49 protein-coding genes and 2 tRNA genes (2 of these 51 only partly in view) are annotated in these 57,671 nt (G+C 40.8%); 30 read left to right on the forward strand and 21 right to left on the reverse strand.

What is annotated here, in order from left to right; genetic code table 11:
• From D0S24_RS15230 to mutS, 8 genes are all read right to left on the reverse strand, one after another.
• On the reverse strand, positions 1-1,187 hold the start of the coding sequence (locus tag D0S24_RS15230; RefSeq protein WP_093978507.1) for an efflux RND transporter permease subunit. 1,894 nt of this gene lie to the left of the window's left edge; only the first 1,187 of its 3,081 coding nucleotides appear in the window; the start codon lies at positions 1,185-1,187; its stop codon lies off the left edge, out of view.
• A gap of 12 nt (positions 1,188-1,199) precedes the next feature.
• Positions 1,200-2,702: an efflux RND transporter periplasmic adaptor subunit gene (locus tag D0S24_RS15235; protein WP_117020688.1), complete on the reverse strand. Its 1,503-nt coding sequence runs from the start codon at positions 2,700-2,702 to the stop codon at positions 1,200-1,202.
• Positions 2,703-2,723: 21 nt separating this feature from the next.
• Positions 2,724-3,014 (reverse strand): hypothetical protein, encoded by a 291-nt coding sequence (locus D0S24_RS15240; protein ID WP_093978509.1) that lies wholly within the window; start codon positions 3,012-3,014, stop codon positions 2,724-2,726.
• A gap of 18 nt (positions 3,015-3,032) precedes the next feature.
• Positions 3,033-4,217, reverse strand: coding sequence for a TolC family protein (locus D0S24_RS15245; RefSeq protein ID WP_117020689.1), 1,185 nt, complete (start codon positions 4,215-4,217; stop codon positions 3,033-3,035).
• Between the two features lie 71 nt (positions 4,218-4,288).
• Entirely contained in the window at positions 4,289-4,729 is a 441-nt protein-coding gene (locus D0S24_RS15250) for a hypothetical protein (RefSeq protein WP_093978510.1), read from the reverse strand.
• A 1,296-nt stretch (positions 4,730-6,025) separates the two neighbouring features.
• Positions 6,026-6,109 (reverse strand) — tRNA-Leu (locus D0S24_RS15255).
• A gap of 31 nt (positions 6,110-6,140) precedes the next feature.
• Positions 6,141-6,216: transfer RNA gene (locus tag D0S24_RS15260), tRNA-Gly, on the reverse strand.
• 422 nt (positions 6,217-6,638) lie between these two features.
• Positions 6,639-9,215: a DNA mismatch repair protein MutS gene (gene mutS / locus D0S24_RS15265; RefSeq protein ID WP_117020859.1), complete on the reverse strand. Its 2,577-nt coding sequence runs from the start codon at positions 9,213-9,215 to the stop codon at positions 6,639-6,641.
• A gap of 209 nt (positions 9,216-9,424) precedes the next feature.
• Between mutS and D0S24_RS15270 the strand changes: the two genes are divergently transcribed.
• Positions 9,425-9,955: an RNA methyltransferase gene (locus D0S24_RS15270; RefSeq protein ID WP_117020690.1), complete on the forward strand. Its 531-nt coding sequence runs from the start codon at positions 9,425-9,427 to the stop codon at positions 9,953-9,955.
• Positions 9,956-10,159: 204 nt separating this feature from the next.
• Here D0S24_RS15270 and folK read toward each other — a convergent pair whose 3' ends face one another.
• On the reverse strand, positions 10,160-11,305 hold the full coding sequence (gene folK / locus D0S24_RS15275; protein ID WP_117020691.1) for a 2-amino-4-hydroxy-6-hydroxymethyldihydropteridine diphosphokinase: 1,146 nt from the start codon (positions 11,303-11,305) through the stop codon (positions 10,160-10,162).
• A 428-nt stretch (positions 11,306-11,733) separates the two neighbouring features.
• On the opposite strand from folK, the gene sppA reads away from it, so the two are divergent.
• From sppA to D0S24_RS15290, 3 genes are all read left to right on the forward strand, one after another.
• The gene (sppA, locus tag D0S24_RS15280; protein WP_117020692.1) at positions 11,734-13,494 is read left to right on the forward strand and encodes a signal peptide peptidase SppA; all 1,761 of its coding nucleotides are present in this window, start codon (positions 11,734-11,736) and stop codon (positions 13,492-13,494) included.
• 136 nt (positions 13,495-13,630) lie between these two features.
• Positions 13,631-14,356: a queuosine precursor transporter gene (locus D0S24_RS15285; RefSeq protein ID WP_251795802.1), complete on the forward strand. Its 726-nt coding sequence runs from the start codon at positions 13,631-13,633 to the stop codon at positions 14,354-14,356.
• 112 nt (positions 14,357-14,468) lie between these two features.
• Positions 14,469-17,210, forward strand: coding sequence for an AsmA-like C-terminal region-containing protein (locus D0S24_RS15290; protein ID WP_117020693.1), 2,742 nt, complete (start codon positions 14,469-14,471; stop codon positions 17,208-17,210).
• Positions 17,211-17,294: 84 nt separating this feature from the next.
• Here the strand turns inward: D0S24_RS15290 and D0S24_RS15295 are convergent, their stop codons facing one another.
• Positions 17,295-18,173, reverse strand: coding sequence for a MerR family transcriptional regulator (locus D0S24_RS15295; RefSeq protein WP_117020694.1), 879 nt, complete (start codon positions 18,171-18,173; stop codon positions 17,295-17,297).
• Positions 18,174-18,323: 150 nt separating this feature from the next.
• Between D0S24_RS15295 and D0S24_RS15300 the strand changes: the two genes are divergently transcribed.
• The 3 genes from D0S24_RS15300 to D0S24_RS21160 all read left to right on the forward strand — a co-directional run bounded on the left by D0S24_RS15300 (position 18,324) and on the right by D0S24_RS21160 (position 20,998).
• Positions 18,324-19,856 (forward strand): fasciclin domain-containing protein, encoded by a 1,533-nt coding sequence (locus tag D0S24_RS15300; RefSeq protein ID WP_117020695.1) that lies wholly within the window; start codon positions 18,324-18,326, stop codon positions 19,854-19,856.
• Between the two features lie 112 nt (positions 19,857-19,968).
• Positions 19,969-20,805, forward strand: coding sequence for a phytoene/squalene synthase family protein (locus D0S24_RS15305; RefSeq protein ID WP_117020696.1), 837 nt, complete (start codon positions 19,969-19,971; stop codon positions 20,803-20,805).
• A 43-nt stretch (positions 20,806-20,848) separates the two neighbouring features.
• Positions 20,849-20,998, forward strand: a complete 150-nt coding sequence (locus D0S24_RS21160; RefSeq protein WP_181938116.1) for a hypothetical protein — start codon at positions 20,849-20,851, stop codon at positions 20,996-20,998.
• Here D0S24_RS21160 and D0S24_RS15310 read toward each other — a convergent pair.
• Both D0S24_RS15310 and D0S24_RS15315 read right to left on the reverse strand, forming a co-directional pair.
• Positions 20,995-22,317: a deoxyribodipyrimidine photo-lyase gene (locus tag D0S24_RS15310; protein WP_117020697.1), complete on the reverse strand. Its 1,323-nt coding sequence runs from the start codon at positions 22,315-22,317 to the stop codon at positions 20,995-20,997. The genes D0S24_RS21160 and D0S24_RS15310 overlap by 4 nt on opposite strands.
• A 172-nt stretch (positions 22,318-22,489) precedes the next feature.
• Complete coding sequence (locus D0S24_RS15315) at positions 22,490-23,284, reverse strand: DUF2797 domain-containing protein (protein ID WP_117020698.1); 795 nt, start codon at positions 23,282-23,284, stop codon at positions 22,490-22,492.
• Positions 23,285-23,433: 149 nt separating this feature from the next.
• On the opposite strand from D0S24_RS15315, the gene D0S24_RS15320 reads away from it, so the two are divergent.
• The gene (locus D0S24_RS15320) at positions 23,434-24,948 is read left to right on the forward strand and encodes a GH3 auxin-responsive promoter family protein (protein ID WP_117020699.1); all 1,515 of its coding nucleotides are present in this window, start codon (positions 23,434-23,436) and stop codon (positions 24,946-24,948) included.
• Positions 24,949-25,022: 74 nt separating this feature from the next.
• The gene (locus D0S24_RS15325) at positions 25,023-25,571 is read left to right on the forward strand and encodes a hypothetical protein (protein WP_117020700.1); all 549 of its coding nucleotides are present in this window, start codon (positions 25,023-25,025) and stop codon (positions 25,569-25,571) included.
• A 53-nt stretch (positions 25,572-25,624) separates the two neighbouring features.
• Here D0S24_RS15325 and clpX read toward each other — a convergent pair whose 3' ends face one another.
• The 6 genes from clpX to D0S24_RS15355 all read right to left on the reverse strand — a co-directional run bounded on the left by clpX (position 25,625) and on the right by D0S24_RS15355 (position 31,580).
• Entirely contained in the window at positions 25,625-26,860 is a 1,236-nt protein-coding gene (gene clpX / locus D0S24_RS15330; protein ID WP_117020701.1) for an ATP-dependent Clp protease ATP-binding subunit ClpX, read from the reverse strand.
• A gap of 97 nt (positions 26,861-26,957) precedes the next feature.
• Positions 26,958-27,638, reverse strand: a complete 681-nt coding sequence (gene clpP, locus D0S24_RS15335; protein ID WP_117020702.1) for an ATP-dependent Clp endopeptidase proteolytic subunit ClpP — start codon at positions 27,636-27,638, stop codon at positions 26,958-26,960.
• Between the two features lie 141 nt (positions 27,639-27,779).
• The gene (gene tig / locus D0S24_RS15340; protein WP_117020861.1) at positions 27,780-29,102 is read right to left on the reverse strand and encodes a trigger factor; all 1,323 of its coding nucleotides are present in this window, start codon (positions 29,100-29,102) and stop codon (positions 27,780-27,782) included.
• Between the two features lie 260 nt (positions 29,103-29,362).
• Positions 29,363-29,713, reverse strand: coding sequence for a phage holin family protein (locus D0S24_RS15345; protein ID WP_117020703.1), 351 nt, complete (start codon positions 29,711-29,713; stop codon positions 29,363-29,365).
• A 386-nt stretch (positions 29,714-30,099) separates the two neighbouring features.
• Positions 30,100-30,867: an alpha/beta fold hydrolase gene (locus D0S24_RS15350; RefSeq protein WP_117020704.1), complete on the reverse strand. Its 768-nt coding sequence runs from the start codon at positions 30,865-30,867 to the stop codon at positions 30,100-30,102.
• The gene (locus D0S24_RS15355) at positions 30,867-31,580 is read right to left on the reverse strand and encodes a pyridoxine 5'-phosphate synthase (protein ID WP_117020705.1); all 714 of its coding nucleotides are present in this window, start codon (positions 31,578-31,580) and stop codon (positions 30,867-30,869) included. Before D0S24_RS15355 ends, D0S24_RS15350 begins: the two co-directional genes overlap by 1 nt.
• Before the next feature lie 427 nt (positions 31,581-32,007).
• Here D0S24_RS15355 and D0S24_RS15360 point away from each other — a divergent pair, with 427 nt between their 5' ends.
• From D0S24_RS15360 to D0S24_RS15390, 7 genes are all read left to right on the forward strand, one after another.
• A complete protein-coding gene (locus D0S24_RS15360) occupies positions 32,008-32,664 on the forward strand; it encodes a CBS domain-containing protein (RefSeq protein WP_117020706.1) in 657 nt (218 codons plus the stop codon).
• A 192-nt stretch (positions 32,665-32,856) separates the two neighbouring features.
• The gene (locus tag D0S24_RS15365; RefSeq protein WP_117020707.1) at positions 32,857-33,738 is read left to right on the forward strand and encodes an NAD kinase; all 882 of its coding nucleotides are present in this window, start codon (positions 32,857-32,859) and stop codon (positions 33,736-33,738) included.
• A gap of 261 nt (positions 33,739-33,999) precedes the next feature.
• The gene (locus D0S24_RS15370) at positions 34,000-34,686 is read left to right on the forward strand and encodes a DUF6089 family protein (protein WP_117020708.1); all 687 of its coding nucleotides are present in this window, start codon (positions 34,000-34,002) and stop codon (positions 34,684-34,686) included.
• Positions 34,687-34,751: 65 nt separating this feature from the next.
• The gene (locus D0S24_RS15375) at positions 34,752-35,435 is read left to right on the forward strand and encodes an isoprenyl transferase (protein WP_251795809.1); all 684 of its coding nucleotides are present in this window, start codon (positions 34,752-34,754) and stop codon (positions 35,433-35,435) included.
• Between the two features lie 4 nt (positions 35,436-35,439).
• Positions 35,440-38,019: an outer membrane protein assembly factor gene (locus tag D0S24_RS15380; protein WP_117020709.1), complete on the forward strand. Its 2,580-nt coding sequence runs from the start codon at positions 35,440-35,442 to the stop codon at positions 38,017-38,019.
• 105 nt (positions 38,020-38,124) lie between these two features.
• Positions 38,125-38,964: an OmpH family outer membrane protein gene (locus tag D0S24_RS15385; protein ID WP_408912550.1), complete on the forward strand. Its 840-nt coding sequence runs from the start codon at positions 38,125-38,127 to the stop codon at positions 38,962-38,964.
• A 76-nt stretch (positions 38,965-39,040) separates the two neighbouring features.
• Positions 39,041-39,550: an OmpH family outer membrane protein gene (locus D0S24_RS15390; RefSeq protein ID WP_117020711.1), complete on the forward strand. Its 510-nt coding sequence runs from the start codon at positions 39,041-39,043 to the stop codon at positions 39,548-39,550.
• Positions 39,551-39,824: 274 nt separating this feature from the next.
• On the opposite strand, the gene D0S24_RS15395 is transcribed toward D0S24_RS15390, so the two are convergent.
• A complete protein-coding gene (locus tag D0S24_RS15395; protein WP_147321469.1) occupies positions 39,825-42,905 on the reverse strand; it encodes a PVC-type heme-binding CxxCH protein in 3,081 nt (1,026 codons plus the stop codon).
• A 272-nt stretch (positions 42,906-43,177) separates the two neighbouring features.
• Here D0S24_RS15395 and D0S24_RS15400 point away from each other — a divergent pair, with 272 nt between their 5' ends.
• The 5 genes from D0S24_RS15400 (at position 43,178) to D0S24_RS15420 (ending at position 47,136) form a co-directional block, all read left to right on the forward strand.
• On the forward strand, positions 43,178-44,341 hold the full coding sequence (locus tag D0S24_RS15400) for a S9 family peptidase (protein ID WP_117020713.1): 1,164 nt from the start codon (positions 43,178-43,180) through the stop codon (positions 44,339-44,341).
• 72 nt (positions 44,342-44,413) lie between these two features.
• On the forward strand, positions 44,414-45,202 hold the full coding sequence (gene modA / locus D0S24_RS15405) for a molybdate ABC transporter substrate-binding protein (RefSeq protein WP_117020863.1): 789 nt from the start codon (positions 44,414-44,416) through the stop codon (positions 45,200-45,202).
• Positions 45,195-45,596, forward strand: a complete 402-nt coding sequence (locus D0S24_RS15410; RefSeq protein WP_117020714.1) for a molybdopterin-binding protein — start codon at positions 45,195-45,197, stop codon at positions 45,594-45,596. The genes modA and D0S24_RS15410 overlap by 8 nt, the downstream gene beginning before the upstream one ends.
• A complete protein-coding gene (gene modB, locus D0S24_RS15415) occupies positions 45,596-46,267 on the forward strand; it encodes a molybdate ABC transporter permease subunit (RefSeq protein ID WP_117020715.1) in 672 nt (223 codons plus the stop codon). The genes D0S24_RS15410 and modB overlap by 1 nt, the downstream gene beginning before the upstream one ends.
• Complete coding sequence (locus D0S24_RS15420; protein ID WP_117020716.1) at positions 46,264-47,136, forward strand: ABC transporter ATP-binding protein; 873 nt, start codon at positions 46,264-46,266, stop codon at positions 47,134-47,136. The genes modB and D0S24_RS15420 overlap by 4 nt, the downstream gene beginning before the upstream one ends.
• A 37-nt stretch (positions 47,137-47,173) precedes the next feature.
• On the opposite strand, the gene gldA is transcribed toward D0S24_RS15420, so the two are convergent.
• On the reverse strand, positions 47,174-48,067 hold the full coding sequence (gldA, locus tag D0S24_RS15425) for a gliding motility-associated ABC transporter ATP-binding subunit GldA (protein WP_117020717.1): 894 nt from the start codon (positions 48,065-48,067) through the stop codon (positions 47,174-47,176).
• A 548-nt stretch (positions 48,068-48,615) separates the two neighbouring features.
• Between gldA and D0S24_RS15435 the strand changes: the two genes are divergently transcribed.
• The 6 genes from D0S24_RS15435 to D0S24_RS15460 all read left to right on the forward strand — a co-directional run bounded on the left by D0S24_RS15435 (position 48,616) and on the right by D0S24_RS15460 (position 54,236).
• A complete protein-coding gene (locus D0S24_RS15435) occupies positions 48,616-49,446 on the forward strand; it encodes a prephenate dehydratase (RefSeq protein ID WP_117020719.1) in 831 nt (276 codons plus the stop codon).
• Positions 49,440-50,585 (forward strand): pyridoxal phosphate-dependent aminotransferase, encoded by a 1,146-nt coding sequence (locus tag D0S24_RS15440; RefSeq protein ID WP_117020720.1) that lies wholly within the window; start codon positions 49,440-49,442, stop codon positions 50,583-50,585. Before D0S24_RS15435 ends, D0S24_RS15440 begins: the two co-directional genes overlap by 7 nt.
• A gap of 109 nt (positions 50,586-50,694) precedes the next feature.
• Positions 50,695-51,555 (forward strand): prephenate dehydrogenase, encoded by an 861-nt coding sequence (locus D0S24_RS15445; RefSeq protein ID WP_117020721.1) that lies wholly within the window; start codon positions 50,695-50,697, stop codon positions 51,553-51,555.
• A gap of 9 nt (positions 51,556-51,564) precedes the next feature.
• Positions 51,565-52,647: a bifunctional 3-deoxy-7-phosphoheptulonate synthase/chorismate mutase type II gene (locus D0S24_RS15450; protein WP_117020722.1), complete on the forward strand. Its 1,083-nt coding sequence runs from the start codon at positions 51,565-51,567 to the stop codon at positions 52,645-52,647.
• 175 nt (positions 52,648-52,822) lie between these two features.
• Entirely contained in the window at positions 52,823-53,380 is a 558-nt protein-coding gene (locus D0S24_RS15455) for an REP-associated tyrosine transposase (protein WP_117020723.1), read from the forward strand.
• A gap of 181 nt (positions 53,381-53,561) precedes the next feature.
• Positions 53,562-54,236, forward strand: a complete 675-nt coding sequence (locus D0S24_RS15460; RefSeq protein ID WP_117020724.1) for a head GIN domain-containing protein — start codon at positions 53,562-53,564, stop codon at positions 54,234-54,236.
• Between the two features lie 83 nt (positions 54,237-54,319).
• Here the strand turns inward: D0S24_RS15460 and D0S24_RS15465 are convergent, their stop codons facing one another.
• Entirely contained in the window at positions 54,320-54,760 is a 441-nt protein-coding gene (locus tag D0S24_RS15465) for a hypothetical protein (protein ID WP_117020725.1), read from the reverse strand.
• A 158-nt stretch (positions 54,761-54,918) separates the two neighbouring features.
• Here D0S24_RS15465 and rsgA point away from each other — a divergent pair, with 158 nt between their 5' ends.
• The 3 genes from rsgA to D0S24_RS15480 form a co-directional block, all read left to right on the forward strand.
• Positions 54,919-55,869: a ribosome small subunit-dependent GTPase A gene (gene rsgA, locus D0S24_RS15470; RefSeq protein ID WP_117020726.1), complete on the forward strand. Its 951-nt coding sequence runs from the start codon at positions 54,919-54,921 to the stop codon at positions 55,867-55,869.
• Entirely contained in the window at positions 55,869-56,321 is a 453-nt protein-coding gene (gene dtd, locus D0S24_RS15475) for a D-aminoacyl-tRNA deacylase (protein WP_117020727.1), read from the forward strand. Before rsgA ends, dtd begins: the two co-directional genes overlap by 1 nt.
• Before the next feature lie 82 nt (positions 56,322-56,403).
• A protein-coding gene (locus D0S24_RS15480) for a DUF3857 domain-containing transglutaminase family protein (protein WP_117020728.1) crosses the window boundary here: on the forward strand, positions 56,404-57,671 show its 5' portion. Its footprint extends 646 nt past the window's final position; only the first 1,268 of its 1,914 coding nucleotides appear in the window; it begins with the start codon at positions 56,404-56,406; its stop codon lies beyond the right edge, outside the window.

The raw sequence follows: 57,671 nt of genomic DNA on the forward strand, positions 1-57,671 counted from the left end.
ATGGCCATACCACCCAAACTCATTGTATTTATGGTGTAACCCAGCCATTTTAATATGATGATGGAAACCAATAATGAAATAGGGATAGCCAGTAAGGAAATAACGGTAGTCCTCCAGTTCATTAAAAAGATGAACAGGATAATCATTACAAAGAAAGCTCCTTCCAATAGGGTTTGATTCAAATTGCTGATGGACGCGTCAATGAAGTCGGATTGCCTGAAAATTTGACTTTTGATGTTGACACCTTTGGGCAGGGTTTTTTGCAAATCTGCAATAGCTTCGTCCAAGCGGTCTGTCAGCTCCAAGGTGTTTACATCGGGCTGTTTAGAAATGGTCAGAATCACAGCGGGATTTGCGTTTAATGAACCATCACCAATTTTATCAGCTGCACCAATTTGTACGGTTGCAACATCTTTGATCTTGATAGTTTGACCATTCACTTCTTTAAGAACTGCTTCCTGCAAGTCTTCCAGCGCATAGGCTCTACCGCTTCCCTTAATGATGTACTGATTGCCATATTGATTGATGACACCACCGGGCGCATTTTGATTTGCTTCCTTAACGTGTTCTACCAATTCTGATAGGCTCACGTCGTAATACTTCATCTTTTCGGGATTGGCAAATACTTGGTATTGTTTGTAATCGCCGCCAATGACTACCACATTTGCAATACCGCCTATGGCTTTTATACGCGGCCTGATGGTCCAGTCGGATAAGGTTCGCAGTTCCATTGGTGAAAGGCTATCCGATGTCACTCCCAAGAGCATTATTTCGCCCATAATGGATGAAATAGGTGCCATCGTTGGTGCTCCTATGCCTTCGGGTAGGTTCTCTCGAACCATCGGGATACGTTCGCTCACGATTTGTCTGGCACGGTAAATATCCGTTCCCCATTCAAATTCTACCCAAACAATGGAAACACCTGCCGCCGATGAGGAACGGATTCGCCTTACATTGGGCGAACCGTTTAAGGCAGTTTCCAGTTGATAGGTCACTAATTTTTCTACTTCTTCAGATTCCATTCCGTGGGCTTCGGTAAGAATGGTTACCGTAGGTGCCGTGAGGTCTGGGAATACATCCACGTTCATAGTACGCGCATAATAGATTCCCAAAACGCTCAATGCAACCGCTCCCAAAAGAATGAGCAATCTGTTTTGAAGTGAAATTGATAATATTTTGTTTAACATTTCTCTTCGTTTTTAATGTTCGTGGCCGTGTGCCGGTGTAGAACCCGACATTGAAGCCATTTTAACTTGATATGCTCCTGTAGTTACCACCACTTCGCCAACTTGAAGACCTTCCAGTATCTCTACATTTTCGCCATTGCGCTTTCCAATCTTAACAGGTCGTCTTTCAAAACTTTCGCCTGATAGTTGAACGATAACGGAATAGCTTCCATAGTCTTCCAAGAGAGCATTCACAGGAATCATTGTGTTCTGTGTTGCATTTCCCATCGCTATCTGAACAGGTGTTAGACTTCCTATTGGCATATCGACGGTAGCATTGACTTCTGCAAAAACAGAAATCAAAGGGTTTTCACGTTCCACGTCCTTACCAATCGAAAGGATTTTGCCTTCGGCATCAGTTACGTCTTTCCATTGGTTATCATTATCCTGATACCATATACCTTGTACATTGCCCATCGCAAGTCCGTAGTTGGGTGCTAATTGCGCTTTTAAAACTCTGGATTGATGCGTCCCAACGGTTACAAGTGTAACACCTTGTTCTACATAATCGCCATTTGAAACAGTTATGGATTTGATAAAGCCATCAAAAGGTGCTCGTATTTGTTTACTTCCGCCCGATACACCAGATACCAATGATTGATAGTTGGCTTTGGCTATCTCGAAACTGCTCTCTACTTTTTCAAATTCAGATTTTGGGACTATTTTGGATTCGTATAGCTCTTTCTTCCTTTCATATTCCGATTTGGCCTGTTGGAATGTCGCTTTAGCAGAAGCGATATCCGTACTTAAATTATTGGATGCCAATCCTTGACTGTTCAAGCTCATCAACAACTGACCCTGTTTTACCGCTGTACCTTCCGTAAGGTTATTTACCTTAAAATCTACCACACCATTGGATTTTGCCGCCAAGGACTTGGTTGAACCTTGCGATGGCATCCAAACACCGGACGTATTGATGACATCGTAAATTTTACCCGAAATTACAGGTGCGGTCTGAAAATCGATTTTCCAAGCTTGCTCCTTTAAGAACGAGATTCCTGCATCATCTTCTTCCGTACCCAAAGTTTTTATGGCCTCATCCGTGGTGGCATATACCATTACATCATCAATGGAAATTTTATCTGAATATTCTGGTGTTGTCAATTCAAAAACCAATTGATAGTTTCCAGCTTCTTTCGGTTGTATGGCAGGCGAAAAAATACCTGGTGACGAAGGCGCATTTGCCTTATTTCTGATGCCCTTTCCATCTTTTATTAAACTGACCGTTACAGAACCTTCACGAACGGGCTGGTGTTTATCCAAAACCGTAAAGTGGGCTGCGAATTTACTTCCGTTACCTACTATAAGCGCAGGAAACTCAACAAAGAGTTCTGTTTTATCCGTCCAGACAGTATAGTTCAATCGTGGATTTTCTTCGCCCACGTGACTACCATCTTCATTATGTGCGTGTGCGTCTTCTGACTTGTTATTGCATGACATTGCCAAAAAGGCGAGCACTATTATTATATATTTCATCTTTCGTATGTATTTGATTTTTTAATGGTCGTGGTGTTCAGAACCATCTTCGTGTTTGTGGGTATCAGAATCATCATCTGAATGGTTGCCGTCAGAATCGTGGTCGTGACCGTGGTCATCTGCCTTTGTTCCCATAGAATCTTTTCCTACTTCAAATTCTTCTTGTTCTATGTCTTCCTCGTGCATATGGCTTCCATCTTCATTGTGTTCGTGACCGTGGTCATCTGTACTCTCTTTTTTTGCTTCCCTACAACTGGTTACCAAAAAAGTTGAGGCGATTGCTATTGCGAATATTGTTTTTGTAAATTTCATAATCTTTGTTTTTAAGGTTTATAAAGTATGTTTTAATAATTGTGCCTGTAATAATTGTACTTCCTTTTCCATTTGCAGCATTCTGTCAGATGCATTACGGTAGAATTGAAGCTCCACATAGTAGTCCATAAACGAAAATTCGCCCAGCATATAGGCCTTAAAGAGCAGTTGTTCGCTGTTTAAGTTGGCCATTGTGGTTTGATACTCATTGTATTTTTCAAGCATCAATTCGTATCGGTTGTATGTTTCCTGAAATTGGGTATATAGCGAAGCGGTAATGACTTGAGTATTCGATTTTTGGTACTCATAATCGGCTTTGGCCGATTTTACCTTGTTCTTGCTATTCCACAACGGAATGGAAAGACCGCCATAAAAACCCGAAAAATTACTGCCACTAACACCTTGATAATTGTAACCAAGTGCCATATTGGGCAATACCTTGTTTTTTTCCAGTTTTACTTTTTGAAGCGAAGCCGTTTCAGTAACCTTTAAACTTTGTAAAGAAGGGTCGTTTGCCAACTTTTCTTGCCAAAGCGTTTCTACCGTAGCCACCTCGATAGGTAAATCGATACTTGCTGTAAAGCTATCAATGGCATTTCCGCCGTTCAAGGTTTTGAGTTTGGACAGTACAATTTGGATTTCACTATCAATCTGTTGAACAACGAATTGCTCGTGAATCCAAGCGATTTTCGCCTTGTTCAAATCCAAAATACCGACTTGCTCTTTATCATAAAGCTCTTGAATCTGGTCAAAAACCTGTTTGCCCTGGGTTCTTCTTTTGGTTTCAATGGCTTTCTGCTTTTGAAGGAAAACGAGTTTAATCAATACCGATTTTGCTTCCAACAAAACTTCCTGCCGCTTTTTGGCATAGGACGTTTGCAGTTGTATCGACTTTAAGTCGTTCCATTTACTGCGTGAACCATAAACCGTCGGAAACTCGAAGGATTGCGATATTTCATATTCGGAATAATTCCCCGTTGCGTTATCGCCAAATGGCAAATTATAGCCTGAAAGCTGTGGGTCGGGTAAATTATTGGCGCTCTTGTTTTCGAGCTGTTGATTTTCAATGAACGATTGATAGCCTTTTAGCTCTGTGTTGTTCTGTTCTATTTCATTAAGCAATTCCCCAATGTTTTTATCCTGTGAGAAACCATTAACAAAGAACAGGCATCCGCAAATCGCGGATACGATATATTTTTTCATTGTTTGAAATTTTAGGTTTAATCTTAGTGCATAAAAGGATTTCTACCTTAGCGGTAGGTATTCCTAAACGATTAACCTAAAGATGGTGGGCCCCGTAAATCGAGGGATGAGAGGTAAGGACTAAAATGATTGTTGGGTGAATGATAAATTGGCGGTTTAGAGTTTTGCCTACTATCAACGACATAAAATTCCTGAAAATCAGATGTAGGTTTTACCACATTATCATCTACGATAGTCTGCCGCTCAACGGTATTCCTTTTAAGTACAACAATATCGCTGGATACCGTGGAATGGACGTGCATATCCATAAAGAACCCAAAGAAACCGTATGGGGATTCTTCTTTCTCGTGAGAACTGTCATCGTGATGATGGTGTTCGCCAGTATGGGCAATATCTGAATGGGAATGCGTTTCCTCGTGCTGATGATGCAAATGTGGAAATGCCTGATGCAGCACCATTAGGCTAAACAAGCCCAAAAAGAAAAATGCCGATATTTTATTTGGTTTTTGCATCAACTACAAAAGTATGAAAATTATCTTTGGTAACAATAGGACAATTGTGCTGTAGTAAAAAGTTAAGCGTAATAGTTTATATCTTTTAGCGTTTCCTAGTTCTCTGCTTGGTTAAATGCTTTGGGGGCAAAAAATCATACTGAGAAATGAATAAGTTGAGTAACATATTTACGATTACTTTTGATAAATATATGAAAATTTGTATCCAGAAGTGCACAATTAACTGGTGAGGGAACTCTACCGCTTCTGGGAATAGGATTATAGTAAGTGGTTTTTAATTATTTGAGCTAGAACATTCCACGAAAATTTCAGGAACACCACCGCTAAAGAATCGAGAGTCGTTATTAACGATGCATAGGCAGTCATAAAATGTGCGTTGGTAAAATTGCTTGGTAACGCCTAAAGGAATTTTTTATTGCTAAACCAGATTGCAAAACCTGGAAAAGCTAGCCGTTGAATTTTTAGAGAGTAAAAAATAATATGTAAAATAAAAAGCACTGCGGTGATAGATTTGGATGGTTCAAGGATGTACTTATGGGAGTAGACGACGGAATTTTAAATACTTGCTTGATAGTTTATTTGTCATGTTTAATATGAAAATTGGTCAGACAGGCGACGGTAATTCCGTTCAGCCGCAAATCCTTTTCTTCTTTCATTTTTGGGAATGCCTTTATTCCACCAGCATATCAAATGGCAGTGCAAGGTTTATCGTATTTAAAATATCTGTCCATGATAGCTCTGTGTCATTTTAAAAGGGCAAGGCTATTTTCAACTTCATCGCCTATTTCTGTGTCCACCTTTTTGCCCCGATCACTTCGGATAAACAGCGACATAGTATTGGCATCTATGAATCTGATACCGTTGTCGCTGCCGTTTGAGGGTAGATAAATGTCAGGTGTATGATCCTGACTTTTTGATGATATAGAAGGTTTGCCACTTGATACGGGAGGAAGCCGATCTAATTGCCAATTTTCTAGTATCGAAGGTTAATAGTTTCTTTGGCGATAATCTCTCCTTTACTCAAAATTAGAACTTAAACGGCTCACTTTTTTTGAAGTTTAATATTTCTGAAGTGAAATCAATAATCAGTAAAAAAGTAAGTTATATTGTATTTGTGTTGATTTGTAGTTTAATTTGGTTTGTGTCCCGAACCATAAGTTAAAATTGAATTCAATTGTAAACATTTGAGATCAAAAAGTCCAACTTGAAACCTATACACCCGAAAAATTAATTTGTTGTACCTATGTTGTACCTGAATAAAAAAAGCCAGCTTTATAAAAGCTGGCTTTTCCTTTGTACTCGAGGCGGGACTTGAACCCGCACGGACTAATGTCCATTGGATTTTAAGTCCAACGTGTCTACCAATTCCACCACTCGAGCCTAACTGCTCAGAGCAGTAGCGATTGTACAATGGAGCGAAAAACGGGATTCGAACCCGCGACCTCCACCTTGGCAAGGTGGCGCTCTACCAACTGAGCTATTTTCGCAAATTTTGCCCTACTTCCAGGTAGCTATCGGAAGGAGCTATTTTTACAGTTTATATAATGAGCGTTACATCCTTTTCCGATGCGGGAGCAAATTTAATACAATTCTATAAAAAGCAAAGAACTTTTCATTAAAAAGAATCAAAATAATTTATTGTTGTCCGATAAAATATGTATGAATCATCATAAGTCCATTAATAACAATTATTTAGGGTCCTTGACGTCTTTCGTACTCTGCTTTTCGATTTGATTCATCCAATAAAAAGGGATGCTTTAAACCGGCTGGTCGTGATCGGATTTTTAGTCTTAAGTCTTGCAACGAAGTGGTCTTTGTTCTTTAATCGGACCATAATGAAAATAATTATACCCCCAAGCTGAATATTTTAGACGGTAGTACTACTTTAATGGCCCTCCTGCGCACTTACCTAGGCATTTTTCTTTTTGGTGAGCAAACGCTTAATTTCATTGAGTTTCATTAGTGCCTCAACGGGGGTTAGGGTATTGATATCCAGATGGGTAATTTCTTCCTTGATCTGTTCCAATAAAGGGTCGTCCAGATTGAAAAAGCTAAGTTGCATTTCATTTTGAACCAATTGTAATTTATCGGAAAGCTCTTCGCTGGAATGTGATTTTTCCAGCTTCTTAAGAATTTTATTGGCCTTGTGGATCACCTGTTGCGGCATACCGGCCATTTTGGCCACGTGTATACCAAAACTGTGCTCACTGCCGCCCGGGGCGAGTTTTCGTAAAAAAAGTACATTGTCCTTTAGTTCCTTCACGGAGACATTGAAGTTCTTGATGCGGCCAAAAGTGGAGGACATCTCGTTCAGTTCGTGATAATGCGTGGCAAATAAGGTTTTTGCCCTTGCGGGATGTTCGTGCAAATATTCGGAAATGGCCCAGGCTATGGAGATTCCGTCATAAGTACTGGTACCCCTGCCTATCTCATCCAAAAGTACCAGACTGCGCTCTGAAAGATTATTTAAAATGGAGGCGGTTTCGTTCATTTCCACCATAAAGGTAGATTCTCCCATAGAGATATTGTCACTGGCGCCTACCCGTGTAAATATTTTGTCCACATAACCAATTTTTGCCGCATCGGCCGGTACAAAACTACCCATTTGGGCCAATAGTACGATGAGTGCCGTTTGCCGCAAGATGGCCGATTTACCGCTCATGTTGGGACCGGTGATCATAATAATCTGTTGATCGTCCCTGTTTAAGGTAACGTCATTGGCAATATAGGCTTCGCCCAAAGGCAATTGCTTTTCAATGACGGGATGCCTGCCACCTACAATGGACAGTTCCGTAGAATCGACCATTTCTGGGGAAACATAGTTGTTCTCCTTGGCCAATTGGGTGAAGCCACAGAGACAATCCAACTGCGCAATTTGAAAGGCATTGTTTTGTACGGGGGCAATATATTCCTGCATCCAGACTACCAATTGGGAAAATAATTGTTGCTCCAGACTTAAAATACGCTCTTCCGCTCCCAATATCTTGGCTTCATATTCTTTGAGCTCCTCCGTAATATAGCGTTCCGCATTCACCAAGGTCTGTTTTCGGATCCAATCTTCCGGTACTTTGTCCTTATGGGTGTTCCGCACTTCTATATAATAGCCAAAAACATTGTTGGAGGCTATTTTTAGGGAACCGATGCCGGTGCGCTGGGTTTCCCTTTCCAGCATTTTATCCAAATAATCCTTGCCTGAATAGGCCAGTCCCCTAAGTTCATCCAGTTCCGGGGAATAACCTTTGGCAATGGTACTCCCTTTCATCATATTTACCGGTGCTTCCTCGTTTACCATTTCTTTGATCTTGGTTCTCAGCATGTCACAGGAATGCAATTGGTCCCCAATAAGGTTTAAGGCCTCGTTTTTACTTTTGGTGGTAATCTGTTTAATGGGAACAATGGCCTCCAAGGAATTTTTAAGCTGGACTACTTCTTTGGGATTTATTTTTCCCGTGGCCACCTTGGAAATCAATCTTTCCAGATCTCCTATCAGTTTAATGCCGCTCTGTAATTTTTGGTGGGCCGCTTCGTTTTCGGTTAAATGGGTAATTACCTGATGTCTTCTTCGGATTTTTTCGATATTCTTTAAGGGAAGTGCCAACCATCTTTTCAACATTCTACCGCCCATAGGGGAAATGGTCTTGTCTATTACATCCAAAAGGGTAACGGCGTTTTGATTGTTGGAATGGTAGAGTTCCAGGTTCCTTATGGTAAACCGGTCCATCCAAATATATTCCTCTTCCGCAATGCGTTGAAGGGTGTTGATATGCTGTAATTGCCTGTGCTGTGTATCCGAAAGATAATGCAGTACTACGCCGGCCGCCACTATGCCATGGGCCAAATGGTCTACCCCAAAACCCTTGAGCCCCTTTGTTTTAAAATGGTTGGTAAGTGTCTCTAGGGCATAATCATCCTGAAAGATCCAGTCCTCTGTAAAAAAAGTATGGAAATTTTTGCCAAATACCTCCAAAAATTCCTTTTTGTTGGCCTTTGATACCAGTACCTCGTTGGGGGAGAAATTTTGGAGCAATTTGTCTATCTGTTCCTCATTGCCTTCCGAAGTCAGAAATTCCCCTGTGGATATATCTAAAAAGGATATTCCCAACCTTTTTCTACCAAAATGAACCGCACACAAAAAATTGTTGGTCTTGGCCGATAGGATATCGTCGTTCATGGCCACCCCTGGGGTAACCAGTTCGGTAACGCCCCTTTTTACTATGGTCTTGGTGAGTTTTGGGTCTTCCAATTGATCGCATATGGCTACCCTTTGTCCAGCTTTTACCAATTTGGGCAAGTAGGTGTTCAATGAATGATGCGGAAAACCGGCCAGTTCGGTCCTATCGCCTCCGTTGTTCCTATGGGTTAGGATAATGCCCAGTATTTTAGAAGCCTTGACCGCATCTTCCCCAAAAGTCTCGTAAAAATCCCCGACACGGAACAATAATAGGGCATCGGGATATTTCACCTTAATGGTATTGTACTGTTGCATTAAAGGGGTTACCTTTTTTGTCTTTCCCGAGTCTGCCAAAGCGATTTTATTAACTTATTTTTGTATTCTGTTTCCAAACAACTAATGTAGGGTTTATCTACTGGAATGTACTCTATTGTTGATATTTTTGGGATAACTTTATACAGTTTCGGCCGGACCGGTGACCTTGGTAACCTTGGGGGAAGTGTACAAATTTAAAATAGTATTACATGCGTAAATTGGAGAATAGTGAATTGGACCGACTTGATCTGGAAGCGTTTAAGCAGGTGGAAAAAACACCGATTTGTATTGTGCTGGACAATGTACGGAGCTTGAACAACATTGGGTCCGTTTTTAGAACGGCCGATGCCTTTTTGATCCAAAAGATCTACCTGTGCGGAATAACCGCAACCCCACCGCATAAGGAAATCCATAAGACCGCACTAGGGGCCACGGATAGTGTGGCCTGGGAGTATAGGGAGAGTACCATGGATCTTTTGGAGGAATTAAGGGACAGTGGCTATACTTCGCTTTCTGTGGAGCAGGCAGAAAATGCCGTTATGTTGAACGACTTTAAAGTGGAAGGGAGTAAAAAGTACGCCCTAATCTTTGGCAATGAGGTAAAGGGGGTTTCCCAAGATGTGGTCTCAAATAGCGATCTGGTCCTGGAAATTCCGCAATACGGCACTAAACATTCCCTGAATATTTCCGTAAGTGTGGGTATAGTGATTTGGGACCTATGGGCCAAATTGCAGGGCTAAGATCAATATAATGGAATACCCATATAAAACCAAAAACCCAACCATTGGGTTGGGTTTGGCAATATATAGTTTGAGTTAGTTAGTTTAAAACCTTTAAGTCTTTCCATGGATTATTCCGATGTGTCAACCTACTTAAAACGACTTAATTGGAGGCGCAAGTAAATAAATTGATTTGTTCTGTGCAAATAATATGTGAAAATTATCTTAAAAAGATAGGTGCACCGCATATTTCTGAATTTGGCCCAGAATAATTTCGTAATCGCCCGGGTTTTCCACAAAATCCAAATTACTGATATCCAAAACTAAATTATTTTGTTCGGGAAAGCTCCTTATATAGTCAAAATACCCCCAGTTGAGCTGCTTCAGATATTCAGGGGATATATTCTGTTCGTAATCCCTTCCCCTTTGCTTTATGTTCTTTAATAACCTTTCCGTATTTTGGTACAGGTAAATATATATTTTCGGCCTTTTAATCTCTTTGTACATAAGGTTAAAGAGCTTTCGGTAGAGTTTAAATTCCTCCTCCTGCAGGGTAACTTTGGCGAAAATGAGGGATTTGTGGATGTCGTAATCGCTTACCATAAAGTTCTTGAATAGATCAAACTGGGAGGTATCGTCCATAAATTGCTGGTAGCGATCGGCTAAAAAGGACATTTCCAAGGGAAAGGCATATCTACCCTGATCCTCATAAAATTTGGGTAGGAAAGGGTTGTCCGCAAATCGTTCCAACACCAGTTTTGCATTGAAATCCTGCCCGATCTTATGGGCCAAGGTGGTTTTTCCTGCTCCAATATTTCCTTCAATGGCAATATATTCCAATTGGGAAAAAAGCTGTGACCTGCTCGTATATAGCATATAGGGGGTCCGTGTAATATCGCTTTTGTCCTTGCATTCCTGTAATAAGTTTCGGGTATCCTTGTTTAAAACTGGATGATAGAACTGCGGGGCTATGTCTGCCAGTGGTCTCAGTACAAACCTCCTCAATGGCATGTTGGGGTGGGGAATGGTCAACAAATCGGTATTGATGATTTCCTTGTCAAAATATAGTATATCGATATCAACGGTCCTGGAGGAATAGCCTGTTCCATGTTGCCTCTTCCTGCCCAAGCTCGTTTCCAGTTCCAGTAATTTCTCCAAAAGAACTGAAGGTGTAAGCGTGGTTTCTACCATAATGCAGGCATTATAAAAATTGTCGCCCTCAAAACCCCATGCGGGAGTCTCATATACAGGTGATGTTTTTATGACTTCGCCAACAGTGGTATGGATTAAAAATACTACCTCCTGCAGCTGGTTGAGCTTATCCCCCAGATTGCTCCCAATGGAAAGATATGTTGTTGACGTCTTGTTCATGATAGGCGGACAAAGAAAACAAAAGTAATTGAACTCGTAAAAACTTTTTGGATTGAAGCGAAAATTAGGCATTTTTTACCCAGTTGAAGACTTTTTTGAGTTGCATAGCATCGCTACGGAAAGAAAAAAAAGGTAGGACGGAGCGTATAAAAATAACCCGGGGGGTTATTTTAGCGAACGGGCCGGCTGGCGCAAGGATGAAAAGGAGCAATTCCTGCCCGTACCGGATCCGGCGGGTTTTAGCTAATTAAAAAGGTTTATACGGGTTCATGAACTTCATAAAGAGAATTACCAAAAACAGGACCAAATTTTAAGGGTTCTTTCCCAGTGCCGTATATGGGGGCAGGAGGGTGTAAAAATCAACTATTTATAATTGCATCAACGCTACATTGGTTATCTTTGTAGGTTATTAACAATATATTTACGGAATGAACTTTTTAAGAAATTTATTGGCTGCAATTGTAGGTTGTCTCATCGCTTTCGGAATCATGTTTGTCATGTTTCTTATTTTGGCCGCTCTCATAGGTAGTGGCGAGGATACCGTAACGATCAGGGAAAATTCCGTTTTGGAAATTCAGTTGCAGACCCCGATCAATGACTATGTGGGGATGGACGAATCCAATCCCTTTGCCGGACTTTTCAATGTAAATCAGGGATTGGACGAAATATTGCATGCCATTCAAGTGGCCAAGGAAGACAACAAAATAAAAGGGATCAGCCTAAACAATAATGTGCTTATGGCCGGGTTGTCCCAAACACAGGCCATTCGGGATGCCTTATTGGATTTTGGCGAAAGTGGGAAGTTTATATTGGCCTTTGGGGACTTTTATACGCAGAAGGACTATTATTTGGCCAGTGCGGCCAATGAGGTATTTCTTAATCCTGTTGGGGCAATGGACTTTAAGGGGCTGTCTACCGAAGTATTGTTTTTAAAGGATTTACAGGAAAAGACGGGGGTAAAAATGGAAGTTATTCGGCACGGGAAGTATAAGAGTGCCGTAGAACCTTTTTTGGCCAACGAAATGAGTAGGGACAATAGGACACAGATCAAGGAGTTGTTGGATGCCCTATGGCAGTCCATGCTTACCAATATTTCGGAAAGTAGGGATATCTCCGTTGAAGATTTGAACCATATAGCGGATACCTTGGGCACACGTACCCCAAAATATGCAATTTTATCGGGGTTGATCGATAAGGAGTTGTTTTATGATGAATATGAAAGCTTGATCAAGGAAAAAATAGGTGTGGATACGGCAGAAGATATCAACTATATCCCTTTAGCCGATTATATTAGAACCGCCAACAAGATTAATATTAACGGCGGCAGGGATAAGATCGCTGTAATTTATGCCCAAGGCGAAATCTGGTACGGGGAGGGAGGTTCCGATGTAATTGGGCAGGGAATTATTAATGACGCCTTAAAAAAGGCCAGGGAAGATGAGGAGGTCAAGGCTATAGTGCTAAGGATAAATTCTCCCGGGGGAAGTGCATTGGCCTCAGATATTATTTGGCGCGAGATCGAAATCACCAAACAATCCAAACCTGTGGTGGTCTCTATGGGCGATGTAGCTGCTTCGGGAGGTTACTACATAGCGGCGGGCGCCGATAAGATTTTTGCCGAACCTACTACGATTACTGGATCTATCGGAGTTTTTGGAACTATTCCCAATATAAGTGGACTGGCCGAAAATATAGGTGTCAATGCCGAACAGGTGGGCACCAATAAGAATTCTGTGGAGTATTCCTTGTTCGAGCCAATGAACGATAACTTTAGGAACAATGTACAGGAAGGAATAGAAACAACTTATGAAACATTTTTGGACAGAGTGGCCAAGGGACGTGGAATTACCATGGCCCAAGCCGATAGTGTTGCCCAAGGAAGGGTTTGGAGCGGGGTGGATGCCAAGCGCTTGGGACTGGTAGATGAATTGGGAGGACTGGACGAAGCCATTGCAGCGGCTGCCAAAATGGTGGATCTGGAAAATTATGGAATAAAAAAACTTCCGAAGTATAAATCGGATTTTGAGAAGTTAATGGAAGATATGGGGGGCGCCACTTCCAAGAGTAAGGAAACCATTATTAGGGAAGAAATCGGGGCCGAGGCCTATACGATTCTAAAGGAGATAAGATCCGCAATGGAAAATAAGGGGATTCAGGCAAGAATGCCCTTTACCTTGAATATCAAATAGGAATTCTAATCCATAGTGGTGGTTTATTGTTGATCGATTATCGTTCAATTAAATTTGGATGGTTTAAATAGGAGCAGTTTTTTAAGAATTCTTAAATGGGAGTATAGATTTATATGTTAAAAAATTTAATTACGGTATGGGGAATATGATCTTAAAGGAGGGGGATAAAAAATTGGCCTTTAAGATCTATCTCTATTTGGGAGCATTGTTCATTACTTCTTTAGTGGTTTCCAATTTAATTTTTCAAAAATTTTTTTATTGGAGGCCCTTTGGCGATGTTACGGTATTTGGAGCGTCTTTATTTGAAGTTTCTGTGGGAATCTTGCCATACCCCCTTACTTTTTTGATTACCGATCTTATTTCGGAAATTTATGGGAGGAAAAAGGCCAACCAAATTGTGACTGCCGGAATATTTGCCTCCTTTTTTTCAATGGGAATCGTATTGCTGGCCAATTGGGTGCCGGCATTGCCCAATTCCCCTGTGCAGGATGAGGTGTTTAGCCATGTATTTGCACTATCCCCAATAGCGGTATTTGCCTCTATGCTTGCCTATCTTTTTGCACAATACGTGGATATTGGCATATATCATTTCTGGAAAAAAATTACCAATGGCAAGCATCTTTGGTTGCGCAATAATTTCTCCACCTTCCTTTCCCAATTTCTGGATACGTTTACCGTGGTTGGACTGTTGTGCATTTTTAAAGTGTTGCCTTGGTCCATGTTTTACGGACTATTGGTCAGTGGATTCATTTTTAAAGTAATTGTAGCATTCTTGGACACCCCTTTCCTCTATTTTTTCGTATATCTCTTTAGAAGGCGATTTAATTTAAAAGTAAACCAGGAAATTGATCTTGAGGCATAATAAAACAGGCTTTTCACTGTTCTTATCGTGTAGACCGATATGTTCTTCTAATATGTGGTGAACTATCGGGATTCTTAAATTTATAGTTGAATAATTACTAAAATATAAAGGTTTGAAAAATAAAATTTTAAAGATTGTTGGAGGTGTGGTTTTGGTGATAGTTTTATTGCTGATCGCAACCCCATTTTTCTTAAAGGGTAAAATTGCCGATATAATCAAGAATAAGGTAAATAATAGTATTAATGCCAGCTTCGATTTTTCCGATGCGGATTTAAGTCTGTTCAGAAGTTTTCCCAATGCGTCCGTAACCTTGGATAACATTACCTTAATAAATAAGGCTCCCTTTGAAGGCGATACCTTATTTGCATCGGATAAGGTACGTTTGGATATGTCCATAAGGGAGCTCTTCAAGGAGGCCAAAGAACCTATTGCCATAAAAAGCCTAATACTGGATCGCCCACGGCTAAACATAAAGGTGGACAAGGATGAAAATGCCAACTATGATATCGCTAACGGGGATAGTTCTATACCAGATGCCCCGGCCGACACGGATTCCTCTGAAAGCGGTTTCAATCTATCTATGGAGTCTTACGCAATCAATAATGCATTGATAATGTATAACGACCATTCCAGCGGTATGTCCTTTGTCATTTCTGAAATGAACCATAACGGTCAGGGAGATCTTTCCCTGGATAAATCGGAATTGGATACGAAAACCAGTGGTCTGGTTTCTTTTGTCATGGACAGTACCCAATATCTCAACAAGAATCCGGTTCAATTGAAGGCCCTTATAGGGGTAGATCTTAACGAAAATAAATATTCCTTTTTAAAGAACGAGGCCATAGTAAATCAATTGGCCTTGGTATTTGACGGGTTTGTGAAATTGAACGAGGACGACCAGGAGGTAAACATTAGCTTTAAAACACCTTCGTCCGATTTTAAAAACTTTTTGGCCGTGATCCCAGAAGTATATTCAAAAGATATAGCACAGGTGTCCACCACTGGAAATTTTACGGTGGCAGGCGAGTTTAAGGGCATAGTTGACGATGATCATATTCCCCAATTCAAAATAGATATCAACTCGGAGAATGCCTCCTTTAAGTATCCAGATCTGCCCAAAGCGGTCCGAAATGTATATATTGATACCGAAATTTCAAATAGTACCGGTATAACGGAAGATACCTTTGTCGATATCCGAAAGTTATCTTTTATGATTGATGAGGACAAGTTTAATATGGTGGCCAAAATAAGCGACCTTATGGGGAACACCAAGGTAAATGCCCATATAGATGGAAAAATGAATCTTGCCAATATTTCCAAGGCGTATCCGGTTCCGGCCGATTTAAATTTAAAGGGGATTTTAGTTGCGGATATTTCTACGGCCTTTGATATGGCATCCATAGAAAAAAAGAAGTATGAAAATACCAAAACTTCCGGGGACTTAAAATTGAGCGATTTTGAGTATAAGTCCGATGAATTTCCAAACCCCATTATCTTAAAAAGTACTTCGGTAACATTTAATCCTACTACCGTAACCCTGAACAGCCTGGCAGGAGCTACCGGAAAGACCGATTTTGATGCCTCAGGGTCTATCAACAACCTGTTGGGATTTATGTTCAACAATGAAAACATAGAGGGCAACTTCAATCTTAGTTCCAACACCTTTGCAGTGAACGATTTTATGATGGCGGAAGCTGCTGAAGTAAGTGGTGATGTAAATGGGTCATCCCCCATTTCCACGGAGGAGAAAATAAAGATACCTTCCTTTTTGGATTGTACCATAAATGCCACTGCCAATACCGTGATTTATGACAATCTTACTTTAAAGGATGTAAAGGGAACACTCGTAATAAGGGATGAGAAAGCCATACTGTCCAATATGACATCTTCTATCTTTGATGGTAAATTGGCTCTTAATGGAGAGGTGTCCACCAAAGGGGCCACACCAACCTTTGCCATGAAATTGGGAATGGAAAGCTTTAAGATTGCCGAGACCTTTAAGGCTTTGGAAATGTTCAGGACATTGGCGCCAATAGCTAGGATACTACAGGGGACCCTAAATTCCGATGTACAGTTGTCCGGAAGTTTAAAGGACGATTTTACTCCCAATTTAAATACCATTTCAGGAAATTTATTGGCTGAATTATTGACCGATAAAATAGATGCGGAAAGTGCACCTTTGCTTACAGAGTTGGATAACAAATTGAATTTTCTGAATCTTGAAAAATTGAATTTGAAGGACCTGAAAACAACATTGTCCTTTGAGGACGGAGTGGTAAAGGTAAAGCCGTTTACCATTAAATATCAGGATTTTGCCATTAATGTTGCCGGTAGCCATACCTTCGATCAAAAACTGAATTATGCGGCCACTATTGAAGTACCCGCCAAGTATTTGGGAAAGGATATCAACAACATAATAGCAAGGATCGATGAAAACTCCTTGGAAAATTTAACCATCCCGGTTACGGCCAATATTGGAGGGGGCTATACCAGTCCCACCGTGACTACGGACCTAACTTCGGGAATCAAAAATCTAACGGCCCAACTGGTGGAGATTGAAAAGCAAAAATTGATTGCCAAGGGCAAGGACAAGGCCAAGGACATTATTGGCGATCTTATTGCCAAGAACCAGAAGGCCACAGACTCTACCAAGAAGGAAAATGAGGAAAAAACCATGGATGTCATAGGGGGGCTTTTAGGGGCTGCCACAAAAAAAACGGATTCTACCGCAAAGGTGGATACCGCAACTACGGCTAAAAAGGAAGCACAGAAGGATGTGGCCAAAAAAATATTGGGTGGCCTTTTGGGTAAAAAGAAGGAAGCCACAGAAACAAAAAAAGATAGTGCCCAATAATGTATGTTACTTAAAACGAAGCATAGGACAGGTAAATTTTAGGGAATAATTTTCGCTTTCAACATAGATAATGGAAAACCCATATTAAGATGTGGTCAATTCCTTCTCCAGAACTACAATTAAATCCGTCGGACTCTCTAGGTAGATCAACAAATCATTATTCTTAATTGGAGAATTAAGGGGATTACCGGAAAAGAGAAGTGGTGTCTGGGTTTCCGAGGATAGTTTAATAATTTTTTCCTCAATTACGGATGGGGTCGTGGTAACAAAAAAGGTTAGAAAATAATTGGGCTTTACCAAGTTTGCCATAGTTTTTAAGTTGTCATGGGGTACATTTTGCCCAAGATAGTAGACCCGCCATCCTAATTTTTTGGCAATAAAACAAGCCAATAAAAGGCCAATTTCATGATTTTCACCTTCAGCCAAGAACATGATGATCCGTGGGGCATTCTTTGGTGCGATGGGCAGTAAATCTATGGCCGAACATATTTTTTGCCGAATTAGGTTGGATACAAAATGCTCCTGCGCGGGCATAATTTTATTGATGCCCCATAGTACGCCCACTTTGTGTAGAAAGGGATAGATCACCTCAGTAAAGGTGTTTAAAATACCATTCTTTAATATATGGGATTTGATAATGTTGTCAAACTCCTGTTCATCCAAATTGATCATGCTCAATACAAGGGCCTTCACCTCGGCATCCTGATCGGACCCGATCAAGGCTTCTGCAACCATCTTATGGATTTCTTCGTCCGTCATCTGGCCTATGGCGGATAAACGAACACCTTGTCCCCTTAAAATACTTATGTTTAATAGTTTCTTTAATTGGGCGTCGGAATAGAACCGGATATTGGTATCTGTTCTTTCAGGTATCAAAAAGTCGTATCTGCTTTCCCATTTTCTTAAGGTATGTGAATTTATACCTGTTAGGGAAACAATCTGCGCCATGGAATACCTGCTCATATCAACGTCCAATTAATTACTAGGTAAAGTTAAACAAAAAATTGAACGAAGAAGGTTTAAAATATTTTTTGTCTAATAAAATTTAATAATAGTTGGACAAAATGAAATTATTATTATATTTGTCTAAGTATTAACCTAAAAAAATTAGACATGAAAAAATTTGGCATTTATTTTTTGGCATTTTTCAGTTCATTGTTACTTTTTGTTTCCTGTAGCAATGATGATGATAATGACATGATTGAAGAGCCCACATTGGTGAATATTGTGGAAACTGCTCAGGAAACGGACATTTTAAGTAGTTTGGTGGCTGCCTTGGTCAAGGCGGATGAAAATGAGGACTCGGATTTAATAGGTGCCTTGAGCGGTAACGGACCTTTTACTGTTTTTGCACCGACCAATGGTGCATTTACTTCACTTTTTGCCAGTCTGGATGGATTTGATAGTTTAAGCGACTTTGATACTCCCGAGAAAAGGGAGATCCTTGCCACTATTTTAAAGTACCATGTGGTGGTTGGAGCGGCCGCTACTTCCAGTTCTCTTTCCAATGGTCAGGAATTTACTACCCTTCAGGGTGAAAAGCTTACAGTTAGGATAGATGGCGATGTCTATATTCAGGATCCGACCGATACGGATGCAAAAGTAGGTCCTGCAGATGTATTGGCTTCCAATGGTATAGTTCATGTAATCGATAAAGTTTTGGTACCCCAGGAAGTTTTGGATGCCCTTAATCCGGAACCGACACCAAATATTGTAGAACTGGCCATGGATACCGAGTTTCTATCCTCCTTGGTGGGAGCCTTGGTACAGGCCGATGCCGGATTGGTGGATCTGTTGCAGACCGACGGTCCCTTTACCGTGTTCGCGCCCACCGATACCGCCTTTGCGGCCCTATTGGATGCATTGGGTGACGGTTACAATAGCTTGGCCGATTTTGACACTGCCGAGGAAAAGGCCTTGTTGGCACAGATCTTAAAATATCATGTGGTTGCCGGAACAGCTGCCTATTCTACGGACCTTTCCGATGGACAAATGGTAGAGACCGCCCAGGGCGAATCCGTAACGGTTAGTTTAACGGGCGGAGTCTTCATACAGGATAAGACCGATGTGGATGCGGCCGTGGCCCCGGCAGATATCGCCGCCAGCAACGGGGTGGTACATGTGATCGATAAGGTGTTATTGCCACAGGAAGCCTTGGATGCCCTAATGCCAACACCTAATATTGTGGAACTGGCCATGGATACCGAGTTTCTATCCTCATTGGTAGGTGCCTTGGTGCAGGCCGATGCCGGATTGGTGGATCTGTTGCAGACCGATGGTCCCTTTACCGTGTTCGCACCCACCGATACCGCCTTTGCGGCCCTATTGGATGCATTGGGTGACGGTTACAACAGCTTGGCCGATTTCGACACTACCGAGGAAAAGGCCTTGTTGGCACAGATCTTAAAATATCATGTGGTTGCCGGAGCAGCTGCGTATTCTACGGACCTGTCCGATGGACAAATGGTAGAGACCGCCCAGGGCGAATCCGTAACGGTAAGTTTAACGGGCGGAGTCTTCATACAGGATAAGACCGATGTGGATGCGGCCGTGGCCCCGGCAGATATTGCCGCCAGTAACGGGGTGGTACATGTAGTTGATAAAGTATTGTTGCCACAGGAAGCAATTGATGCCCTATTGCACTAGATCTGGCGCATTTTAGTTTGGTTACCGAAACTGACGGCCATTAATTGGTCGTCGGTTTCTTTTCAATAGGACATTTTATTATGATCCATTAAATAATTAAAGACTTCATATTTTGAAAGCACTCTTCGACTCTTCCAGTTTAAAGTGTAGTAAATTGGTTACCCGTACCTATAGTACTTCATTTTCTTTGGGAATTAGATTGTTCGCACCCAAAATAAGACCGGCAATTTATGCCATTTATGGATTTGTGCGGTATGCGGATGAGATTGTGGATTCTTTTCACAACTATGATCAGGAGGAATTACTGACCGAATTTATACAGGAATATAAACGGTCCTTGAAAAGAAAGATTAGTCTAAATCCAATTATCAATTCCTTTCAGGCCGTGGTCCATGAATTTGGACTTCATGAATATGCCGATATTTTTTTAGAGCGGATGCAGTATGATCTTGAAATTTCTGAATATACGACCAAGGAGGCTTATGAAAATTATATCTACGGATCGGCCGATGTGGTTGGTCTTATGTGCTTAAGGGTGTTTGTGGATAATGACAATGAGAAGTTCAATTCCCTTCAATCTTCGGCCAGGTATCTGGGCTCCGCTTTTCAGAAAGTTAATTTTTTGAGGGATATAAAGCAGGATATGGAAAACTTGGGCAGGTCCTATTTTCCCAATGTGCATCATAAAAAATTGACGGATGAAGTGAAAAAGGAAATCATCGTGGACATTGAACAAGATTTTGGGAAGGCCTATCAAGGATTGATCCAATTGCCTATAGAAAGCAGATTGGGGGTCTACATAGCTTATAAATACTATTCCAAACTTCTAAAAAAACTAAAACACACCGAATCCGAAAAATTAATGAACGCCAGGATCCATATATCCAATCCTATGAAAATGCTGATATTGGCCAAGGGATATGTGAGATATAAGCTAAATGTTATTTAAGTAAAGCAGATCCATTAACAATAATTGACCAAAAAAATAGTAAATGGAAATAGTAGTGTACATTTTAACAACATTGTTAACTTTTATGATGATGGAAGTAATTACCTGGCGTACCCAAAAATTGGCGGTACACGGTTTTTTTGGGACTTTGCATACCGACCATCATAAGCCCAAAATGTACCCCTATTTTTAGGACCCGATTCCAATTTTATACGCTTTTAAAGCTCTTTCCCTGGCAAATTTATGCTCAACTATGGGGTCCGGGTATTTAAAAGTGTCAAATTCAGGAATCCACTTTCTTACATATTTGTAATCTTTGTCGAACTTTTGTTGTTGTGATAAAGGGTTAAAAACCCTAAAATAGGGAGCGGCATCACATCCTGTTCCCGCCGCCCATTGCCAGTTTCCATTGTTGGAGGACAGTTCATAATCCAATAATTTTTTGGCAAAATAACTTTCTCCCCACCTCCAGTCGATCAATAAATGTTTGCACAGGAATCCAGCTGTGATCATCCTTACCCGGTTATGCATAAATCCAGTATTGTTCAGCTGCCTCATACCGGCATCCACCATGGGGTATCCGGTTTTACCTTGGCACCAGAGTTCAAATTCCTCCTTGTTGTTTCTCCATTGGATATTATCGTATTTGGGCCTAAAATTTTGGGTGACCACCTTAGGGAAGTGAAATAGGATTTGCATAAAGAATTCCCTCCAGATCAATTCACTCATAAAAACCTCATGTTTTTTATCTATCCGGGCAATTACCTGTCTAATACTTATGGTTCCGAATCTTAAATGGGGACTTAGATAACTGGTAATGTCCTCGTAAGGAAAATCCCTTTGTTCCCCATAAATGTCTAGCTTGGTCAGGTCAAAGTCCGGCACTGGAATATCCGATTTTTTAAACCCAATATCTTCCAAAGTTATGGTGGCATAATCTCCTTTGTGAAGGTTGTTCAGCTTGAGTTTCTTGGGTTGAATGGCATTTATCTCCTGAAATTTGGAGAGCCATTGATTCTTATAGGGGGTAAAAACGGTATAGGGTTCCCCATCGCTTTTTACAATTTCATTTTCCTCGAATATTACCTGATCTTTAAAACTTAGAAAGGGGATATTCTTATTTGTAAGAATTTCTGCAATTTCCTTATCCCTGCCAATGGCATACGGCTCGTAGTCGCGATTGGTGAATACGGCGGCAATATTATATTTTAAAATTAAAGCCTTCCAAATGGTTACCGGCTCCCCATACAGGCATATAATGTCGGACCCATGGTCCTTTAGACCCTCTTTTATCCTTTGAATTGATCTATGGATGAAATTAACCCTGGCGTCATCTTCGGCCAGTTCGTTTAAAATGTGTCGGTCAAATATAAATAGGGGCAGCACGGGAATATCCTTGTCCAATGCTGCTGTCAGTGCCGTGTTGTCTTCTATCCTAAGATCGCGTCTAAACCAAAATATAGCAATTGGGGTTTGGTCATTGGACGGGGTAGGAATGTGTTCTGTACTCATATTGGACGCTTTTGTATGCATAGGAAAAAATGATTGTCATTAAAGATATCGGGCTTTGGACCCAAATGGATTTGGAGGGGTGAAGAAGCTGGTCTTCTTGTCCTGTTCGGTATACAACTTCATGGATATCCTAAACATATACTGTGCGGGGCAAACGATTCCCTCTTGCCTTCTAGTTTACTTCTAAACTAACCACGTATCCTTCACTTCCCCTAACATTAAAGACCGTACTGTCCTCAAAGATTAGATACTGCCCTTTAATACCTTTTAAGATTCCACTGTATATAGGTGTTTTATCCAAATTAAGACTCTTTACCTTTTTGGGATACTGAAGCACCGGAAACGCCAGTTGGGTTTCTGAATTACTTTCAATGTAATATGTTGCAGCCTCTTCCGGAATGTATTTTTTTAATTTATTTCTATATTCCACAAGATCTTCATCCTGAATATCGTTAGTCAACATTTTACGCCAATTGGTCTTGTCGCCAATGTGTTCCTTTAAGGCAACTTCGGTAAGGCCGGCCAAATAACGATTTGGCACTTCAACAATCTCTATGGCCTCATGGGCCCCTTGATCTATCCATCTAGTGGGCACCTGCGATTTACGGGTAACGCCCACTTTGATATTACTGGAATTGGCAAGATAAACGATATGAGGCTGTATTTGAACCTTTTTTTCATATTCCAGATCACGGTCTTCCTTGTCCAGATGTGCCTTGCTCAATTCGGGCCGCATGATCCAATCCCCGGCCGTAGGAATTTCATAAAAACAGGTTTTACAGAAACCTTGTCTATGAATTGGGCGATCAAGGCCACAATTAAGACATTGGTATTTTATAAATGAAATGGTAAGTCCCTTGTTCAATACCTGGTTCAGGTTTAAAAAGTCGCCCTCAAATATGAGGTAATATTGTATGGGGTCCGCGAATTCGGTCTGCATTTTTCTTAAAACTCCTTGATACTGCATATTTTTTCTGCTTAGGGTAAAATCAATTTGAATATGAATCCAATTAAAGCTATTTTTAGCCGATTTAACTTAGCGTTTATATAATAAATTCTTTGATGGGCACTTTACTCATAAAAACTTGCTATAAAAAGCTATAAAGATACCTAAAAATGCCAATAACATTATTCAATTCCATTGCTTCTTGGCTGTTGAAAAAGCGATATCACCAGATAGAACTTTTTTTAAAGTATCCTGAGGAGGTGCAGAACGAAGTATTGCACCAGTTATTGGCCTTTGCTGAAGATACCGAGATGGGAAGGAAGTACGATTTTGAATCCATAGCCAGCTATGAAACCTTTGCAGAGCGGGTTCCTATAGTTTCCTATGAGGAGGTAGAGCCTATGATAGAACGGTCCAGAAGGGGGGAACAGAACATCTTTTGGCCAACGACCATTAAATGGTTCGCAAAGAGTAGTGGTACTACCAACGCCAAGAGCAAGTTTATTCCTGTAAGTTCCGAAGCTTTGGAAGATTGCCATTATAAATCCAGTAAGGATCTACTCTGCCTATATTTGAACAACAATGAGAATTCCCAGTTGTTTACGGGCAAGAGTTTACGATTGGGAGGGAGTAAGGAGCTATATCAGGATAATGGTACTGTTTTTGGGGATCTTTCCGCAATTCTAATAGATAATATGCCATTTTGGGCAGAACTGAGCAGTACCCCTAGCAATAAGGTTTCCCTAATGAGCGAATGGGAGTCCAAGTTACAGGCCATTATTAGGGAAAGTGTTCAGGAAAATGTGACCAGCCTGGCCGGGGTGCCTTCTTGGATGTTGGTACTCTTGAACAATGTGCTGGAACAAACGGGAAAAGAGCATCTTTTTCAGGTATGGGCCAATTTGGAAGTATATTTTCATGGTGGGGTAAGTTTTAACCCTTATAAGGACCAATATTCCAGACTCTTGCCGAGGAAGAACTTTAACTATTATGAAATATACAATGCTTCCGAAGGATTTTTTGCCATTCAGGATAGAAATAATGCGGACGATCTTTTACTGATGCTGGATTATGGGATTTTCTATGAATTTATCCCCATGGAAACCTATGGTACCAGTGGGCAGGTAGCCCTCCCGTTATGGAAGGTTACGGTAAATAGGAACTATGCGGTAGTAATTACGACCAATGCAGGTCTTTGGAGGTATAAAATAGGGGATACGGTTAGGTTTACCTCCATCAATCCCTATAGGATCAAGATTACCGGGAGAACAAAACATCATATCAATGTATTCGGGGAGGAGCTGATCATAGAGAATGCTGAAGAGGCCTTAAAGACCATTTGTAAAAAAACGGGTTCCGAAATTAAGGACTATACGGTGGCTCCGATATTTATGGAAGGTAAGGAAAAAGGTGCCCATGAGTGGATTATAGAGTTTAGAAAGGCTCCCGAGGAACTGGCCTATTTTACCGAGATTCTTGATAACGCCCTTAAATCCTTGAACTCGGACTATGAGGCCAAACGTTATAACAACATTACTTTAAAACTTCCCAAAGTGCATATTGCCCGGGAGAACCTATTTTATGATTGGCTAAAATCAAAAGATAAATTGGGAGGGCAGCATAAAATTCCAAGATTGTCCAATAAAAGGGATTATATCGAGGAATTGCTTCAGATGAACAAATAAATGTGATTTAACCGGTCAATATGTTCAAATTAGTGGCATCAAATGTTTCCCATTAACTATTTATACTTTTTATTATGGCGAATAGATTAGTAATATTGTCCGATATGTGGGGTTCTAAAAAAGGGCTATGGATAACCTCTTATTTGGGTTACTTGCAACAATATTATGATATTACATTTTATGATTGTCAGCATTTGGCCAATATAAGTTTGGAGGTAAATTCTCCAGAAAATGTCCACAAGGAATTTATTGATGGGGGAGTGGAAACCGCTGTGGCACATTTGCTTAAAAGGGAAACGGAGCCCAGCCATTATTTAACCTTTGGGATTGGTGGCTGCATAGCATGGAAGGCTGCCCTTAAAGGCTTGCCCTTAAAAACATTATATACTATCTCCAGTACAAGACTACGTTTTGAGAGCGAAAGACCGGCAGCAGGAAATATTCAACTCCTTTATGGGCAAAATGATGAGTTTAGGCCTTCAACTACTTGGTCCGATCAAATTGGTGTGGAGGTTGAGGTTGTAGCGGGTTTTGGACATGAACTCTATACAGATGAAAAAATAATCAGTAAGGTTTGCCAAGACTTATTGGCCAAGGTGATGCAAAAACAGTATGTGGCTTAACACCTAAATATAGAAAACAAAATATAGAGTTTATAAAAGTTAAAAGCAGTCCCTTAAGAGACTGCTTTTAACTTTTTAATAGTTTCAAAGGATAATTTTTCTTCGGCATAAGGTTTGGTTACCTTAAATTCCGTTTCGTTCGTACTGGGAAATTCGAACATGGCATCGGTAAAAATGGCTTCGCATAGGGAGCGTAATCCCCTTGCTCCCAATTTATATTCTATGGCCTTGTCCACAATATAATCCATTGCTTGTTCGGTTATCTTAAAGGAAATTCCATCCATCTTGAACAATTTTTCATATTGCTTGATGATGGCATTCTTGGGCTCTGTTAAAATGGCCCTTAAGGTTTCCTTGTCCAGAGGGTTCATATAGGTAAGTACCGGTAGTCTACCAATAATCTCGGGTATTAATCCAAAATCCTTTAAATCTTTGGGTACAATGTACTGCAGAATATTTTCGTTGTCTACTTTCTCTTCGGCCTTTGAAGCGCTATACCCTACTGCCTGCATGTTCAGCCTTTTGGTAATGTGTCTTTCAATTCCATCAAAGGCACCTCCGGCAATGAACAGGATATTTTCTGTGTTTACTTCTATAAATTTTTGATCCGGGTGCTTTCTGCCACCTTTGGGAGGTACATTTACTATTGTTCCTTCCAAAAGTTTAAGAAGCCCTTGTTGGACACCTTCCCCGGATACATCACGTGTAATGGACGGATTGTCGCTTTTGCGCGCGATTTTATCAATTTCATCTATAAAGACAATACCGCGTTCTGCTTTTTCCAAATTGTAATCAGCCGCCTGTAGCAATCGGGTAAGTATACTTTCCACATCCTCTCCAACATAACCGGCTTCCGTTAGTACCGTTGCATCAACAATGGCCAAAGGAACATTCAGCATCTTGGCAATCGTTTTGGCCATAAGGGTCTTACCGGTACCGGTCTGGCCCACCATAACAATATTGCTCTTTTGGATTTCTATATCGTCATCCTTGCTTTTTGGTTGTAGAAGTCGCTTGTAATGGTTGTAAACGGCAACGGACATTACTTTTTTGGTGCGATCCTGACCAATGATAAAGGTGTCCAAAAATTCCTTGATATCCAAAGGTTTTTTCAAGGTTAGTTCGGAGGAAAGGTCGTTGTTTTTGGTCTGCTTGGATTCTTCGGCAACAATACCGTGCGCCTGCTCTATACAACGATCACAGATATGCGCATCAAGGCCTGCGATCAATAAATTGGTTTCTGGTTTCTTTCTACCACAAAAAGAGCATTCTAAATTTTCTTTTGCCATATCATTTTATCACTTTCAATAATAGTAACGAAATAATCCACAATTAGGGGTATCCGCGTGGTACGCAACCCGGATTTTTCGAATCTTTTAATTTTCCCTAATCTTTGTCCCTTACCAAGATTTCGTCGATCATGCCATAATCCTTGGCTTCTTTTGCTTTCATCCAGTAATCCCTGTCACTATCGTCACTTACTTTTTCAAGGGCCTGTCCGGAATGATGTGCAATGATTTGGTACAATTCATCCTTAAGTTTAAGGATTTCCCTGGCCGTAATTTCAATATCACTGGCCTGTCCTTGTGCCCCGCCAAGAGGTTGGTGGATCATTACCCTGGAGTGGGTCAATCCGCTACGCTTGCCTTTTTCACCGGCACATAGGAGCACGGCGGCCATAGAGGCCGCCATTCCGGTGCATATGGTGGCCACATCGGGTTTTATGAACTGCATGGTGTCATAGATTCCCAAACCGGCATAAACACTTCCTCCAGGCGAATTGATATATATCTGTATGTCCTTGGAGGCATCCGTACTTTCCAAAAATAATAACTGTGCCTGCACAATATTGGCAACCTGGTCATTGATCCCTGTTCCAAGAAAAATGATCCTGTCCATCATCAAGCGTGAAAAAACATCCATTGCCACTGCGTTCAGCTGTCTTTCTTCAATAATGTTCGGAGTAAGGTTGGTGGGGTACATATTGCTCAAAATAGTATCGTAATACATGCTATTTATTCCCTGATGTTTAATAGCATAGTTTTTGAATTCTTTCCCGTAATCCATATTTATATCAATAGTTATATAAGATAAAAAAAGTGTCGAAAATAAAATCTTCGACACTGTAAATATACTTATTTTTAGTGAAACTATATTTTATTGGCTCCTATCGTAGCGTATTTAAAAGTTGGCCCCAACTAATTTTAATTAGCCGTAAACTTCCTTAACAAAGTCTTCGTAGGTAACTTCTTTCAATTTCAAATTCGCCTTTTCTTTATAAAGGGTCAAAAGCTTTTGGCTCATCAATTGTTCCGATAGGCGTTTTACCTCCTCTTGGTTTGAAAGTACCCTTGCTGCAATATTATCCAACTCCTCCTCTTTGGGATTCAACTGTCCAAATTGTGCCATTTGCTGTTTGATAAAGCCCTTTGCAAATTCTTTTAGCTCATCAAACTGTATCTGAATACCATTTTCATGTATAATTTTACCTTCTATTAGTTGATAGCGCAGACCTTTTTCCGATTTTTCAAACTCTTCGTTCGCTTCTTCCTCTGTCAATTGTTTTTCACCGGTCATCTGGATCCATTTGGTCAAGAATTCCGTAGGAAGGTCAAATTTGATGTTGTCTATAAAATGTTCGGTAACATCATTTAACAGCTTCTGGTCGGATTGTTGCTCAAATTGCTTTTCAGAATCTTCCTTGATACGTTCTTTAAGTTCCTTTTCGGAGGTAACCACATCCTTCCCGAACAACTTGTCAAAAAGTTCCTGATCTAATTTTGCAGGTTCCTTCTCATTGATTTCCTCTATGGTGAAAGTAACTTCGATATCCAATTTTTCGGATTTTTCACCATCGATACCTAAGGAACTGCCCAATAGGTAATCTTCTTTGAACAAGCCTTTTGTATTCAAGGTAACCACATCGCCCACTTTTTTGCCCAAAAGGCTTTCAAGTGCTTTTTTACTTTTTATTTTCTCGATCTCGATAACGGTCTTGTGGTCTATTTCCTCTGCCCCGTTCGTGAAAACACCATTTACTTCATCCTTTTTCCCTATTTCCTTCTTGCTGATCAACTTTCCGTATTGCTTCTGAATACGCTCTACCTGCTCATCGATCATTTTCTTGTCGGCAATGATCTTGTAGTGCGTTATGGCTTTTTTCGACTTAAGGTCTACATTGAAATTAGGGGCAAGTCCCAATTCAAATTCAAATGCAAATTCCTCGGAATCCCAATTAAAGTTATCCTGTTGTTTGGGAAGCGGATTTCCCAGAACATCCAGTTTTTCTTCCGTAAGATATTTGTTTAGATTGTCCTGTAATAGTTTATTTACCTCATCTACCAAAACGGCCTTTCCATATTGCTTCTTGATCAATCCCATAGGCACCTGACCTTTTCTGAAACCTGGTATGTTGGCCTGTTTTCTGTAGTCCTTTAAGATTGTTTCTACCTTATCGAAGTAATCGTCCTTGGTTACCGCAACTTTTACTACTGCATTTAATTCGTCAATCTGCTCTTTAGTGATGTTCATTTCTATATCTAATTTTGCTAAAATAAAATGGGATGCAAAAGTAGTATATTTTCCAATCTCCAACAAGTTTTTAAAAGACTGAATGTCAAAAAGGTAACTTAGTGTCCTGTTAACCCTATTTTAGTTACCCCAAGTCGTGTTCTTTTTCACCTGACCATCGTTAAAAAAGGGTTCCGTAGCTATGGCTATGCAACTATTTTTTGCCTCGTCCAGATAAAAAATAACGGCGACTTAACCAACATAATAGCATTAACATAACACTAGGTTTTTTTGTCGTCATTTAGAAATGAATAAAATATAGATTGCAGTAAAGATAATAAAAGGCTAAAAAGTAAGGCCCACCATATGTTATTCACCTGAAAACCATCAATGAAATAATCGGTCAGAAGGATGATTATAGCATTGATTATGAGCAGGAAAAGCCCCAAGGTAAGAATGGTGACCGGCAAGGTGAGGATGACCAGGACGGGTTTAACTATAAAATTCAGCAAACTTAGAACAATGGCAACGATAATGGCCGTGGTATACGAGTCCACACCTACCCCGGGGAGTATTTTTGATAAAATAACAACGGCTATGGCGCTTAGGAGAATTCTTAAAATCAGTTTCATATGTAGATATTTATTGTTTTTTAGCGGTCATATGTAATTCGCATATCTTCATTTGGGTTTGCCCGCCAGAAGGAATCTTTCTGGCTGGCGACCAAATTTTGGTCATGCTCATTTCATGATTTACTTTTTTTGGGTTAATAGTTTGTTTTATCAATTTTATTTATGTACAAGACAATATTCAATTCCGAAAACCTTGTTAAGACGATTTTTGTCATGTATTGAACAATTTATAATCCCACTAAATGTAAACATTTAAAGGTTAAAACCCAGCAATTTTCTTGCAGTTAATTTAGTTTCCAAAAACTTTGGGTGTCCTTGTTCGGCAAAAGACAGTGGGCGGTAAAATCTGTTTTTTTACTTACGGCCTATAGCCTAAAGCCTACAACTTATTTGATAAAAAGGATGGATTTCTCGAAGAACTGGGTCGGGTTCTCTGCGTGAAGCCAATGCCCTGCCTTTTCTATGGTTTCTATCGTGGCCAATGGAAAATGTCTTTTTATGACAGGGAAATCATCTTGGGTGATGTACTCCGATCTGTCTCCCCTTAAAAAAAGTGTTGGTCCTTTGTAGGTGTCGGTAGATCCAATATTTTCCCCAATTTCCTCTATTTTTTCACTTAGAATCTTAAGATTGAAACGAAAACCCAGTACCCCCTTTTCTTCCCAATATAAATTTTTCAACAAAAATTGTCGGACCCCAACATTTTTGATGTATTTGGACAACTGTTCGTCCGCGTCATTTCTTGAGGTGATATTCCTAATGTCAATGGCATTGAGCCCGTTGATTATATCTTGATGATGCGGCGGGTAATATTTGGGGGCAATGTCGGCCACAAGCAGCTTTTTTGTCAAATGGGGATAGCGACAGGCAAAAAGCATGGCCGTTTTCCCCCCCATGGAATGGCCAAGTATAGTGGCGTTTCCCAATTGATAGTGGTCCATGTATTGTTTCACATCCCCTGCCAACAAATCATAATTAAAATCGGCCGAATGAAAACTCTTTCCATGGTTGCGCAGATCCAGTAGGTGTGCTTGAAAGCCTTCTTCGGCATATTTGGAACCCATGGATTTCCAATTGTCGGACATGCCCAAAAATCCGTGTAAAATAATTATGGGCTGTCCTTTCCCTAAAATATTGGAATGTAATACCGGCATTATTTTAATTTGTTCAGGTACATATTAATGACATTTTCCAGGCCTAGATAAAGGGATTCACATATTAGGGCATGGCCAATGGACACTTCCAATAAGTGGGGTATATTTTCCTTGAAATATTTAATATTCTCCAAATTAAGGTCGTGCCCTGCATTGATGCCCATCCCCAATTGATGGGCCGCTTTGGCAGCTTCCCGAAAAGTAATAACGCCTGCCTTGTTTCCTTTGGAATATTCCTGGGCATAGCTTTCGGTATATAGTTCTATGCGGTCCGTGCCCGTCAATGCGGCGCCACGGACCATTTCAATATCGGCATCCACAAAAATGGAAGTTCTGATCCCATTGCTTTTAAATGTTGCGATGACTTCTTTTAGAAAATCCCTATTTTTTACAGTGTCCCATCCTGCATTGGAGGTAATGGCATCAATGGCATCGGGGACTAGGGTAACCTGTGTAGGTTTTACCTCTAAAACCAAATCCATAAAGGATTGTACAGGGTTTCCTTCAATATTATATTCGGTGCGGACCAATTTCTTTAAATCCCTGGCATCCTGGTATTTAATATGCCTTTCATCAGGTCTTGGGTGTATGGTTATGCCCTGTGCACCAAAATCTTCGATATCCCTGGCTACTTTTAACAGGTCGGGTACGTTTCCTCCACGCGAATTTCTTAATGTTGCAATTTTATTTATATTAACGCTAAGCTTTGTCATAGGATTTAGGTATGTTTAAAAAGCAAAAATACAAATTAGGCATACCTTTTGCTTCTTTTATTGGGAAATGAGCATAAACAAAATTAATTTTTTTACATACCGACCGAAATAATTAAATTTTTTATGCGAAAGCGCAGCGGTTGATTTAAGTGAAAAATTTTTATTATCCTTATTTTCAGATTAATAAAAATTTTAAATAAATGAAAGACTTCGATTTTCAAGCTCGGTTGGATCTATTGTGGAAAATATAGGCAACAGGATTCCGGGGGCTCTTGATGGCATTTATGTAGGATAGGTTTTGGAGCAACGATAATTTTTCCCATTGTTTTTTAAATGCATACAAAAGCTTGGTTTTTTAGAAATAATACTTGGGAAGATTCGGGTTCTTAGAAATTATTATTAGTATTTTGCGTTATAATATGAAGTTATGAACATTCAAAACAACATAATTGTCACATTGCCGGTTTTTAAAGTAGGGGATTCCTTAAAAAAGGTAATCAAATTCTTTAATGAATCTACCTATTCCCATATTGCCGTAGTGGAAGGGAATGTTTTTCTTGGGGTTTTGGGTGAAGATGATCTTGATAATTACGAACAGAATGGTAAGGTAGAGGATTATCGATATAATTTGGAAACCTTTTTTGTCCGAAAGGAAACTTCTTGGCTGGATGTACTGGAACTATTTTCGAAGAACGGGGCAAACCTTTTGCCTGTCCTGGATGATAACGGCCTTGTTTTGGGGTATTATGATCTTATTGATATTGTGGACAAGTTTATAGATACGCCCTTTTTTACGGAGCCAGGGGGAATCCTTGTCCTGGCAAAGGGAATAAAGGATTACTCCTTTAGCGAAATTGCCCAAATTGTGGAAAGCAACAATGTTAAGCTGATCGGAGGGTTTATTACGGAGATACGAAATGACGTTATTCAGATCACCATTAAAATAGGGACTACACATTTAAATGAAATTATACAGTCATTTAGAAGATATAACTACACCATACTCTACGGAAATAACGACGATCAATTTATTGAGGATTTAAAGCAGAGGTCCGATTATTTGGATAAATATCTCAATGTGTAACCCCTATGGAATAAATCAGCTTGATCAAGAGCCATGCCTCCCGATAATTTTGGGGCTTATGTCTATTGACCTTGGCCAATAACATCTGCCTGTCCGCCCCTTCCGGTACGGACGGGAATGGAGAAATTGGGCGGGTCTGACCAAAAGAAATAAATTTAAACGGATAAAACGAACATTAAGAAATTTAAACCTGTGAAAGTTGCCATTTACGGACTTACCGGTCAGAACAACGTTTTGGATTGTATTGTGGAATTGTTGGATGAACTTCAAAATGAAAACGCAGAAGTCTATTTTGAAAAAGGGTTTTACAATTTGATTATGTCCAAACAAAATGTGGGCGAATTCCCCGTATTTACAGACTCCATTGGGCTAGATACCAGTTTCGATATGTTTGTGAGTTTTGGTGGCGATGGTACCATATTAAGGGCTACCACGTATGTGCGCGACCTAGGAATACCGATCGTAGGTGTAAATACGGGTAGACTGGGATTTTTATCCACCTTTAGAAAAGAAGATGTACGCAAGGTGGTAAAGGAATTCGTTTCGGGAGCCTATACCGTAGTAGAGCGCAGTTTGGTGCAGGTAGATGCCCGATCCGATATTCCGGAATTTAAGACATTGAACTTCGCATTGAATGAGATTACCGTAAGCAGGAAGGATACCACTTCCATGATTACGGTGGAAACACATTTGAACAATGAATACCTTACATCCTATTGGGCAGATGGATTAATAGTGGCGACGCCAACCGGGTCTACGGGGTACTCACTAAGCTGTGGCGGCCCTGTAATTGCCCCCACGGCAAAATCATTGATACTTACCCCCATTGCACCCCATAATTTAAATGCAAGACCTTTGGTAATTTCGGACGATACCGTTATTAGGCTCAAGGTTTCGGGGAGGGAAGAAAGTCATTTAGTTTCTTTGGACTCCAGGATAGCTACTGTGGCCAGTGGAAAGGAAATTTTTATTAGAAAAGCGCCATTTACCATTAAAATGATAGAATATACCTCCGAAAGTTTTCTTAAAACACTTCGAAATAAGTTGTTATGGGGCGAAGACAAACGTAACTGATTGTTTTTCGGGGCGACAATAAAAAGGAACAAAATCTGTTTATCAAGTGGGAACATGAATGTAATAATTGGCTTGTGCTAAGTAGACCGTGAAATGACTTCTCTTCCGAAAACCTTCGGAATCCGCTCGAAGTGACGATCGATTGTCCGGTCGAGGATCCCGATAGCTATCGGGAGAGACCTAAATTCAATGGCAAAACATACTTAACATAACACTGGTCTAAACTGCTGAAATTGTTATATTTGCAAATTTTTATAAATAATGAGGTTATTTTTTGCAGCAATCCTTCTTTTTATTTTTAGTGAAATGAAGGGGCAAACATACGAGATCGGCCTATTTGCAGGGGGCGCCAATAATATTGGGGATGTTGGAAGGTCTAATTTTATTTTGCCTTCGGGTCCGGCTTTTGGTGGCATTTTTAAATGGAACAAGAGTAAACGGTATGCTTGGAGGGCCAGTATTATTTATGGAGAGTTTACGGCGGACGATTCCAAATCGGACATTCCGTCCCGTCAACAACGTAATTTTATTATGGACAATAATATTCTGGAGGCGTCCGCAGGTTTGGAATTTAATTTTGTAGAATATAATCTACACCGTTTGGGGCCGGCCTTTACCCCTTATCTATATACTGGTGTTACCTATTTTAGATATGGGTATCATTATTTTGATGCGGCGCAGTTGCAGGATGTAGGGCAAAAAGACGGTTCATTTGCGGTACCAATGACAGTTGGGGCCAAATTAAGGATCAGTCAGTTCTTTATTGTAGGGGCCGAAATAGGGGCGAGATATACTTTTACCGATAATTTGGATGCCAGCAACCCACAAGGTTCCAATTATGAAGAATTTAGGTTTGGGAATATTTTTAGTGATGATTGGTATGTGTTCTCCGGGGTTACCTTAACGTATACCTTTGGAAGAAAACCTTGTATGGATTGCTTTCAGTAGTGAAAAAAAATATTAGTTTGGAAGAATTAAAGATCAAATCATTGCCAAGACACTTGGCCATAATTATGGATGGTAACGGGCGATGGGCAAAAGAAAAGGGGAAATTAAGGGTTTTTGGCCATGAACAGGGGGTAAAAACGGTTAGGAGAACTGTCGAGGATTGTGCCAGGATAGGGTTGGAGTACCTTACTTTATACACCTTCTCTACCGAGAATTGGAACAGGCCCAAATTGGAAGTGGATACTTTAATGCGATTATTGGTTTCTTCCCTGAAAAAGGAGTTGAAAACCTTGAATAAAAATAATATAAGGTTAAATACCATTGGCAATATAGCTTCCTTGCCAAATAATGCGTATAAGGAATTGTTGGACGTAATGGGGAAAACCAGTGCCAATACCGGTATGACTTTGACTCTTGCTCTTAGTTATGGGTCTCGGGAAGAAATAAAAAATGCCGTACAACAGATTTGTGTCAAAGTTAAAAATAATATAATTTCTCCCGAAAATATTGACGAAACCATTATTAATAACCATCTTTACACGCAAAATTTACCAGATGTAGACTTGTTGATCCGTACCAGTGGAGAGCATAGGATCAGTAATTTCCTACTATGGCAGATTGCATATGCGGAATTGTATTTTATTGATGTATTTTGGCCGGATTTTTCGGAACAGCATTTATTGGAAGCCATTAAAAATTACCAGAACAGAGAACGAAGATTTGGAAAAACTAGCGAACAACTCACCTAGCGGCATGAATAGGTTCATGTCCCTTGAACTTTTTATTACACTTTTATTCTTAATTTTTACTACAGTTATCTCGGCGCAGGATACTTCCTATGAAGATGGTAAGAAGTATATTCTTGGAGGGCTGGAAGTTACCGGATTGCAAAGTTACAACGAACAGACCGTTAAGACCTATACAGGTTTAAGGATAGGACAGTCCATTACCGTCCCCGGAGATGAAATTAGTGCCGTCATCAATAAATTATGGGGATTGGAACTGTTTACGGATATCAACTTTTATATTACCAACATTGAAGGGGAAAATGTTTTTCTCGAATTGAACATCCTTGAGAGGCCAACTCTTTCCAATGTAACCGTGTATGGGGTAAAAAAAGGAAAGATAGAGGAAATTTTAAAGGATACCGATCTAAAAAAGGGCAAAAAGATAACCGAGAGTTTGATCGCCAATTCCAAGAATTACATCCAGAACAAATACAAAAAAAAAGGATATCTTAATGCCAAGGTAAATATTGCCACTGCAAAGGATACCGTCGATGCCAATACGCAGACTATGGTCATTAATGTAAAGAAGGGCGATAAGGTAAAGATCCACGATATTGTTTTTGAAGGAAACGAACAGTTGTCCGACAAAAAATTGGGCAAGGCCATGAAAAAGACCAAAAAGAAAAAGTTCTATCGTTTCTGGAAGAAATCCAAATATATAGAGGAGGATTACAAAACAGATCTCGTGTCCCTGGTGGATAAATACGCCGAAAACGGTTATAGGGATGCAAGGATCGTTTCCGACACTTTTGTAAGGGTTTCCGATGATCTCATCGATTTGAAGATCAAGGTAGAGGAAGGGAACAAGTATTATTTTGGGGATATAGATTTCGTTGGAAATACAATTTATACGGACCGTCAACTTGGGCAGGTCTTGGGGCTCAAAAAGGGGGATACCTATAATGGGGTATTGTTGCGCGAACGTATTGCGGATGACACAAAGCCGGATGCGGAAGATTTAACCAATTTATATCAAAACAACGGCTATCTGTTCTCCAGTATCAACCCAGTGGAGATTTCCGCAGATAATGATACCATCAATTTTGAAATTAGGATTATTGAAGGCAAGGAGACCTTTTTGGATCACGTTACCGTTATCGGTAATGACAAGACCAATGACCATGTTATTTTTAGGGAGCTGCGTACAAGGCCTGGCCAACGCTATAATAAATCGGACATCATTAGGAGTATCAGGGAATTGGGCCAATTGGGATTCTTTGATGCGGAACAGATTAAACCGGATATCCAAAACCCGGATCCGAATGCGGGAACAGTGGATATTGCTTACAATCTGGTGGAAGCCGGATCCAGCCAGATAGAGCTCCAAGGGGGGTATGGTGGTGGAGGTTTTATCGGTACCTTGGGATTGTCCTTTAGTAACTTCTCCATGAAAAATTTATTTAAAGGGGAAGCTTATAAACCGGTCCCTATGGGAGATGGGCAAACCTTTGCCCTGCGTTTGCAGGCTAGTAGGACCTATAGGGTGTATAGTTTAAATTTTTCCGAACCATGGTTGGGGGGTAAAAAACCGGTAAGGTTCAATATGTCCCTTTCCAGAACACAACAATTTTATTTCAATCCCTATGTAAGTAACAGACCGGACAAAAGCAGGCAATTCTCCATAACCGGAATTACGGCCGGTTTGGCAAAAAGGGTACAATGGCCGGATGATTTCTTTACCATTTCCCACTCTTTGGGATATCAGTTATATAATTTTCAGGATTATAATTTGGGACTTTTTAATTTCGGGAACGGAAAATCGAACTCCATAGCATATACGTTGGGAATTTCTAGAAATGCTACTGGCGGCGGACGTATTTATCCAAGATCGGGATCCAACTTTGAAGTAACTGCAAAATTTACACCTCCATTTTCTTTGTTCAACAATATAGATTATAAACAGCTTAATGAAGATTTGGAAGTCGCCATTGAGGAAAGGGACAATGAGGAGGTAGAGCGCATAGATCAGGAGCGCTTTAAATGGCTGGAATTCTACAAGGTTAATTTTAAGGGAGATTGGTATACCGCTTTGGTAGGTGATCTTGTTCTAAGGACCAACGCCGAATTTGGATTTCTGGGAAATTATAATGAAGAGGTAGGTAAAGTGCCATTTGAACGATTTTTTGTTGGTGGGGACGGTATGGGTGCCTACACTTTGGATGGTAGGGATGTTATTGCCCTTAGAGGGTATGAGAATCAATCCCTGACCCCCTATGGTACGGATCTGCTAAGTGGTGGACAAGTACAGGATGGTGGAGTGGTGTACAATAAATATTCCTTGGAGCTGAGATATCCTTTGACCTTAAAACCATCCGCTTCCATTTATGGACAGGTATTTTTAGAGGCGGGTAATGCCTTCAACAATTTTCAAGACTTTAATCCGTTTGAGTTAAAAAGATCTGCCGGAGTGGGGCTACGTATTTTTATGCCGGCATTTGGATTATTGGGAATTGATTTCGGATATGGATTTGATCAAGATTATAACCCCAATTCAAATGGACCTAGCGGTTGGCAAACCCACTTCATTATTGGACAACAGTTTTAATGTATAGAAATTTGTAATTGTTTCATATGTTAAACGGTTCATTCTAAAATATTTAGTTATTTTGGCACGATATTTTCTATAGTATAAAAAGAAGATAGCATGGGAATTAAATCAAAAGTACTTTTGTCTCTGGCGGCAACTTTGTTTCTTGCCACTGTTTCGGCCCAAAGGACAATTAGGATAGGTTATGTGGATATGGAATATATCCTGGAGAATGTAGAGGAGTACCGGGAGGCCAATGAGCAATTGGCGGACAAGGTACAGAAATGGAAATTGGAGCTGGATAAGGAGAAGGGGGTAATAGACCAGATGAAGAAGGACTTAATGGCGGAGAAAGTGCTGTTGACCGAGGAATTGATTTCGGAGCGGCAGGAGGAGATCCAAATCTTGGAAAAGGAGATGTTCGATTATCAACAGGATAGGTTTGGTCCGGAAGGGGATCTGGTACTTCAGAAAGCAAGATTGATCCAACCCATTCAGGATCAGGTTTTCAATGAAGTGCAGAAAATAGGTGCAAATAAAAAATATGATTTTATTTTTGATAAATCGGCAGATGTTGTAATGTTGTATTCCGAGAAAAGACACGATATTAGCGATCTTGTTTTAAGGGGGATTTCGAGGACAAGAAAAATAAGTGCACCCAAGAACAGACAAAGTGCCGGAAGTAGTTTTGAAAATATAGAAGAAGAGGAAGCTGAAGAAAATATAAGCGATGCCATTTTAGAGCGTCAGGAAAGGGCAAAGCAGGCAGAAGAGGCCAGAACCAAGACTGCTGAGGAAAACCGGGCAGAACAGTTAAAGATCCGGGAAGAACGCAAAAAGGCATACGAGGAAAGAAGGAAAAAATTATTGGAGGAAAGGGAAGCCAAAAGAAAAAAGGAGCTGGAAGAAAGAAGCGGTAAAAACGATCCGGAAGAACAGGATAGTTCAAAGGACAGTCAATAATATTAAATTAAGCTTAAACCAAATTACATTTATATAACTAAATCTTTAAATTAACACTCAAACATTAATTGAAATCATGAAACAGATTAAAAGAATAGCAGTAGCCATAGTTTTGTTCGTAGCAGCTACCAGTTTTGTTAATGCACAGGCAAAAATTGCACATATAGATGTACAGAAATTGTTGTCTGAAATGCCGGAGATGAAGGCGGCCGAAGCAGAACTTAAGAAACTACAGGAAACATACAGGGCCGATATTGAGAGCTCTATGACCGAATTTCAAAATAAGTTGACCCAGTATAGAAATGAATCCGCATCCAAATCCGAAGAAGAAAACCAGAAAAGGGCTTTGGAAGTTCAAGGTTTTGAAAAAAATATAAGTGAGGCACAACAGACCGCGCAGCAGGAACTACAAAAGAAACAGGCCGAGCTTTTAGGCCCTATCACAGAAAAGGCCAAAAAAGCGATCGAGTCGGTTGCCGCCGCCCAAGGCTTGGATTATGTTATGGATGCTACCCAAGGTGGTGGATTGATCGTAGCCAAAGGGAAGGATATCCTACCTGACGTGAAGAAACAATTGGGTTTCTGATCCAACAATAAAATGTTTTAATAAAAAGGCCGTCCAATACGTATTGGACGGCCTTTTTATGTGTAGTTGGCGCGAGCCTGCCTCGCCGTCCTTAGTCGGCAGACAGGTGTCACACTCGTGCCTATAAATTACTTGCCCGTCCCGCTTTCGGGCGGGAGGGTTGGGGGGAGGCCCATTCACCGCTGGCGAGAATGCCACATTCATGTCTGCAAAGTACTCCCCCTCCTTGGGAGGGGGTTGGGGGGAGGTCCATTCACACTCGTGCCTGTAAAGTTTATTCTTCCCCCGTTGCCACTTTTAGGGTCTCTAAATAGGCCACCAAATCCACCAAGTCCGTCTCCGGCATTATATTGGCCAAACCTTGTGTCATTAATGATTGTTCCAGGGCAGCCTGTTCTACAACATCCTTCAATTCCAGGGTTTTTTGGGAGCCTCCCATCATCTTTATGGTTATTTCATCCTCTGTCCTGCTCAGGATATACCCAGTATAGGTTTTACCATCCTTTGTTTTAAAAGAGTATCCTTCATAGCCAAAATTAATTCCGGCACTGGGATAAATAATATTGGAGTACAAAAATTGCTTCGAAAGTTTATTGCCTATATCCGATAGTTCCGGTCCAAATTCAATTCCCGTACCTGCGGCCAAATGACAGGAACTGCAATAGGTACCGTAAACTTCCTTGCCGTGGGCGGCATTGCCCTTTCGTTCCACCAATTGGGAAATGTCCAGCGTTCCATCTCCTTGGGCGGCAAGGAATTTAGGGGCGTTGGTCCTTATCTCGTCGTTCCAGCTGCCCATAAGCTTTAGCACGGCGGTGGTCTTGTAATCTCCCGTCAATTTTTCATCCTTTAGCATTTGGTACAATTCTTCCTGTCCCGATCCTGTATTGCCCAATGTTTCAATCATTTTTCTGGTTAGCGCATGACCTAATTCCTGGGAGCCAATGTTCTCCTTCAGCAGTGCAATGGTAGGGGGATTGGATATTCCGCTCAATCTTTCCAATACTGTAATCTTGGAAGATTCCTGTTCTTGGGAATGAAGGAAGGTGCTGATTAAGGTAGCCCCCTCATTATTGAGCAAAATGTGGGCGGCTTCCTTGCCGATATCTGTATCGGCCCCGTTGGCCACTACCCTAAGCAGGGCTTCATTCTGGTCCTTTAATTCCAGGTTTTTGATGACCATGATCCATTCCGGCGTTCCTTCAATTTTGGGAAGCACTTCTTTTACCATTCCAATATGTTTTGGGGAGCTAAACACAAATTCGGCATCCATTTGCCCTATGGCATATGCCTGAATATGGTTTTTAAGGGGGTGGTTCCAAGTAAGCATGTCCATTAGGTAGTTGTCTTTTTCTGGATGATCTTTAAAATCGAGGGCCCTAAAATAGGAAGCCAATTCGGTAGACGGTATGGATTGGTCTTTGATAAGGGATGCCAGCATAGGGACCGATTCTTTGGCCCGGATACGCCAGACTATTTCTTTTCCGGCTTCACTTTGCCAGTTTTCGCCAACTTTGTCTTTCCATGTCTTAAAATAGAGATCAGGGAATTTGTCGGCTCCGATTCCCAATGCTTCCAAATACCATCTATCCCCAGTGGTATGTTGAACGGCCAAATTGGCCCATTGGCCCGCAGCCGCATCGGTGCCAATAAACCTAAGGGCAATGGCAGCTTCCCTACGGACCTGGGACGATGCATCGTTTGTTACAAGGGACACGTATTGCACCAGTTTTTCTTTGCCTTTAAAACGCGCCATGCGGACGCCCTGCATCCTAATCTTTGGGTCTGTGTCCTTTAGTGCCATCTCTATGTACTCCTTACTTTTTGTCGGAATTTGTAATCCGATCCATAATGCCCGGGCCTTGGCTATTCCGCCCCTGGAAATTAATTCAGTTAAAAGGGGCTGCGCTGCTTCCCCCATGGAATGCAATTTTTGCCATGATTGATAAAAGATATCCATGTTTCCGGAAAGAAGTCCTTTGACTGCTCCATCTTCGGTCATTGGGTCTATGGCAACAGCCTTATAATCCGGGGAAGTGGACAATCTGTAAATTCTTCCCCTTGCACTGTCTTCCGCTTTGTGCCCACCAACACCGCCATCATACCAATCGGAAATGAAAAGGGAGCCATCAGGGGCTGTGGCAACATCGTCCGGCCTAAACCATTTATCCTTACTTTTTACTAAATTTTCAATTTTTGCCGTATAACCAGCATCCAGTTCATCTACCATATAGGCACGCACTACATTATGGCCTGGTTCGGCATGTATGGGCCTATTTTGGAATTTTTGCGGCAACATCCTATCCTCGTAGACTAGTATGCCGCATGGCGATCCCGATCCGGTCTGAAGCAAATTTGGGACCGTTCCCGGATCGTTTAAATGCCAATGCCTTTTTGGGATGTCGTTATCCCATCCCGTTCTTCTTTCCCGCCAGTTAGCACCTGTTAACAAATCGGTATATCCATAATTGCCATATTCCATAACATAGTTTATCCGCGCTCCCCTATTGCCGTCATCATCATTATCAGATTGCCATAAACCGCCGTAGGAGTCAATGGCAATTTCATAGGGGTTCCTAAAATTATGCCCTAGCACTTCCAGATTGGTGCCGTCCATATCCATTCTAAAGGCCATCCCTTCCCGATAAGGCTTGCCATTGGCCACTATCTCCTGGCCGTGCATGTCCAAAACGGCCTCTCCATCCTTATTCAGTAATTGCTTTCCATTATTCCCGAAGTTAAAATAAAGTCGGCCATCCGGACCAAAGACAAATGCATGTACCCCATGGTCGTGGTCTATACCTTCTATGCCCTGGAATAGGACTTCTTTGGCATCAGGGATATCGTCACCGTTCTCGTCCGTAAAAACAAAAACCTTAGGACTTACGGAGATTATGACCTTATTTCCCAGAACGGCTATGCCCAAAGCGGCATTGATGTCCTCGCCCTGGTAGAAAACCTTTGAAGTGTCCGCTTTGCCATCACCATTGGTGTCTTCAAGTATTAGGATCCGGTCCCCGCTGTTGTCATAGCTATTGTCCGGATTGGCGAACAATCTGTAATTCCTGGCCTCGCACACCCATATTCTGCCCTTGGCATCTATGGCCATATTGGTAGGGTTGGTCACCATTGGTTCCGAGGCAAAAAGCTCAAGATCGAGTCCCTCGGCCACTTCCATGGAGGCTAGGGCGTTCTCGGGATTTCTTTTTTCCTGTTCTGAAAGCGATGAAAAATCGATTTCTGCCTTAGATTTTTCCTTGCAAGCGGTAAGGATTCCCAAGGCTATTGTAATTACTAAGATTTTGGTGGCAATTTGGTTTCGAAACATTTGAACGTTCATGGATTGTTGCTTCACAATTTACTAAAAAAACCGGCATTAGTTTAAAAACATTGGAATAGTCTTTAGGAGGGAATGGCGAAAAGTGGGCCAGCCCAGTATCAACTTCAATATGGATATTGTCTAGTGATTTTTATTGGGTTGATTGAATTTGACTCCATAATAATAAAACAATGGTGGAAAAGCACTATTTTAGGGTTTGGGGCAAAACGGATTTTCCGTGAAATCTTGTTAATACGATTTTTGTCATGTACTTAACAAGAACTTTAAACTTTTGAAATTTTAAACAGATGAAAAAATTAGTCAGTCTTATTACAGTTCTATTTTTGGGTTTAACGGCCTATGGCCAGGATAGTAAGCTGTGTGTGGGGCATTATTGGACCGAGGATGAGGCCAATATTGTAATGAAAAAATTTGCTTCCGAATGGAACGACCTGGAATCCTGGGAACAAAGGGCCTTAAGAATTAAGAAGGGGATTATAGAGGGCATGCAACTGGATAAAATGCCAAAAATTACCGGCAATTTCAATCCCATTATTAGAAATACCAGGGCTATGGACGGTTATATTGTGGAAAATATTGCTATTGAGAGCTTCCCGGGCTTCTATATTACGGGCAATCTGTACAGGCCTGCGGAAGAAAAGGGCAAGTATGCGGCCGTTCTTAGTCCACATGGTCATATGAAGAATAAAAGGTATACGGACTATATTCAATGGCGTTGTGCGGCATTGGCCAGAATGGGTGCTGTAGTGTTTGCCTATGACATGGTGGGCTATGCCGAAAGTACCCAGGTAAACCATAAGATGCCAATAGCCTTACTGTTGCAGACCTGGAACAGTAAACGGGTCTTGGATTATTTGCTGTCCAGACCCGATGTGGATTCGGAACGTGTAGGGATGACAGGTGCCTCTGGAGGAGGTACACAAACCTTTGTTTTAGCGGCCATAGATGATAGGATAAAAGTAGCAGCACCTGTAGTACAGGTTTCCGCCCACTTTTTTGGAGGATGTGTCTGCGAAAGTGGAATGCCCATACACAAAAGTGACGATCACCAAACCAATAATGTGGAAATAGCTGCCCTATGTGCCCCAAGGCCTTTATTGTTGGTGTCCGATGGTTCCGACTGGACCAGAAATACCCCAAGAATAGAGTATCCATATATACAAAAAATATATGCCCTGTACAATGCCGAACACAAGGTGGAAAATGTGCATCTTCCGGCAGAAAGACACGATTATGGTTATAATAAAAGAACGGCCCTCTACAATTTTTTTGACCACCATCTTGATCTGAACGCCGGAAAAATACCTTATGCCGAGGGTTATAAGGAAGATTTTGTTACTATTTTGTCTCCTGAGGAGCTAATGGTCTTTGGCAAGGACAGCCCAAGGCCCAAGAATGCATTGGAGGGAGATGATGCCGTTATGGCATACTTAAAAATATCAGGGGATTAAAGGATTTGGAAATGCCCGAAACCGTAATTTTGTACTCCTGATGGTGCTATGACCCGGCTTATACATATAAAGATGCTCAACATCGAAATAAAAATTAAGGGGGGTGCCTGTAAATGGCTGGGGTTAATACTCCTAACCGTTATATTTGCAGGGTGTAAGGATAATCGGGACAAAAAAATTATAGTAGCCACTGCGGCCAATATGGAGTCTGCCATGGCAACTTTGACAAAAGTCTATACCCATAAAGCGGGGGTGGAATTTGAATTGATTGTTGGTTCATCGGGAAAGCTAACGGCACAGATTATGGAAGGCGCCCCTTTTGATGTTTTTGTTGCCGCCAACATGAAATATCCCGAGGCGGTCTATGCCGGTGGAAAGGCGCAGAATGCTCCCAGGGTCTATGCCTATGGAAAATTGGTGCTTTGGTCCATGGTGGGGAATACCCCCGTTTCCATTGCTGCCTTGACCGATTCCAATATAGAGTATATCGCTTTGGCAAATCCCAAAACTGCCCCATATGGTGTTGCTGCCAAAGAAGTTTTGCAGCATTATGGATTGATGGAAGTCTTGAATCCTAAATTGGTCTATGGCGAAAGTATCGGTCAGACCGATCAATTCATAATTTCCCAAGCTGCACAAATTGGTTTTACGGCCTTATCAACGGTGCTATCTCCAGAAATGAAGGGAAAGGGGAGTTGGGTTCCAATAGACCCATCGCTCTACTCCAATATAAGTCAAGGGGTGGTGCTTATACAGCGGAAAGAAGGTACCAATCCGGATACCCAGGGCTTTTATGACTTTCTTTTTTCAATTGAGGCCAAGGAAATATTAAAAGAATTTGGATATTTGGTAGATGAATAGTTTTCCGGGCCATATAACAGATATTAATACAAATGGGGCCATGTCCATTGTAGGTGTTGAGATGGATGGTGGGGAGAAATTGATGTCCATCGTTATAGATACGCCCGAATCTGCCCCTTATTTGAAAATGGGCAATAAGGTGAATGTCCTGTTCAAGGAATTGGAGGTTGCGGTATCTACCCAAACCGAATTGGATATTAGTATAGAGAATAGGATTGCTGGAAAAATAACAAATATGGAAATGGGTGTTTTGTTGAGTAGGCTAACTTTGGAGACCTCATTAGGCGTGGTCATTGCCATAATAAGCAGTATGAGTGTAGGGAAGATGGGATTGGGTAAAGGGATGAATGTTATGATTATGGTTAAATTGAACGAGATAATACTGGCACCATAATGGATTGGCAACCTTTAGCGCTTACCTTTAAACTTGCGTTGGTGACCACGGCAATATTATTTGTGATCTCCATTCCCATTGCCAGTTGGCTTTCCAGTACCAAATCCAAATTAAGACCTGTCCTGGAAACTTTGGTGAGTATGCCATTGGTCTTGCCGCCTACCGTATTGGGGTTTTATATGTTGGTAGCCTTTAGTCCGGAAAATGCCTTTGGAGGTTGGTTAAACGAATGGCTGGGGATTAAGCTTATATTTTCTTTTGGGGGTTTGGTCCTGGCTTCCGTTATTTATAGTCTACCGTTTATGGTACAGCCCATTCAGGCAGGGCTATCCTCCCTGCCTCCTACATTAAAGGAGGCTTCCTATACGATGGGGAAATCAAAAATGAAGACATTGCTGAAAATTTTGTTGCCCAATATTAGGCCTTCCCTTCTTACAGGGATTGTACTTTCCTTTGCCCATACGGTCGGAGAGTTTGGCGTAGTGTTGATGATCGGGGGGAATATGCCGGGAAGGACCAAAGTGGCCTCAATTGCCATATATGATGAAGTGGAGGCCCTTAATTACACTGCGGCCAATAACTATTCCTTGATTTTATTTTTCATAACTTTTATAATCTTGTTACTGGTCTATCTCATCAATGGGGGATACTTTAAACGCTTTGCCCAATGATAAGTTTAAACCTAAAGAAAAAATTGAAATCCGCCGGGGGACAGATGGTGCTGGATTTGAAGCTAACCATTGAAAAGGGACAATTTGTTACCTTATTTGGGGAATCGGGCGCAGGAAAGACATCTACTTTAAGGATGCTTAGTGGTTTGTTAAAGCCAGATAGTGGGTTAATAGAAGTGGGGGAAACCACATGGTTTAACAGCGATGAAAATATTGATCTTAAACCCCAACAGCGGAAGGTGGGATATGTATTTCAGGACTATGCCCTCTTTCCCAATATGAGCGTTCGTCAAAATTTGGAATATGCCCTTCATAAAGGTCAGGATAAAGCTATCATAGGGGAGTTGTTGCAATTTGCCGAACTTAATGAACTGGAACAGAGAAAACCTGAAACCCTATCGGGAGGACAAAAACAGCGTGTGGCATTGGCCAGGGCATTGGTGCAGCGACCTGAAATTTTAATATTGGACGAACCTCTATCGGCATTGGATTTGAAGATGCGGATAAAGTTACAGGAATATCTTTTGCAAGTTCATAGGAAATATAAACTAACTACCATATTGGTAAGTCATGATATTGGGGAAATTGTAAAACTATCGGATAAGGTCTTTGAGCTTCATAAAGGTCGCGTAATCAAAAAAGGGGCTGCTGCCGATTTTTTCGGACTAAACAAGACCAGTGCCAAGTTTAGGTTTTCAGGGGAAGTATTGAAGATACAGAAAGAAGATGTAATTTATATTGTTTCCGTACTAATAGGTAATGATATCGTTAGGGTAGTCTCGGATCCTATAGAGGCTGCCCAGTTAAAGGTAGGCGATCAGGTGCTTGTTGCTTCCAAGGCTTTCAATCCAATAATTCAAAAATTATAGTTCCACCAGTTTTGAGCAACTAACAATGTAATTAGTTCTAGAGGGTCAGCTCGGTAAACAAGCTCTCCAGATTCTTGTTCTTCCTGCTTAATTGTAATATTTTCAATTGGTTGTCATGTGCAAAGTCGAACACAATTGGTCGCATATCCTTGGATGTGTCAAACGTAATCTCATAGATAAAACCACCAATATTTTTGATCAATATTGCGTTGGGCAATTTGTTTAAAAATGCTTCCTCCACCCTATAATCGAATTCAACCACCAAAACTTGGTCTTGTCCGTCCCTTAATTCCGAAAGTTTTTTATCTGCCACTAGGGTTCCCTTATTTATGATCAACACCCTATCACAGACGGCTTCGACCTCCTTCATGATATGGGTGGACAGTAAAATGGTCTTTTCTTTTCCAATTTCTCGGATCAATTTTCTTATTTCCAACAATTGATTGGGATCAAGTCCCGTTGTGGGTTCGTCAAGGATCAACACCTCCGGATCGTGAAGAAGTGCGGCCGCCAATCCAACCCTTTGTCTATAACCTTTGGAGAGTTGCCCTATCTTTTTGTTGGCCTCGGGACCAAGACCGGTTTGATCTATTACCGTATTGATCCTATTTTTATTTACTTTATACACATCCGCGTTAAAGGCAAGATATTCCTTTACGTACATATCCAAATAGAGTGGATTGTGTTCGGGAAGGTATCCAATACTCTTTTGAACGTTTTTTTTTCCACTTTTCACATCAAATGAATTAACCTCGGCTAGCCCCTCATCTGCGGTATGATAGGTGGTCAATATTTTCATCATAGTGGATTTTCCGGCACCATTGGGGCCTAAAAAACCAACTATTTCCCCTTTCTCTATGGTAAAGGAAACCTTGTTCAAGGCTTTTTGCTTTCCGAAAAATTTGGTGATGTTTTTTACTATGATGGACATGCGCTTACTTTTTTATCAAAAATAATGTAAATAAGTGAAATCTATTTTTAATCCCATTAAATGGGTATAATTTCCTGATGTCCATATCGAAATGGATGCGGTTTTGTTTGCTTGGATACCAAGAGGTGGCCGATTTGTTATTTGGATGGAATAAAAGGTCTTTGATATTGATGATGTTGGTAGCTCGATTTTGTTCTTCGTAATTCGTAAAAATATACGGATTTAAAGGGTTAATCGGTATTATTTTTTGCTTTAGACTGAAATAAATAAAAAAATGTACGCGTAAATGCCGAATTATAAATTTAATTATTAATTTAGCCGGAGTTTTACAAGAAAAATGACAAAGCAATATTTTTGGAACGGTTTTTATTTTTACTTCTTTTTTAAGGGAGGTATGGGACTGTTCTAGCATATTATGAAATATATATAGATAAAAGTCCTGTGAAAACCAGGACTTTTTTTTTGGATATAACTTTCGAAAAGAACCAAAGGATAAAACTTAAACAGTTTCTAAGTCTTTGACAGGTCGGAAGATAATTTTTAAAAGGGTGAAATTAAAAATTGCAATACAGGGTATAAAAGGTTCCAACCACCATCAAGTGGCGATGGATTATTTTGGCGATGATGTTACATTCGTGGAATGTTCATCCTTCGATATTTTGGTAGATCACTTGATCAATAAAACAGCGGATAAGGGGGTGATGGCCATAGAAAATTCCATTGCCGGATCCATTATACCCAACTACGCCCTGGTCTTTCACAATAACCTTCATATTATTGGGGAGCAGTATTTAAATATACATCATAACCTCATGGCTTTAAAGGGGCAGACCATTAACGATATTCTGGAGGTGCGTTCCCATCCCATGGCCCTGCTTCAGTGTAATGAGTTTTTTAAAAATTATAGACACATTAGACTAGTGGAAGATGTGGATACTGCCGAGACGGCAAAAAGAATTCAGGAAAATCAATTGAAGGGAATAGCTGCCATTGCGCCAAAAGTGGCTGCCGAGCTTTACGGTTTGGACATTATACACTCGGAAATACAGACTATAAAGGATAATGCTACCCGGTTCATAATCGTTAAGACAAAAAATAGTGTCCTGCCGGAGGAGGAGATCAATAAGGCGTCGGTACGCTTCATTACGGACCACAAACGCGGAAGTCTTGCTGCCATATTGAATGTGATGAGCGATTGCAACTTGAACCTTACCAAGATCCAATCCCTTCCGGTAATACAGACACCTTGGAAGTATTCCTTTTTCGTTGATGTAACTTTTGAAAAGTACAAGCATTTTTCAAAGGCCAAGGCCTTGTTGGAAATTATGTCCGAAGAGTTTAAAGTATTGGGAGAATATAAAAATGCCAGAATATTATGATAGCGGCAAATAGATTAAATACCGTTGAAGAGTACTACTTTTCTAAAAAACTAAGGGAAGTTAGGGGGTTAATGGCAGAAGGAAGGCCTATTATAAATATGGGTATCGGAAGTCCGGATCTGGAGCCGTCCATTGAGGTGCTGCGTGCGGTAAAAGAGGCTATGGGCCACGATGGGGCACATCAATACCAGAGTTATCAGGGCCTGCCCGAGCTAAGGGAGGCGTTTTCATCCTTTTATAAAAATAAATTTGGTGTAAGGGTAAATCCCCAGAATGAAGTATTGCCCTTGATGGGGTCCAAGGAAGGTATTATGCACATAAGTCTGGCCTTTTTGAACCCCGGGGATGAGGTGTTGATTCCCAACCCCGGGTACCCCACATACACATCGGTTACCAATTTGGTAGGGGCGGTACCACGGTATTATGATTTGGTTGGAAAGAAAGGTTGGTTTCCCGATTTGGAAGAATTGAGGGGACAGGACCTTTCAAAAGTGAAGTTGATGTGGACCAGCTACCCGCATATGCCGACCGGTGCCACGGCGAGTAGGGAACAAATGACAGATCTTGTAGCCTTTGCACAGGAAAACGATATTTTATTGGTCAATGACAATCCCTATAGTTTTGTGCTGAACCAAAATCCGATCAGTATTTTGGAGGTGAGGGGGGCCATGGACGTTGCTTTGGAATTAAATTCGTTGAGCAAGACTTTTAATATGGCGGGTTGGCGCGTTGGGATGGTACTGGGTAACAGTGAGCATATCAATGCTGTTTTAAAGGTAAAGAGCAATATGGATTCCGGGATGTTCTATGGTATCCAAAAAGGGGCCATAGCCGCCCTGAACTGTAGCGAATCATGGTACAGTGAATTAAACAAGGTGTATCATGAACGAAGGGAATTGATGTTCGCATTGGCCGATACCCTTAAATGTACCTATGATAAGAATGCTGTGGGGATGTTCGTTTGGGCCAAATTACCAAAGGGGGTTTCGTCTTCCGAAAAGTTTATTGACGAAGTACTTTATGAAAAGAATATTTTCATTACCCCCGGAACTATTTTTGGTGCCAACGGGGAGGGGTATATTCGTTTTTCCTTATGTGTCCCCGCAGAAAGGATACAAGAAGCGATCAGTAGGTTTTAAAAAGAAAGCGTAGTAAGAATATTGGAAAAATGGAAACTGAAAAAGATAAGGTTTGGGAGAATAATTCTTTGTCTGTTTTTTAACATTTTTTCTCTGTTAACAAGGTAATATGAATGTATTTGTAATCGGTATCGGATTAATCGGGGGGTCTCTGGCCAAGGATATTAAGCGCAATAGGCCGGAATCCAAAATTTATGGCATTGATACCAATGAGGCACATTTGGATGAAGCGATGTCATTATCTTTGATCGATGGGAAGGCAGATTATGAACAACTGAAGCAGGCCGATGTTGTAATAGTGGGTATTCCCGTAGATGTTATGGTACAGGAACTGCCCAAGATTTTGGATGCCATTGATGATGATGCCGTTGTTTTTGATGTGGGATCTACAAAGTCACTTATCTGCAATGTTGTGGAAAACCACCCCAGGAGAAGAAATTTCTTGGCCTGCCACCCTATTGCGGGAACCGAATTTTCAGGTCCCTCAGCGGCCGTGGAAGGTTTGTTTATGGGGAAGACCAATATTATTTGCGAAATAGAAAAAACGGCCTTTAAATTGCAGGAAAAAGCTTTGGAGCTCTTTCAGCAATTGGGGATGCGGATACGTTATATGAATCCGGAGGCACACGATAAGCACATTGCCTACGTTTCACATTTGTCACATATCAGTTCCTTTATGTTGGGAAAGACGGTTATTGAGAAAGAAAGGAATGAACGTGATATTTTTGACATGGCGGGAAGTGGTTTTGAAAGTACAGTGCGATTGGCAAAGAGCTCACCTGCCATGTGGACCCCTATTTTTAGGCAAAACAAGGAAAATGTGGTCGAAACCTTGGGGGAATATATACAAAATTTGAAGGAATTTAAAGCCATGCTGATAGCCGATGATTATGAAGGTATCTATAAGGAAATGAACAGTACAAATAAAATAAAGGAAATATTGAACGGAATACCACTTAACAAAAAATAGAGTATAGAAATGGAAAATTTAAAAGAAATGAGAACTTGGTTGGACGATATGAAATTGGACCATCCGTTAGTAATTGCCGGACCTTGCAGTGCGGAAACAGAGGAACAGGTGCTTCGTATAGCAAATGAGTTAAAGGATACCGATGTTAATTACTATCGTGCAGGTATCTGGAAACCAAGAACACGTCCCGGAATGTTTGAAGGGGTAGGGGCGCTAGGTCTAAAGTGGTTACAAAAAGTAAAGGCGGAAACTGGTATGAAAACCTGTACCGAGGTAGCCAATGCGGCCCACGTAAAATTAGCATTGGAGCATGATATTGATCTATTGTGGGTCGGTGCAAGATCTACCGTTAGTCCGTTTATCATGCAGGAAATTGCGGATGCCCTAGCGGGAACCGATAAAATTGTTTTGGTAAAGAACCCGGTAAATCCGGATTTGGCCTTATGGCTTGGAGGAATTGAAAGGTTATATACGGCCGGTATAAAAAATTTAGGTGCCATACATAGGGGTTTCTCCACCTATGAAAAAACAAAATATAGAAACATTCCAGAATGGCAGTTGGCGATCGAGTTTCAAAATAAATTTCCCGATCTGCCTTTGATCAATGATCCATCGCATATAACAGGGAACAGGGAAATGATTTTTGATGTTTCACAAACTGCCCTGGACCTTAATTTTGATGGTCTTATGATAGAGACACATTACGATCCGGATAACGCATGGAGTGATGCAGCGCAACAGGTAACCCCTGCCAAATTGATCCAGATTATGAGGGATTTGAAAATTAGGAAGGAGACCGATTCCGAGGCGGAGTACAATAACAAGCTTAGTAACTTAAGGGCGCAGATAGATGTGCTGGATAGCCAGTTGATCGAAATGCTCGGCAAAAGAATGAAGATTTCCGATGGGATAGGCTTATTGAAGAAGCAAAAGAATGTTGCCGTTCTGCAATCCAATAGGTGGAACCAGATTTTAGGGGCCATGATCCTGGAAGGGGAGGCCAAAGGATTGAGTGAGGAATTTGTGTTGAAAATGTTCAAGGCCATTCACCAAGAATCCATAAATCACCAGGAGAAGATAATCAACGCATAAACTATTTTATTGGTATACCGTTAAAGAGGTCGTCTAAAAACTATTTGGACGACCTTTTGCTTTTTGGTCTTATTCCTTGTTCCACGCTCCCGCCAATTTGCAACTGGTGGCACAGCTCCCTTGTTCCCGCCAGTTTTTAACTGGTGGGTATTACTACTTTTTGTATTTTTAGAATATGAGCAGAAACTACAAATTTCTTAATACGAAAGGAGTGTATTTTGTATCCTTTGCCACAGTATATTGGATGGACGTGTTTACTAGGCCATTGTATATGGTTGTCCTTGAAGAAAGCCTGCAATATTGCAGAAAGGAAAAAGGGATGGAATTGTATGCTTATTGTTTTATGCCCAACCATATTCATTTAATTTTTCGCTCTGCCAATGAAGACCCTTCGGGAGTTTTGCGCGATTTCAAAAAATATACATCCAAAAAGTTGGTAAAGGCCATTAATGATCATCTAGGGGAAAGTAGAAAGGAATGGTTGCTTTGGATGTTTGAACGAGCGGGCAAAAAGAAAGGCAATGTTTCAAGGTACCAATTCTGGCAACATCACAACAAACCCATTGAACTGTGGAGCACGGCCGTGATAAAACAAAAATTGGACTATATACATAACAATCCAGTCAAGGCAGGTTTTGTAAGCCGTCCGGAAGATTGGAAATATTCGAGTGCCCGGAATTATCAGGATGACCATACCGTTATGGAAATTGATACTATTGGTTTTTTGGGCTAGCTGCCTATTGGTCAACTGTTTTGGACAGCTGTTGCAAACTGGCGGCAACAAGAATAAAGTTAATTGTTTCTATAATGTAGTGTAACAAATCTACTTTTGTTCCATCTTTACGTAGTAGTGGAACTAATAATTAAAAGTTCCACAAAGAATTACAAATAACTTTAATAAAAAATTGAGGATAATGAAAAATGTTTTGGCAATTGCTTTTCTATGTCTGTCGTTGGTAGGTTTCTCCCAGCGAATAGTGGATAGGTCCGTTGGGGATTTCAACGAGGTAAAGGTGTATGATCTGATAGAGGTGAACCTTATCAAATCTAATGAGAATAAGGTTTTGGTAAAAGGGGATAATGTGGATGATATTCAAATTATTAGTAAAAATGGGGTCCTTAAAATAAAAATGGAACTCGATAAAAAGTTTCACGGGGAAAATACCTTTGTGGAAGTATATTATAAACACATAGACCTCATTGACGGGAATGAGGGCGCTAGAATTACGGTCAATGAGACCTTGAGCCAGGAAAAGATAGAACTGAAGACTCAGGAAGGGGCCAAAATAAAAGTAGGACTCGATGTGCACCAATTAATAGTGCGTTGTGTAACCGGAGGTAATGTGGAGGCTTCCGGAAAAACTATAAATCAGGAGGTGGTTTTAAATACGGGAGGATTTTTTGAAGGAAAACCATTGCTTAGTGAGAAGGCCAGTGTTAAGATAACGGCTGCCGGAGAGGCGGCAATGTTCGCTTCGGAGGCAATAGATATCAATATCAAAGCTGGTGGGGATGTGTATGTTTATGGAAATCCTAAGACGGTAAATAAAAATACCTTTGCCGGGGGAAGGGTGAAAATTATGGATTAATAAGACATTTTTTGTAAAATATGGTTCAATAAAAATCAAAACCCGGTCCATTTGGCCGGGTTTTGAATTTTTTTATCTGGAACCTACTTCTTGAAGATGTACCGGGTAATAAAAATGCCCTGTCCATCGTCTTTGCCGCTGTCGCTTTCCACGGCACTGGTAACAAAGGCCAATTCCCATCCCTCGGCCACCATGGCATTCAATTTTGATGAGATCAGAGCGTCATTGGCAGCAATGTTCTGGAATCGGATTCCCCCTATATTGTAAAAATTCAAAAGTTTTGTTTCTTCAAAATTTTTCACCCGGATATCTCCCCGGTCAGATTTATTTCTGGTATTGTCCTCCTCCGTTTGTTCACTGGTGAACTCCTTGTAATCCCTATCCTCCGTTGCGCTAATGATCCGTGATCTTCCCAGACCGTTGGGAACTATGGATTCCACACTGGTGATGACCTTAAATTGTTGTGCGTTTGCGTCCAAAATGGCCGTAACTACCAAACAGGCCATGAGTATAAAGTTTTTCATTTTTTCGTGTTTTTTATAATTTATATCGGTTTAACAACGATGAATTTTAAAAGATAGTGTCCAGTAAACGTTTAAATTACCTGTAGGTTTAGGCTTGACTGGATACTATTATAAAACTAAAGTTGTTTCTTTGTAAACAAATATGTCAGTACTCTTTAATGGAAGGAACCGTATATAAATCTACTGGAAGTTGGTACAGCGTAAGAACCGGGGAAGGAGTTTTCTACGAATGCCGTATCAAAGGGAAATTTCGGCTCAAGGGAATTAAAAGTACCAATCCGGTCTCCGTTGGGGATGTGGTGGTATTTGAGATAGATGGGGACTTTGAAAATTTACAGGGCGTCATTACCGAAATTAAGGATAGGAAGAATTATATTATTAGAAAGTCGGTCAACCTATCCAAGCAGACCCATATCATTGCCGCTAATTTGGATCAGGTGTTCTTGATAGTAACCTTGAACAATCCGCCCACCTTTACCAGTTTTATAGATCGGTTTTTGGTGACATCCGAGGCCTACCACATTCCCGCTATTCTACTTTTTAATAAGATAGACACCTACACTGAAGAGGAGCTGGGTGAGATAAAATATCTCGCAAGCCTTTATAGGGAGATTGGATATACCTGTATCGGGATTTCTGCCATAACCGGTAAAAATGTGGATAGGGTAAAGGAATTGATGCTCGGGAAGACCAGTATGTTCTCCGGACACTCCGGTGTGGGGAAGTCTACCTTGGTCAATGCCATTGAGCCCCAACTGGACTTAAAGACCAAAAATATATCCTCCCAGCATATGCAGGGGCAGCACACTACCACTTTTGCGGAAATGTTCGATTTGGAATGTGGGGCCAGGATTATCGATACCCCTGGAATCAAAGGATTTGGAATCGTGGATATGGCGAAGGAGGAAATAGGGGATTATTTTCCTGAATTCTTTAAATTGAAAGGGGAATGCAAGTTTAATAATTGCCTGCATTTGGACGAACCCCATTGTGCGGTAAAGAAGGCGTTGGAGGATAACGAAGTTGCTTGGAGCAGGTACAAAAGTTATGTGCAGATGTTGAACGGGGAACAGGAAAACTATAGAACGGATATTTACGGGGAAAAGTAATGCGTGCAACAATACAAAGGGTAAGCTCGGCGAGTGTAAGCGTGGACGGGAAAGTAATTTCGGAAATTTCCAACGGACTGCTAATATTTTTGGGAATAGAGGATGCGGATACGGGAGATGATATGAAGTGGCTTACCAATAAAATTGTAAATCTCCGGATTTTTAACGATGCGGACGGAGTTATGAATTTATCCCTGTTGCAGGAGGAAGGGGAGGCCTTGGTAATTAGTCAGTTTACCTTACATGCCTCCACAAAAAAAGGAAATAGGCCCAGTTATATAAAAGCGGCAAAGCCGGATATTGCTATTCCCTTGTACGAAGGCTTTGTGGTACAATTGGAAAAAGATCTTGGTAAAAAGGTGGGAACAGGTATTTTTGGAGCGGACATGAAAGTGGCACTGCTCAACGATGGGCCCGTAACCATTCAAATAGATACAAAGAACAGAGAATAATTAATTTCATCGAATTTTTTTGAAAGTGCTGTACGAAAAGTACTATTTTTCGGAGCTATAAATAGTTATTTTCATTTTGTTGATGCGATTATATATATTTCTTTTTCTTAGTCTATGCCTCTCCGGTTTAAGGGCCCAAAACAAAGAATACTCAGCACTTTTCCTGAACGATACATTGCTTTCAAATGCAAATGCAGTTATTAGATTGGATGCCACGACCATTGAAATAGCAAGTCCCAAAAGTCTAAAACAAACCCATAAAAGAGTTGTTACCATATTAAATAAAAAGGGGAACAGTCATTCGGACCTACATGTTTATTATGACGACAAGATCAATGTCAAAAACCTTGGTGCTCTTGTTTACGATAAATTCGGTAAGGAAATTAAGAAGTTTAAGAGTGCCGATTTTAAGGATATGGCCGCTGTCAGTAGCTTTTCTATATATGAGGACAGCAGAATAAAATTTTTAAATTACGTTCCCATCGACTATCCCTATACCATAGAGTTTTATTATGAAACTACCACATTCAATACCGCATGGATTCCTTTTTGGCGACCCTTGCAAGGATATAATGTTAGTACGGAAAAAAGCACTTTTGATGTAGTATTTGATAGTTCGGTCGGAGTTGGTAAAAAAGAGAATAATTTTTCCGGTTATAATTTAAAGGATTACAGTAAGGAAGGTCTTGTGAGCTATGTTGCTGAAAATCTGGCGGCAGTTGAACTGGAGGAGCTAAGTCCGGACTTTAGGAGTTTTAGCCCGCTACTAATGGTAACCCCCCTAAATTTTCAATATGAGGGTTACTCAGGCCAGGCTGGGGATTGGGTGGTTATGGGTAAATGGATGTACGATAATTTACTGAGCGGTAGAACCAATCTTTCTGAGGAAACCGAACAACTGGCCAAGGATTTGGTCCTTGGATTGGATGATCCTATTGAAAAGGCACGAAAAATATATAAGTATGTACAGGATAATACTAGATATATTAGTGTGCAGGTGGGTATTGGAGGTATTCAGCCCATTTCGGCGTCTGAAGTGGATAAGATCAAATATGGCGATTGTAAGGGTTTGACCAATTATACAAAAGCACTCCTTCAAGCAGTCGGCGTAGATTCTTATTACACGGAGGTTTATGCAACATCGTCCAGACAAATAGGTGTGGATGAAAATTTCCCGTCACTATTAGGTCAGGCCAATCATGTCATTTTAAATATTCCAATCGAAAATAAGGAATCCGTTTGGCTGGAATGTACCAGTCAAACAATGCCTTTTGGGTTCTTGGGAGATTTTACCGATAACAGAAATGTTCTTGCAATTACTCCGGAAGGAGGTAAAATAATCAGCACTCC

Origin of the sequence: Arenibacter sp. P308M17, assembly GCF_003426735.1 — a bacterium.
Taxonomy (GTDB): Bacteria; Bacteroidota; Bacteroidia; order Flavobacteriales; family Flavobacteriaceae; genus Arenibacter.

Bases quoted from the DNA above. Each gene is read 5' to 3' on its own strand.
- D0S24_RS15235 (WP_117020688.1), bottom strand. From the start codon at position 2,702: ATGAAATATATAATAATAGTGCTCGCCTTTTTGGCAATGTCATGCAAT.
- D0S24_RS15240 (WP_093978509.1), bottom strand. From the start codon at position 3,014: ATGAAATTTACAAAAACAATATTCGCAATAGCAATCGCCTCAACTTTT.
- D0S24_RS15245 (WP_117020689.1), bottom strand. From the start codon at position 4,217: ATGAAAAAATATATCGTATCCGCGATTTGCGGATGCCTGTTCTTTGTT.
- D0S24_RS15250 (WP_093978510.1), bottom strand. From the start codon at position 4,729: ATGCAAAAACCAAATAAAATATCGGCATTTTTCTTTTTGGGCTTGTTT.
- mutS (WP_117020859.1), bottom strand. From the start codon at position 9,215: ATGCAACAGTACAATACCATTAAGGTGAAATATCCCGATGCCCTATTA.
- D0S24_RS15270 (WP_117020690.1), top strand. From the start codon at position 9,425: ATGCGTAAATTGGAGAATAGTGAATTGGACCGACTTGATCTGGAAGCG.
- folK (WP_117020691.1), bottom strand. From the start codon at position 11,305: ATGAACAAGACGTCAACAACATATCTTTCCATTGGGAGCAATCTGGGG.
- sppA (WP_117020692.1), top strand. From the start codon at position 11,734: ATGAACTTTTTAAGAAATTTATTGGCTGCAATTGTAGGTTGTCTCATC.
- D0S24_RS15285 (WP_251795802.1), top strand. From the start codon at position 13,631: ATGGGGAATATGATCTTAAAGGAGGGGGATAAAAAATTGGCCTTTAAG.
- D0S24_RS15295 (WP_117020694.1), bottom strand. From the start codon at position 18,173: ATGAGCAGGTATTCCATGGCGCAGATTGTTTCCCTAACAGGTATAAAT.
- D0S24_RS15300 (WP_117020695.1), top strand. From the start codon at position 18,324: ATGAAAAAATTTGGCATTTATTTTTTGGCATTTTTCAGTTCATTGTTA.
- D0S24_RS21160 (WP_181938116.1), top strand. From the start codon at position 20,849: ATGGAAATAGTAGTGTACATTTTAACAACATTGTTAACTTTTATGATG.
- D0S24_RS15310 (WP_117020697.1), bottom strand. From the start codon at position 22,317: ATGAGTACAGAACACATTCCTACCCCGTCCAATGACCAAACCCCAATT.
- D0S24_RS15315 (WP_117020698.1), bottom strand. From the start codon at position 23,284: ATGCAGTATCAAGGAGTTTTAAGAAAAATGCAGACCGAATTCGCGGAC.
- D0S24_RS15320 (WP_117020699.1), top strand. From the start codon at position 23,434: ATGCCAATAACATTATTCAATTCCATTGCTTCTTGGCTGTTGAAAAAG.
- D0S24_RS15325 (WP_117020700.1), top strand. From the start codon at position 25,023: ATGGCGAATAGATTAGTAATATTGTCCGATATGTGGGGTTCTAAAAAA.
- clpX (WP_117020701.1), bottom strand. From the start codon at position 26,860: ATGGCAAAAGAAAATTTAGAATGCTCTTTTTGTGGTAGAAAGAAACCA.
- clpP (WP_117020702.1), bottom strand. From the start codon at position 27,638: ATGGATTACGGGAAAGAATTCAAAAACTATGCTATTAAACATCAGGGA.
- tig (WP_117020861.1), bottom strand. From the start codon at position 29,102: ATGAACATCACTAAAGAGCAGATTGACGAATTAAATGCAGTAGTAAAA.
- D0S24_RS15345 (WP_117020703.1), bottom strand. From the start codon at position 29,713: ATGAAACTGATTTTAAGAATTCTCCTAAGCGCCATAGCCGTTGTTATT.
- D0S24_RS15350 (WP_117020704.1), bottom strand. From the start codon at position 30,867: ATGCCGGTATTACATTCCAATATTTTAGGGAAAGGACAGCCCATAATT.
- D0S24_RS15355 (WP_117020705.1), bottom strand. From the start codon at position 31,580: ATGACAAAGCTTAGCGTTAATATAAATAAAATTGCAACATTAAGAAAT.
- D0S24_RS15360 (WP_117020706.1), top strand. From the start codon at position 32,008: ATGAACATTCAAAACAACATAATTGTCACATTGCCGGTTTTTAAAGTA.
- D0S24_RS15370 (WP_117020708.1), top strand. From the start codon at position 34,000: ATGAGGTTATTTTTTGCAGCAATCCTTCTTTTTATTTTTAGTGAAATG.
- D0S24_RS15375 (WP_251795809.1), top strand. From the start codon at position 34,752: ATGGATGGTAACGGGCGATGGGCAAAAGAAAAGGGGAAATTAAGGGTT.
- D0S24_RS15380 (WP_117020709.1), top strand. From the start codon at position 35,440: ATGAATAGGTTCATGTCCCTTGAACTTTTTATTACACTTTTATTCTTA.
- D0S24_RS15390 (WP_117020711.1), top strand. From the start codon at position 39,041: ATGAAACAGATTAAAAGAATAGCAGTAGCCATAGTTTTGTTCGTAGCA.
- D0S24_RS15400 (WP_117020713.1), top strand. From the start codon at position 43,178: ATGAAAAAATTAGTCAGTCTTATTACAGTTCTATTTTTGGGTTTAACG.
- modA (WP_117020863.1), top strand. From the start codon at position 44,414: ATGCTCAACATCGAAATAAAAATTAAGGGGGGTGCCTGTAAATGGCTG.
- D0S24_RS15410 (WP_117020714.1), top strand. From the start codon at position 45,195: ATGAATAGTTTTCCGGGCCATATAACAGATATTAATACAAATGGGGCC.
- modB (WP_117020715.1), top strand. From the start codon at position 45,596: ATGGATTGGCAACCTTTAGCGCTTACCTTTAAACTTGCGTTGGTGACC.
- D0S24_RS15420 (WP_117020716.1), top strand. From the start codon at position 46,264: ATGATAAGTTTAAACCTAAAGAAAAAATTGAAATCCGCCGGGGGACAG.
- gldA (WP_117020717.1), bottom strand. From the start codon at position 48,067: ATGTCCATCATAGTAAAAAACATCACCAAATTTTTCGGAAAGCAAAAA.
- D0S24_RS15445 (WP_117020721.1), top strand. From the start codon at position 50,695: ATGAATGTATTTGTAATCGGTATCGGATTAATCGGGGGGTCTCTGGCC.
- D0S24_RS15450 (WP_117020722.1), top strand. From the start codon at position 51,565: ATGGAAAATTTAAAAGAAATGAGAACTTGGTTGGACGATATGAAATTG.
- D0S24_RS15455 (WP_117020723.1), top strand. From the start codon at position 52,823: ATGAGCAGAAACTACAAATTTCTTAATACGAAAGGAGTGTATTTTGTA.
- D0S24_RS15460 (WP_117020724.1), top strand. From the start codon at position 53,562: ATGAAAAATGTTTTGGCAATTGCTTTTCTATGTCTGTCGTTGGTAGGT.
- D0S24_RS15465 (WP_117020725.1), bottom strand. From the start codon at position 54,760: ATGAAAAACTTTATACTCATGGCCTGTTTGGTAGTTACGGCCATTTTG.
- rsgA (WP_117020726.1), top strand. From the start codon at position 54,919: ATGGAAGGAACCGTATATAAATCTACTGGAAGTTGGTACAGCGTAAGA.
- dtd (WP_117020727.1), top strand. From the start codon at position 55,869: ATGCGTGCAACAATACAAAGGGTAAGCTCGGCGAGTGTAAGCGTGGAC.